49 protein-coding genes and 1 tRNA gene are annotated in these 57,671 nt (G+C 34.8%); 15 read left to right on the forward strand and 35 right to left on the reverse strand.

Going from position 1 to position 57,671, the window contains the following annotated elements; all coding sequences use genetic code 11:
- The first annotated feature begins 300 nt into the window (after positions 1–300).
- Together ACNQGD_RS14555 and ACNQGD_RS14560 are read left to right on the forward strand one after the other, a co-directional pair.
- Entirely contained in the window at positions 301–693 is a 393-nt protein-coding gene (locus ACNQGD_RS14555) for a hypothetical protein (protein WP_417999785.1), read from the forward strand.
- Between the two features lie 9 nt (positions 694–702).
- Entirely contained in the window at positions 703–939 is a 237-nt protein-coding gene (locus ACNQGD_RS14560) for a hypothetical protein (protein ID WP_417999786.1), read from the forward strand.
- Positions 940–1,123: 184 nt separating this feature from the next.
- On the opposite strand, the gene ACNQGD_RS14565 is transcribed toward ACNQGD_RS14560, so the two are convergent.
- The 7 genes from ACNQGD_RS14565 to truA form a co-directional block, all read right to left on the reverse strand.
- Positions 1,124–1,738 (reverse strand): hypothetical protein, encoded by a 615-nt coding sequence (locus ACNQGD_RS14565; RefSeq protein ID WP_417999787.1) that lies wholly within the window; start codon positions 1,736–1,738, stop codon positions 1,124–1,126.
- A gap of 184 nt (positions 1,739–1,922) precedes the next feature.
- Entirely contained in the window at positions 1,923–2,363 is a 441-nt protein-coding gene (locus ACNQGD_RS14570) for a hypothetical protein (RefSeq protein ID WP_417999788.1), read from the reverse strand.
- A gap of 714 nt (positions 2,364–3,077) precedes the next feature.
- Positions 3,078–3,992 carry a cysteine synthase A gene (gene cysK / locus ACNQGD_RS14575; protein WP_417999789.1) on the reverse strand — a complete coding sequence of 305 codons (915 nt, stop codon included), beginning with the start codon at positions 3,990–3,992 and terminating at the stop codon, positions 3,078–3,080.
- Positions 3,993–3,997: 5 nt separating this feature from the next.
- Complete coding sequence (locus ACNQGD_RS14580; RefSeq protein WP_417993722.1) at positions 3,998–4,834, reverse strand: serine O-acetyltransferase; 837 nt, start codon at positions 4,832–4,834, stop codon at positions 3,998–4,000.
- A 244-nt stretch (positions 4,835–5,078) separates the two neighbouring features.
- Entirely contained in the window at positions 5,079–6,467 is a 1,389-nt protein-coding gene (gene lpdA, locus ACNQGD_RS14585) for a dihydrolipoyl dehydrogenase (protein ID WP_417993721.1), read from the reverse strand.
- Between the two features lie 409 nt (positions 6,468–6,876).
- Positions 6,877–8,631 (reverse strand): ABC transporter ATP-binding protein, encoded by a 1,755-nt coding sequence (locus tag ACNQGD_RS14590; RefSeq protein ID WP_417999790.1) that lies wholly within the window; start codon positions 8,629–8,631, stop codon positions 6,877–6,879.
- Positions 8,632–8,716: 85 nt separating this feature from the next.
- Positions 8,717–9,487, reverse strand: coding sequence for a tRNA pseudouridine(38-40) synthase TruA (gene truA / locus ACNQGD_RS14595; protein WP_417999791.1), 771 nt, complete (start codon positions 9,485–9,487; stop codon positions 8,717–8,719).
- A gap of 274 nt (positions 9,488–9,761) precedes the next feature.
- Between truA and ACNQGD_RS14600 the strand changes: the two genes are divergently transcribed.
- Positions 9,762–10,259 (forward strand): metallophosphoesterase family protein, encoded by a 498-nt coding sequence (locus ACNQGD_RS14600; protein WP_417999792.1) that lies wholly within the window; start codon positions 9,762–9,764, stop codon positions 10,257–10,259.
- Here ACNQGD_RS14600 and ACNQGD_RS14605 read toward each other — a convergent pair.
- The 3 genes from ACNQGD_RS14605 to ACNQGD_RS14615 all read right to left on the reverse strand — a co-directional run bounded on the left by ACNQGD_RS14605 (position 10,234) and on the right by ACNQGD_RS14615 (position 13,265).
- The gene (locus tag ACNQGD_RS14605) at positions 10,234–11,961 is read right to left on the reverse strand and encodes a tetratricopeptide repeat-containing sensor histidine kinase (protein WP_417999793.1); all 1,728 of its coding nucleotides are present in this window, start codon (positions 11,959–11,961) and stop codon (positions 10,234–10,236) included. The two genes, ACNQGD_RS14600 and ACNQGD_RS14605, sit on opposite strands and share 26 nt — an antisense overlap.
- Before the next feature lie 68 nt (positions 11,962–12,029).
- On the reverse strand, positions 12,030–12,692 hold the full coding sequence (locus ACNQGD_RS14610) for a response regulator (protein WP_417993716.1): 663 nt from the start codon (positions 12,690–12,692) through the stop codon (positions 12,030–12,032).
- A 159-nt stretch (positions 12,693–12,851) separates the two neighbouring features.
- Positions 12,852–13,265, reverse strand: coding sequence for a DUF4293 family protein (locus tag ACNQGD_RS14615; RefSeq protein ID WP_417993715.1), 414 nt, complete (start codon positions 13,263–13,265; stop codon positions 12,852–12,854).
- Between the two features lie 185 nt (positions 13,266–13,450).
- Between ACNQGD_RS14615 and rho the strand changes: the two genes are divergently transcribed.
- Positions 13,451–15,223 (forward strand): transcription termination factor Rho, encoded by a 1,773-nt coding sequence (rho, locus tag ACNQGD_RS14620; RefSeq protein ID WP_417999794.1) that lies wholly within the window; start codon positions 13,451–13,453, stop codon positions 15,221–15,223.
- A gap of 54 nt (positions 15,224–15,277) precedes the next feature.
- Here the strand turns inward: rho and ACNQGD_RS14625 are convergent, their stop codons facing one another.
- Complete coding sequence (locus ACNQGD_RS14625) at positions 15,278–16,477, reverse strand: LETM1-related biofilm-associated protein (RefSeq protein WP_417999795.1); 1,200 nt, start codon at positions 16,475–16,477, stop codon at positions 15,278–15,280.
- A 277-nt stretch (positions 16,478–16,754) separates the two neighbouring features.
- Positions 16,755–17,384, reverse strand: coding sequence for a superoxide dismutase (locus ACNQGD_RS14630; RefSeq protein WP_417999821.1), 630 nt, complete (start codon positions 17,382–17,384; stop codon positions 16,755–16,757).
- Between the two features lie 445 nt (positions 17,385–17,829).
- Here ACNQGD_RS14630 and ACNQGD_RS14635 point away from each other — a divergent pair, with 445 nt between their 5' ends.
- The 3 genes from ACNQGD_RS14635 to ACNQGD_RS14645 all read left to right on the forward strand — a co-directional run bounded on the left by ACNQGD_RS14635 (position 17,830) and on the right by ACNQGD_RS14645 (position 19,939).
- A complete protein-coding gene (locus ACNQGD_RS14635) occupies positions 17,830–18,747 on the forward strand; it encodes a YihY/virulence factor BrkB family protein (RefSeq protein ID WP_417993712.1) in 918 nt (305 codons plus the stop codon).
- Between the two features lie 144 nt (positions 18,748–18,891).
- On the forward strand, positions 18,892–19,323 hold the full coding sequence (locus ACNQGD_RS14640; protein ID WP_417999796.1) for an META domain-containing protein: 432 nt from the start codon (positions 18,892–18,894) through the stop codon (positions 19,321–19,323).
- Between the two features lie 103 nt (positions 19,324–19,426).
- Positions 19,427–19,939 (forward strand): DUF4251 domain-containing protein, encoded by a 513-nt coding sequence (locus tag ACNQGD_RS14645; RefSeq protein WP_417993710.1) that lies wholly within the window; start codon positions 19,427–19,429, stop codon positions 19,937–19,939.
- Between the two features lie 100 nt (positions 19,940–20,039).
- Here the strand turns inward: ACNQGD_RS14645 and ACNQGD_RS14650 are convergent, their stop codons facing one another.
- The 12 genes from ACNQGD_RS14650 to ACNQGD_RS14705 form a co-directional block, all read right to left on the reverse strand.
- Complete coding sequence (locus tag ACNQGD_RS14650; protein WP_417999797.1) at positions 20,040–21,830, reverse strand: acyl-CoA dehydrogenase family protein; 1,791 nt, start codon at positions 21,828–21,830, stop codon at positions 20,040–20,042.
- A 34-nt stretch (positions 21,831–21,864) separates the two neighbouring features.
- Positions 21,865–22,230, reverse strand: a complete 366-nt coding sequence (locus ACNQGD_RS14655) for a four helix bundle protein (RefSeq protein ID WP_417999798.1) — start codon at positions 22,228–22,230, stop codon at positions 21,865–21,867.
- A gap of 81 nt (positions 22,231–22,311) precedes the next feature.
- On the reverse strand, positions 22,312–23,493 hold the full coding sequence (locus ACNQGD_RS14660) for a thiolase family protein (RefSeq protein WP_417993707.1): 1,182 nt from the start codon (positions 23,491–23,493) through the stop codon (positions 22,312–22,314).
- 101 nt (positions 23,494–23,594) lie between these two features.
- Positions 23,595–25,985, reverse strand: a complete 2,391-nt coding sequence (locus ACNQGD_RS14665; RefSeq protein WP_417999799.1) for a 3-hydroxyacyl-CoA dehydrogenase/enoyl-CoA hydratase family protein — start codon at positions 25,983–25,985, stop codon at positions 23,595–23,597.
- Positions 25,982–26,473 (reverse strand): MarR family winged helix-turn-helix transcriptional regulator, encoded by a 492-nt coding sequence (locus ACNQGD_RS14670; RefSeq protein ID WP_417999800.1) that lies wholly within the window; start codon positions 26,471–26,473, stop codon positions 25,982–25,984. Before ACNQGD_RS14670 ends, ACNQGD_RS14665 begins: the two co-directional genes overlap by 4 nt.
- Before the next feature lie 137 nt (positions 26,474–26,610).
- Positions 26,611–26,997, reverse strand: a complete 387-nt coding sequence (locus ACNQGD_RS14675; protein ID WP_417999801.1) for a hypothetical protein — start codon at positions 26,995–26,997, stop codon at positions 26,611–26,613.
- Positions 26,998–27,166: 169 nt separating this feature from the next.
- Complete coding sequence (locus ACNQGD_RS14680) at positions 27,167–28,219, reverse strand: proline iminopeptidase-family hydrolase (protein WP_417999802.1); 1,053 nt, start codon at positions 28,217–28,219, stop codon at positions 27,167–27,169.
- Between the two features lie 24 nt (positions 28,220–28,243).
- Complete coding sequence (locus ACNQGD_RS14685; RefSeq protein ID WP_417997454.1) at positions 28,244–30,019, reverse strand: AMP-dependent synthetase/ligase; 1,776 nt, start codon at positions 30,017–30,019, stop codon at positions 28,244–28,246.
- A gap of 757 nt (positions 30,020–30,776) precedes the next feature.
- Positions 30,777–31,697 (reverse strand): DUF4238 domain-containing protein, encoded by a 921-nt coding sequence (locus ACNQGD_RS14690; RefSeq protein WP_417999803.1) that lies wholly within the window; start codon positions 31,695–31,697, stop codon positions 30,777–30,779.
- A 221-nt stretch (positions 31,698–31,918) separates the two neighbouring features.
- A complete protein-coding gene (gene purL, locus ACNQGD_RS14695) occupies positions 31,919–35,593 on the reverse strand; it encodes a phosphoribosylformylglycinamidine synthase (RefSeq protein WP_417997450.1) in 3,675 nt (1,224 codons plus the stop codon).
- 91 nt (positions 35,594–35,684) lie between these two features.
- Positions 35,685–37,517, reverse strand: a complete 1,833-nt coding sequence (locus ACNQGD_RS14700; RefSeq protein ID WP_417997449.1) for an endonuclease — start codon at positions 37,515–37,517, stop codon at positions 35,685–35,687.
- A gap of 224 nt (positions 37,518–37,741) precedes the next feature.
- Positions 37,742–39,268, reverse strand: coding sequence for a hypothetical protein (locus tag ACNQGD_RS14705; RefSeq protein WP_417999804.1), 1,527 nt, complete (start codon positions 39,266–39,268; stop codon positions 37,742–37,744).
- 137 nt (positions 39,269–39,405) lie between these two features.
- Here ACNQGD_RS14705 and ACNQGD_RS14710 point away from each other — a divergent pair, with 137 nt between their 5' ends.
- From ACNQGD_RS14710 to ACNQGD_RS14730, 5 genes are all read left to right on the forward strand, one after another.
- The gene (locus ACNQGD_RS14710; RefSeq protein WP_417999805.1) at positions 39,406–39,834 is read left to right on the forward strand and encodes a PaaI family thioesterase; all 429 of its coding nucleotides are present in this window, start codon (positions 39,406–39,408) and stop codon (positions 39,832–39,834) included.
- Positions 39,835–39,881: 47 nt separating this feature from the next.
- Positions 39,882–40,970 (forward strand): isochorismate synthase, encoded by a 1,089-nt coding sequence (locus ACNQGD_RS14715; protein WP_417999806.1) that lies wholly within the window; start codon positions 39,882–39,884, stop codon positions 40,968–40,970.
- A gap of 107 nt (positions 40,971–41,077) precedes the next feature.
- A complete protein-coding gene (gene bshB1 / locus ACNQGD_RS14720; protein WP_417999807.1) occupies positions 41,078–41,794 on the forward strand; it encodes a bacillithiol biosynthesis deacetylase BshB1 in 717 nt (238 codons plus the stop codon).
- Positions 41,795–41,868: 74 nt separating this feature from the next.
- Positions 41,869–41,944 (forward strand) — tRNA-His (locus tag ACNQGD_RS14725).
- Positions 41,945–42,254: 310 nt separating this feature from the next.
- Positions 42,255–43,451 carry a PAS domain-containing sensor histidine kinase gene (locus ACNQGD_RS14730; protein ID WP_417995137.1) on the forward strand — a complete coding sequence of 399 codons (1,197 nt, stop codon included), beginning with the start codon at positions 42,255–42,257 and terminating at the stop codon, positions 43,449–43,451.
- Positions 43,452–43,830: 379 nt separating this feature from the next.
- On the opposite strand, the gene ACNQGD_RS14735 is transcribed toward ACNQGD_RS14730, so the two are convergent.
- The 5 genes from ACNQGD_RS14735 to ACNQGD_RS14755 all read right to left on the reverse strand — a co-directional run bounded on the left by ACNQGD_RS14735 (position 43,831) and on the right by ACNQGD_RS14755 (position 49,519).
- Positions 43,831–44,844, reverse strand: a complete 1,014-nt coding sequence (locus tag ACNQGD_RS14735; RefSeq protein ID WP_417997444.1) for a M28 family metallopeptidase — start codon at positions 44,842–44,844, stop codon at positions 43,831–43,833.
- A gap of 5 nt (positions 44,845–44,849) precedes the next feature.
- Positions 44,850–45,863, reverse strand: coding sequence for a DUF3667 domain-containing protein (locus ACNQGD_RS14740; RefSeq protein ID WP_417999808.1), 1,014 nt, complete (start codon positions 45,861–45,863; stop codon positions 44,850–44,852).
- Between the two features lie 100 nt (positions 45,864–45,963).
- Entirely contained in the window at positions 45,964–46,734 is a 771-nt protein-coding gene (locus tag ACNQGD_RS14745; RefSeq protein ID WP_417999809.1) for a dienelactone hydrolase family protein, read from the reverse strand.
- 114 nt (positions 46,735–46,848) lie between these two features.
- Positions 46,849–48,975, reverse strand: a complete 2,127-nt coding sequence (locus tag ACNQGD_RS14750) for a penicillin acylase family protein (RefSeq protein WP_417999810.1) — start codon at positions 48,973–48,975, stop codon at positions 46,849–46,851.
- Between the two features lie 91 nt (positions 48,976–49,066).
- Positions 49,067–49,519, reverse strand: coding sequence for an Lrp/AsnC family transcriptional regulator (locus ACNQGD_RS14755; protein WP_417997440.1), 453 nt, complete (start codon positions 49,517–49,519; stop codon positions 49,067–49,069).
- Positions 49,520–49,911: 392 nt separating this feature from the next.
- On the opposite strand from ACNQGD_RS14755, the gene rocD reads away from it, so the two are divergent.
- The 3 genes from rocD (at position 49,912) to ACNQGD_RS14770 (ending at position 53,927) form a co-directional block, all read left to right on the forward strand.
- Positions 49,912–51,195: an ornithine--oxo-acid transaminase gene (rocD, locus tag ACNQGD_RS14760; protein ID WP_417999811.1), complete on the forward strand. Its 1,284-nt coding sequence runs from the start codon at positions 49,912–49,914 to the stop codon at positions 51,193–51,195.
- Positions 51,196–51,207: 12 nt separating this feature from the next.
- A complete protein-coding gene (locus tag ACNQGD_RS14765; protein WP_417999812.1) occupies positions 51,208–52,170 on the forward strand; it encodes an arginase in 963 nt (320 codons plus the stop codon).
- Between the two features lie 461 nt (positions 52,171–52,631).
- Complete coding sequence (locus ACNQGD_RS14770) at positions 52,632–53,927, forward strand: TIGR00341 family protein (RefSeq protein WP_417999813.1); 1,296 nt, start codon at positions 52,632–52,634, stop codon at positions 53,925–53,927.
- Positions 53,928–54,039: 112 nt separating this feature from the next.
- On the opposite strand, the gene arsB is transcribed toward ACNQGD_RS14770, so the two are convergent.
- The 6 genes from arsB to ACNQGD_RS14800 all read right to left on the reverse strand — a co-directional run bounded on the left by arsB (position 54,040) and on the right by ACNQGD_RS14800 (position 57,604).
- On the reverse strand, positions 54,040–55,134 hold the full coding sequence (arsB, locus tag ACNQGD_RS14775; protein ID WP_417999814.1) for an ACR3 family arsenite efflux transporter: 1,095 nt from the start codon (positions 55,132–55,134) through the stop codon (positions 54,040–54,042).
- Between the two features lie 2 nt (positions 55,135–55,136).
- Positions 55,137–55,769, reverse strand: a complete 633-nt coding sequence (locus ACNQGD_RS14780; protein WP_417999815.1) for an arsenate-mycothiol transferase ArsC — start codon at positions 55,767–55,769, stop codon at positions 55,137–55,139.
- 20 nt (positions 55,770–55,789) lie between these two features.
- Positions 55,790–56,260: a DUF6428 family protein gene (locus ACNQGD_RS14785; protein WP_417999816.1), complete on the reverse strand. Its 471-nt coding sequence runs from the start codon at positions 56,258–56,260 to the stop codon at positions 55,790–55,792.
- Between the two features lie 19 nt (positions 56,261–56,279).
- Positions 56,280–56,612: an ArsR/SmtB family transcription factor gene (locus ACNQGD_RS14790; protein WP_417999817.1), complete on the reverse strand. Its 333-nt coding sequence runs from the start codon at positions 56,610–56,612 to the stop codon at positions 56,280–56,282.
- 250 nt (positions 56,613–56,862) lie between these two features.
- Positions 56,863–57,246, reverse strand: coding sequence for a hypothetical protein (locus tag ACNQGD_RS14795; protein ID WP_417999818.1), 384 nt, complete (start codon positions 57,244–57,246; stop codon positions 56,863–56,865).
- Between the two features lie 97 nt (positions 57,247–57,343).
- The gene (locus tag ACNQGD_RS14800) at positions 57,344–57,604 is read right to left on the reverse strand and encodes a heavy-metal-associated domain-containing protein (RefSeq protein ID WP_417999819.1); all 261 of its coding nucleotides are present in this window, start codon (positions 57,602–57,604) and stop codon (positions 57,344–57,346) included.
- Positions 57,605–57,671: the final 67 nt, after the last annotated feature.

Here is a 57,671-nt window from a genome sequence, read left to right on the forward strand (position 1 = left end):
TTGTGTTCAAAAATGAAGGAAAACATGAAAAAAACCAAGTTGAAACAACTCCACAAAAAAAGAGGAACAAAATCCTCTTGAAAATACCTCTACAATCTTTACGATAACTCCATAGTGTTGGCGACAGGTATTCGGTTCCGTTCAACACGGGCTTCATTGTTCGTGCTACGCACACAACGAAACCCTAGCTGTTAGCGGTAGTTTTTATTTATAAGTTAAGGTTTTAAAAAAGAGTACTTTTAATTTTCTTTTTTTTCATATATTTGTCCAATATATTTATATATAAAATTTCTTAAACTTATGGCTAATTTAACAAAAATACCTCTTGAAAATCAACCACAAGAGGATACTATTCGAATCAAAGGAGGCGATTTAACTTTGGAAGCTACTGTTGTTAGTGGTAAAGAGGGAGAACATTTTATATCTATTATACCTTCTTTAATGATTAGTGGATACGGCTCTACAGAACAAGAAGCAATTGATTCTTTAGACGAAAATGTTGAAACTTTTTGTGAAGATTTTATGAAACTTAATGCAGAACAAAAGAAATCTGAACTAGTTAAACTTGGATTTTCACAAGTTCCTTATCATAGAAAGAATTTTTCTAAATTATTTGTTGACGAGAATGGATTATTACAAGGTTTAGAGAATGTAACCATTAGAAAAAATAAGCAATATAAAGTAGCTTGTTAAATTTTTTAGATGGGAAACAATAGACCAGTAAAAACGAAAGATTGGATTTCGTTTCTAAAAGCACATAACTGTAAATATCTTAGAACAAAAGCCTCTCACGATCATTATAAATGTCCGGGCTGTATTCGTACAATAACTCATCGTGAAAAAGATAAAGATATTCCATCACTACATTTAAGAACTAACCTTTTCAGTATGGGATTAACTATCGACTATTTGTATAAATGGATTGAAGAAAACTGTTAGATTTTTCGTTTGTTTTTTCCTGATTTTCGAGCAATTACCGCTAACGTCCCGCTACTACAGCGGGTTTGGGACTAAATTAAGACCTATTTTCGGATTTGCCAAATCATCACAAATACAAAACCAACTTTCCATTAAGCCTATTGCCCAAATCCGTTGTAGTAGCTGTTAGGCAACGTTCATACTGTTAAGTTGAGTATTTTCGAATAAATAGATTTACACCTTCAAGCATAAGTTTTATTCTCTGCCTGTCTTCGACATTTTGCCAATGACCATGAGCTGCATCATTCCTAGTTCCGCCCCAAGATGTTAAATCTTTTATATCTTGTTTGTTAATTTTATCTAGGGTTTTTAATTCTTTAGCATAAGCGTCCAAACTATTTTTTATACTTGTAATGTCAAAGCCTGACTCTTCCAACCAATTCCTTAAAAATTCTTCTAACGAAGCACCAATAATTACTGCAGCTGCAGCTGGATGAACAATTTTATCATTCAATAATTTTTCTGCCTGTTCAAGATAATCAGAAACTGTTTCAAGTTGAATTTCTCTTTCATAAGACATTGTTCTATGCAAGCCATTCTCAATATAATCTTTCAAAGAATTAAGAATTGCATTTCCGTCTGCTCGTATCGAATCATGATAAGTATCAGGACTAATTTTGTCAATCGATTTAGAAAAATGTGTGTCTGCTCCAATATATGTTTTTACAAACTGTTTAGCTTGAATAATTCCTCCAGGAGGATTTTGAGCTATAACATTTCGTATTCTATCAATATGATTTATGAGTTCTTCTTTTGTCATATGAATTTTACTTGAATATTTGATTGAATGTTGCCTAACGTTCTCGCTCTACAAGCAGTTTGGGATTAAATCAGCGTTATCTTTCGGATTTACCAAATCTTCCAAATACAAAACCAATTTCAAATTAAGCCTAATACCCAAATTGCTTGTAGCGTGTGTTGGCGAATCGGTTTTATATTCGTTTTTAATTTAAATCACGTTGGTAATTCCATATTAAATTGTCAAGTTTTTTAGGTGTAATATGAAATCCATTCTTTTGAAGGTTTTTTGAAACTTCAGCAAGAATAATTTGGCAATCAGTTAAACTTACAATTTCTCCTGAAATATTTTCTAAAAAGCGAATAATCATCCTGTCAGGTTTAATCAAATCGTCTGAACCTGCAAGCATAAAAAAATAGGTTAAAGAAATTCCGCTTTTTTGACCTGGAATTTCTTTAATGTCTATTTCAAACTCTTTACTTGAAATAATTTTATAGACATCGCTCAATTTGTTTACTTCATATTTTTGCAAAATTTTCAAGAATTTAATAACTGCTTCAGATTTTAAAATTCCACTTCTTGTTGAAGTTCTTTGGCGATTTTTGTATATTTTTTCCGTCAATTCTTTGATAGATTCTTGTTCCATTAAATTCAAAAAAAACGAAGTTGATAATTCGTCAGATTTTGAAAATTTGTCAATTTTATTATGTCTGCAAAAATTATTGATGGTGTTTTTGACTATTTCATATTTGACTCCAATTGAAAAAACAGAATCAATTACGCATAATGGAAGATGGCTATAATTGTATTCCTCTGGGAGACTGTAATTTTTTTTGTCTGCAAAAATTTCAACACAAAAACTTGTAGTTTTTTCAATAATTTTGGAATTCATTATTATGATTTATTTGTTAACATTCTGTGTGGCTTCCAAACTGTTCGCCAACTAGTATATAGGCGCTACAGAATAGCGCATATACATCTCATATTGGGTGGATAGGCGCTACTGCGTAGCGTATTACTTTCAAATATACACTTTATATATTATCTTACAAATCATCAAATAGACTTTTATTTGTGAGATGCTTCTTATAAGTGTAGGAGTTTCTAATTAGTCCGGTTTTGCGTGAAGGACGGCAGTGAAAATCCTTTTATGAAGCGGAGCGCAATAAAAGATTACTTCACAATGTTTTTAATTTTTAGCGGAGTTCAGTAAACTTTGTTTGTAACCAACAGCCTGACCTTGTTGCTAAACTATACAAAGTAATGTATGCAATAGCACTGCAACAAGGACACGCCAAAAAAGCCATAAAAAAACCGACTTGTTTTCACAAATCGGTTCGTATTTAAAGGGGATTTTCGTTTATACAAATAAGCCTTCGATGCTTAAATAATGTTCGCCAGTGTCGTAACAAAAAGTCAGCACTTTGGCATTTTCAGGGATTTCGTGCAGTTTTTTGGCCACGGCTGCGAGGGATGCACCAGAGGATATTCCTACGAACATACCTTCTTCTTTGGCGGCTCTTTGAGTATAGGCAAATGCTTCGTCTTTGCTTACTTGGATGGTTCCATCCAATACATCAGTATGTAAGTTTGTGGGAATAAATCCTGCTCCAATTCCTTGAATAGGGTGGGGAGCCGGTGCGCCACCGCTGATAACGGGCGAAGCTTCGGGTTCTACGGCGTATACTTTCAGGTTGGGGAAATGTTGTTTCAATATTTCGGCACACCCTGTGATATGCCCGCCGGTTCCTACGCCGGTTATCAAATAATCCAGTCCGTCTGGGAATGCTTTTATGATTTCCTGAGCGGTGGTTGTTTTGTGAATTTCTATATTGGCAGGATTCTCAAATTGAAGCGGTGACCAGGCATTAGGTATTTCGCTTACTAATTCCTGTGCTTTTTCCAGTGCGCCTTTCATTCCTTTTTCACGGGGAGTCAAGACAAACTCGGCACCATAAAGGCTCATGAGTCGGCGTCTTTCTATGGACATGGATTCTGGCATCACCAGTATTAATTTATATCCTTTTACGGCAGCAACCATCGCGAGTCCAATTCCTGTATTTCCGGATGTGGCTTCAATAATAGTACCTCCTGCTTTCAGTAATCCATTTGCTTCGGCATCTTCGATCATTGCAAGAGCGATTCTGTCCTTGATGCTGGCTCCCGGATTGGCACGTTCCAGTTTGATCCAGACATTATGGTTGGCACCAAACAAACGATTGATTCTTACGTGTGGCGTGTTGCCTATAGTTTCGAGTATGTTGTTGTATTTCATAATATTTAAATAGAGAAAAAATTAATATCTTTTATTTCCTGCTGGTTCAAAACAGTGTTTTTATTGGATTGCATAACAAAGGAATACGGATTCATACTCTTGGTGATAAACGTGTTACCGCCCACAATACTGTGGTTTCCTATAATGGTGCTTCCGCCCAAAATGGTGGCATTGGCATAAATAATGACATGGTCTTCTACGGTAGGATGGCGTTTTTTTTCCTGCATGTTTTTTTCGACTTGCAACGCTCCTAAAGTCACTCCTTGATAAATGCTTACGTGTTTTCCTATTATTGTGGTCTCGCCAATGACTATTCCGGTGCCATGATCAATCATAAAGGGAACGTCGATGGTGGCACTTGGGTGAATGTCGATTCCGGTTTTGCTATGGGCATACTCGGTCAGAATTCGCGGCAGCAGACACGTGGTTCGGGAAGCAATTGCATTGGCAATACGATACACTTCAATGGCAAAAAAACCGGGATAGGAATTGATGATTTCCTGAATACAATCAGCTGCGGGATCCGTATCTAATATGGCTTGCGCATCTTTTTGCATGAATCCGTAAAGGTCCGGAAGCGTGGTGTAAAAAGATTCGGCGTCATCCAGAATTTCATTAGCTGTTTTGTCTTTTACAATCTCCGAAAGAATGGCGATAAAGTTGGCTTTGTTTTGGTCCAAAAGCAATTCGATTTGAATGGTTTCCAAAGCTTTCTCGGGGAATAATATTTTGAATAAATCATCAATCCAATTGATGATTTTAGAAGAATCGATGGCTCTTACCCAATTTTTGTTTTGGTTTTCATGTAGGGTATTCGAAAAACGGTTGGTTTCAGTATTCATTTATGGTATGGTAAAATCGAAATGGCGTTAATAAAAAGACTCAAAACACAAATATAAAGCAGAATTGAATAGGTTCATAACCCTGCTATGTAAATAAATGTTAATATGTTAAATTTCCACAAAATGGATGCTTTGTGTTGGAAATGGTTCCATAAAAAAAATCCGATTTGTATGAACAAATCGGATTTTATATTTTTCTGTAGGGACGCACTGCAGTGCGTCTATACGTTACATGATTATTTATTTACAAATGGATTACCTCGCCATACGCATCCGCAACCGCTTCCATAACCGCTTCGCTCATGGTTGGGTGTGGGTGAATTGATTTTAGGATTTCGTGTCCTGTAGTTTCCAGTTTACGCGCTACAACTGCCTCAGCAATCATATCCGTAACTCCGGCACCAATCATGTGACATCCTAACCATTCTCCGTATTTAGCATCAAAAATTACTTTTACAAAACCATCCGGAGTTCCTGCTGCTTTTGCTTTTCCAGAAGCTGAGAATGGGAATTTACCAATTTTCAATTCGTATCCTTTTTCTTTAGCTTGTTTTTCAGTCAATCCTACAGAAGCAATTTCTGGAGTTGCATACGTACAACCCGGTACGTTTCCATAATCGATAGGTTCTACGTGCAGTCCTGCAATTTTCTCCACACAATTGATTCCTTCCGCAGAAGCTACGTGAGCCAATGCTTGTCCTGGCGTAACATCACCAATGGCGTAATAACCCGAAATGTTCGTTTGGTTGTATGCGTTTACCAAGATTTTATCTTTGTCAGTAGCAATTCCTACTTCTTCTAATCCGATGTTTTCAATGTTGGTTTTGATTCCAACAGCCGAAAGTAAAATTTCAGCTTCTAGAACTTCTTCTCCTTTTGCTGTTTTCACAAATGCTTTAACACCTGCTCCAGTAGTATCAATTCTCTCAACAGAGGAGCTCGTCATGATTTTGATACCTGCTTTTTTCAAAGAACGTTCCATTTGTTTCGAAATGTCTTCGTCTTCAACAGGAACTACATTTGGCATAAATTCTACGATGGTTACATCAGTTCCCATTGAGTTGTAGAAATGTGCAAATTCAACTCCAATCGCTCCAGAACCTACAATAATCATCGATTTTGGTTGTGTTGGTAAAGTCATTGCTTGTCTGTAACCAATTACTTTTACACCATCTTGAGGCAAGTTTGGCAATTCACGAGAACGTGCTCCAGTTGCAATGATGATATGGTCTGCACTGTATTCAGTAACTTTATTGGCTGCGTCCGTAACATCAACTTTTTTTCCTGGTTTTAGTTTTCCAAAACCGTCAATCACGTCAATTTTATTTTTTTTCATCAAGAATTGAACCCCTTTGCTCATTCCGTCAGCTACTGAACGGCTACGTTGTACAACAGCAGGGAAGTCTTTGTCAAATGATGAAACAGTCAATCCATAATCAGAAGCGTGTTTTAGATAATCAAAAACCTGAGCCGATTTTAGTAACGCTTTTGTTGGGATACAACCCCAGTTCAAGCACACTCCGCCTAAGTTTTCTTTTTCTATCACGGCTACTTTAAAGCCTAATTGTGATGCTCTAATAGCTGTAACATATCCTCCAGGACCACTTCCTAAAACTATAATATCGTATTTCATTTCAAAGTTTTTTATTTGTTTTTTATTGGTGAAATGAATTCCTAAAAACTCATTTCATTTTGTGTATTTGTCTTGTTTAATTGATGGGACGAATTTAAGGATTTATTCTGTTTTGAGAAAGTTTCAAAGTAATAAAGTGGCAAACTAACCAATTTTTAGAAAAACACTTTTGTTTTAAACAAATTACAGCAGTGTAAATTCAGCTTTGTTTTTTTAACTACTGCATCTTTGTAAAAAAGTAAAGTGAAATTTAGGGACATGGATTCAACCCATTTCACTCTTAACGCTCTTATTCTCATTGATGAAAAATGGAACACAAATAACACGGATTCAGCTGATTTACACTGATTTTAGCCTTAAAACCTTTGCGCCTCTGCACCTTTTTTCCTTTATTCTTTTGCAGGAAAAACTAATTCGCCACCGAAAACTGGGAATCGTACAAGTTCTTGTAATACCCACTTTCGCGGTTGATTAATTCCTGATGCGTTCCTTGTTCTACAATCAGTCCTTTGTCCATTACTACAATTTTATCAGCATTGACAATCGTTGCCAAGCGGTGTGCAATCACGATGGAGGTTCTGCCCTTGGTAATCGTTTCCGTAGCGCGCTGAATCAATTCTTCTGAATAGGTATCGATTGATGACGTGGCTTCGTCCAAAATCAAAATACTGGGATTACTCACATAGGCTCTCAAGAAAGCAATCAGTTGGCGCTGACCCGAAGAAAGCATAACGCCGCGTTCCTTCACATCAAAATCATAATTATCCGGTAAACTCATGATAAATTCATGTACGCCAATTTTTTTGGCTGCAGCCAAAACTTGTTCGCTACTAATTTCAGGATTATTCAAGGTGATATTGTTGAAAATAGTATCGGCAAAAAGAAAAACATCCTGCAATACAACTGCAATTTGTTTTCGCAAGGAACTCAATGTGTAATTTTCAATATTGTGATTGTCAATGTAAATAGAACCGCTGTTGATTTCGTAAAAACGATTCAGTAAGTTAATAATCGTCGATTTCCCTGCACCTGTAGAGCCAACAATAGCAATCGTTTGGCCTGCATTAACCTCTAAATCAATTCCTTTTATCACTTCTTCATCCGGAATGTATCCAAAACGAACTTTTTTAAATTCGATATCTCCCTTAAAGATGGGCGCTTCGATAATTCCGGTATCCTGAATTTGATCTTCGGTATCCAAAATGTCAAAAACACGGTTGGCCGCAATCATTCCCAGCTGCATCTCGTTGAATTTATCCGCAATTTGACGCAACGGATTGAATAGCATTCCGATGAACATGGTGTACGAAAATAAATCTCCAAAAGTGGTGAAATTATCCCCGTTTAATATCTTGATTCCGCCATACAGTACTATAAAACCAAGAGTTAAAGACGAAATAATATCAGCAATAGGGAAGAAGATGGAGTTATAAAGAATGGTTTTTATCCATGCTTTTTTGTGTTTATCATTGATGCTTTTAAATTTTTCAGACTCAATGTCTTCTCTGTTAAAAAGTTGGACAATCTTCATTCCTGTTACGCGTTCCTGCACAAAGGAATTCATATTGGCAATTTGAGTACGCACTTCCTCAAAAGCAACTTGCATTTTCTTCTGGAAAATTCGAGTGAAATAAACCAGAATTGGCATTGCGATAATTACAATCCAAGTCAGTTTCCAGTTCATATAAAACATAAAAGCCAGTACGACAACCATTTTCATCAAGTCACTGATAATCATGAACAATCCCTGACTAAAAATTCGAGCAATCGATTCAATATCCGAAACTGAACGCGTCACGAGTTGGCCCACAGGAACGTGATCAAAATATTTCATTCGGAAACTCAAAATGTGTTGAAACAGTTTTGTCCGAATGTCTTTTACAATGTCCTGACCCAACCAGTTCGCCCAATACACAAAGTAAAATTGCGAAAATACCTCCAGTAAAAGTACGATTCCCATCAAGACTACATACATCAATAATCCTTGCTGGTCTTGGGTTGAGATGTAACCATCAACGGTTTGTTTCAATAAATACGGACGTAATGCCGCAAATACCGATAGCGAAATGGCAAAAATAATTACACCATTAAAACGCCATTGATAGGGTTTAGTAAATTTTAATATTCGTTTGAATAATCTAGTATCAAATGCTTTTGCTTTCATATTTTTTGGAGCTGTTCCTGCTATTCGTTACAATCTTTTATGTTTTTAAAGAAAAAACATAAAAGGATTTTCACTGCTATCAGGGCTATTGTGTAATGTAATCGTATTCTATTTTAGTTAAGTACAAACCATGCGCCGGAACCGAAAAACCAGCTTTATCTCGGTTTTTACTTTCTATGATGGCGGTGAAATCCACCAGTGTAATCTTGTGTAATCCTATGTTTACCAATGTTCCTACAATAGCACGCACCATATTGCGTAAGAAACGATTGGCCGAAATGGTAAAAATAAGGTTTCCGTTTTCTTGTTTGTCTGCACCCTGTTCGGTAGTGCCTCGAGTCCAATAAGCTTCAAAAATGGTACAATCAAAAGTATTTACATCGGTATTTACTTTTGAAAAGCATTGAAAATCAGTGTGATTGAATAGTAGTTGCGCCGCTTGATTCATCAAATCGAGATCTAACTTTTGATGGAAATACCAACTTTGCTCTTGCGAAAAGACATCTTTAAAGGTATTAATATGGTATTCATAGGTTCTTTTAGTCGCATCAAAACGAGTATGCGCTTCATCATGTACCGGAATAATGTCATAAACAACAATGTCTTTGGGCAAGTAGGAATTGAGTTTATGCACTAAACTTGGAATCTCAAACTCGTTTTCAAAATCAAAATGAGCATACATCTCTTTGGCATGAACGCCGGTATCCGTTCTTCCGGCTCCCATAAGATTGATGGTTGTGTTCAATAGCACCGAAAACGCTTTGTTCATTGTTTCCTGAACAGTAGCAGCATTGGGTTGGTATTGCCAGCCGTGATAATGGGTTCCGTTGTATGCTAATTTGATGAAATATCTCAAGTAATTTTTTTTGAAGCCACAAAGATACTTATTAATTTTTTTGCCACGAAGTTGCGCAGGGGCAAACTTTGTTAAGTTTCGATTTCATTTTTTATTTGGAATTCGAATGTTTATTTTTACCGCAAAATCCTAGCCCAGATTACTTCACTAAACTTTTATTTTCATAGGAGTTCAGTGAATGTAAATATTTGCAGTGGAAATCCTTTATTTTTTTTTCTTTAAAAACAATAAAGATTGAAACGGATAGCTGGAAATTGCTCCTAAAAAAAATACTTTGAAAAAAATACTTCTGCTTTCTGATACGCACAGTCACATTGACGATACGATTTTGAAATATGTCGCTCAGGCTGACGAGGTTTGGCATGCCGGCGATATAGGTGATTTGGCTGTAACGGATGCGATAAAAAAGCTAAAACCGTTGCGTTGTGTGTATGGGAATATTGACGATGCTAAGGCGCGCATGGAATTTCCATTGCACAACCGTTTTATGTGTGAAGGAGTCGATGTTTGGATGACGCATATTGGCGGGTATCCTGGGAAATACAATCCTTCATTAAAAGCGGAAATGGAATCGAATCCTCCAAAATTGTTTATTTGTGGACATTCGCACATCCTGAAAGTCATATTTGATAAGAAACATAATCTATTGCACATGAATCCCGGAGCAGCCGGGAAAAGTGGCTTTCATCAAGTACGCACGATGTTGCGTTTTGTGATTGAGGGTGATAAAATCAAGGATATGGAAATTATTGAGATGGAAAAACGGGTATAGTTGTTTTTTTTGGATAGTTAATAGGCACTTCAATAGCAACAGATGTGCCGAAATCAATTTTTGAATTTATTGTGATAGTTCCTTTTAGATTATTTATTCGGGCTTTAATCTGGTTGATTCCAAAACCTTCCAGGATATAAAATGTATCGGTGTCAAATCCTTTACCGTTATCCTCGATTTTGATTTGGAGTGATTTATTGTTTTCTTGAATAGTCAAATTTGCTTGAGTGGCGCGACTGTGTTTTATGATATTGTTTAGCAGTTCCATTATGATGAAATACATTTTCATTTCAAAATCTTCATTGTAACGTGTTTTCGTAGGTACCACAATGGTGTAGTTAAATTGAATTACTGAGTTTGAGTTTTTTTCGCATAAATCCTCTAAGGCATAAAATAAGCCAAATCGTGCTAAAAGGGTTGGCATCAGTTCATGAGATAAATCCCTTATTTGATCGTGTGCTTGTTCTAATATGGCTTTGGTTTTTATAATTTCTTCGGCATTAGTGCGGCTTTGAGAGGTAAATGCATTGAGGTGCAACCCTGCAGAGGATAGCAATGCACTAATGTTATCATGTAAAAATGAAGCAATTTTTTTTCGTTCTAATTCTTGTCCGTCAATAGATGCGTTGATTGTATTTTGTTGCAGTTGACTTTGTATGTCTTTAATTTTATTTTTTTGCTTAAGCTTTGAGTTTTCCGAGAAAATATAAAAAAGGAAAAAGAAAAATAATAAAAGAACAATTATTACAATCACAATTTTTTTGTTTCGGGATTGCTCTTGTATTAGTAAATATTCTTTGGTTTTGTATTCGTTTCCTATTTTGTCGATTTCTCTTTTATATTCGTCAATTTCAAGATTTATTCCGGCAACATTTGCTTTGTTTAATTTTTCCTCATTATTTAATTTAACAGTAAGATCATTGTAAAGTGCCAAATTCTTGTACGCATTTTCATAATCTCCATTTTTTAATAAAAAGGTAGAAAACTCATGATGCGAATATGATAAATCTGATTTTTCATTTCCTTCGTTTCCTAATTTAATGGCTTTTTGGAAAAAGAATAACGCTTTTGCCGAATCATTTTTATAGCTTTGATACATCCCATTAAGCATGTTCAGTGCTACAATAGTTGATTTATCGCCATGTTTTTTGTGGTGTTTATTGATGTATTTTAAATAGGGAAGACCATCCTCGTAGCGACCAATATCAAAATAGGCCCAGGTAATATTGAGTTTAGTAAAAACTATTTGAGCTGAATCATGAATTTTTGTGCTGTATTGCAGCGATTTTTTGTAATAGTAAATTCCTTTTTCATATTGCTTTTTGTCAAAGCAATAAATGTTTCCCAAATTATTATTTAGCCAGTTCTTTAAAATATTATTATTCGTTTTATTGGCGTAAGTGAGTCCTTTATTATAATAAAAAAATGCTTTGTCATATTCAGATAATTGGTCAAAATTTGCCGCAATTGTATTGTAGGTTGCCGCAATTAGATTATCATCTTTTAAAGCAATGGCATAGGTGAGGGCAAGTCTTGCTTTTACTAATGATTTTTCAAAATTACCCACTTTCATAAGCTCATTAGCTTCTTTTGTGAGTTGTGTAACTTCTTTTTTTTTGGGTGATTTTTTATTTGCAAAAACAGTAATTCCGGAGAAATTAAGTAGTAAAATCAATACTATAACAATTTGTTTGTACGGCATAGATAATTTAATTTTTTCTGTTTATTGTTGCTTTTAATTAAAAACGAATCATATTTGTGATTGACAAATCAGGATTTGATTAATTTGTTTTTAATGGCATATTTTACCAGACTGATGGAGTTTTTTGCGTCTAGTTTTTTCATTATATTTTTACGGTGGGTTTCAACGGTATTCATACTTATAAATAGTTGTTCACTAATTTCTTTACCGCTAAACTCAAGTGATATTAGGGTGATGATTTCTAATTCACGGTCCGTTAAAATAGAATTTACCCTAGCCTCGCTTTTGATTAATTTTACATTGTCTTTTGTGACTGTACTAAATATTTTTTCCCGTACTGATTTGCAAAAATATTCTTCTCCACGGGATACCGCCTGAATCGCTTCTACGATATTTTCACCGGCACATTTTTTTGTCAAATAGCCACTACTGCCTAATTTCATGACTTCCTTTATTATTCTTAAATCATCATAACTGGATAAAACAATCACTTTACAAGGAAATCCTTTTTCAGCAAATTCTTTAATAACTTCGATTCCATCTTTTTTTGGCATATTAATATCTAAAATAAGGATATCTGCTTTGTTTTCAGTAACCTCATTGAAAATATCCTCACCATTGAAAGAGAATCCAACTACTTCAAAATCAGGTAAGGTATGTAGCAACGTACGAATCCCATCAATAAGTATTTGATGATCATCAGCAAGATGAATTTTAATTTTTTGTAACATATCGGAATTACTATTTTCAAATTTATAAAAAAAATAGGAGAATATCATTTTATAAGATTTTTATTCTTTTTTTTAACTAAAATAAAAAGGTTAGACACAAAAAAACCCGAATTGTTACATTCGGGTTCTCTTCGCACTAATAAACTAAAGTTTATAGGTTTATCTCAATCTGTCCACAGATTTTACAAGATCTTCATCCTTTTTAATCGCTTTATTAGCCAAAACTAATAACACGATAGCTATTACAGGTAGAAACATCCCAATACCTTTCTCAGAAACAGCAGGTGTTTCTCCAGATAGATTTAGTGAACGATATACAAACAATCCTAATAAAATCAAATTTAATATGATATTCAATCTGCCAATAACAAATTGATTTTGTCTTTTTTTATAGGAAACAATACTTAACAAAGTTAGTGTAGTGCTCAATCCCAGCAATATGGTATACACTTGGCTTTGCATAAAATAAAAGTCTTTCCCATTTTTCATTGTCCATAATGGAATAAAAAACAGTAAAATACCAGTAACTACAAAAGCAAGCAGTAAGTATATGGTTTGAATTCTTTGTATCATTTGTTAAATTTCTTCTACAAAAATATATTTTCTTTTTTATAAATACTATTGTCTGATTAAATTTTATTCGTATTATTGCATCATAATACCGTAAGCACTTCATACTGCGGTTGATTCAAAATAAAGTTCACTACCTATTCTTTTACATTATTTTTTCAAAAATTAATTAAACTCATAGAACATTCATGTTTGATATTTCTGCATTAAAAGAAATGAAGCTTTCTGAGCTTCAAGAAATAGCTAAATCAGCTAAAACCATAAAATTTAACGGTGTAAAAAAAGATACTTTAATCAGTCAGATTTTAGAGCATCAAGTGGCTAACGTTGACCCAACCTTAGCTACAAAAGCGGAAAGTGATTTTGAAGACGATAAACCTAAAAGAGTTAGAATTGTCCCTGTCAAAAAAGTGGCTATTCAGAAAGCTGTAAAAAATCCTCTTTTTGAAACGCAAGAAATTGTAGCTGAAACAAGTGCTCCAGTTGAAAATAATCTTCCTGTTGATGCTATTTCAGAAGAACCAGCTCCAAAACCAGAATTTGAAGCGAATGAGAAAAAAGAAGGTAAAATTATTAAATTTAATAAATCAGCTTACGAAAAGAAAATTGCTTTAAAAAAGGATAAAGAAGACTTAAAGGAAGTGAGTACTGATAATGTAGCAACAGCAGATGTTACAGCTGAAGAAAAAATAGAAGTTTCTGTCGCTCCAGTAAAAAAAATAAATCCAAACCAATTACATAAGCAGAATCCAAATCAGAATCCAAACCCAAATCAAAACGGAAATGGTAATCTAAATCCAAATTTTAAAAATAAGAAGAGTAATTTTGCTGCTTCTGATTTTGAATTTGATGGGATTATAGAAAGCGAAGGTGTTCTTGAAATGATGCCTGATGGATATGGTTTCTTGCGTTCTTCGGATTACAATTATTTGGCTTCGCCAGATGATATTTATTTATCAACATCTCAAATCAGATTGTTTGGTCTTAAAACTGGAGATACCGTAAAAGGAGTGGTTCGTCCACCAAAAGAAGGAGAGAAATTTTTCCCTTTAGTTCGAGTTTTAAAAATAAATGGACACGATCCTCAAGTGGTTCGTGATCGAGTTTCATTCGAACATTTAACGCCAGTTTTTCCATCAGAGAAATTCAAATTGGCAGAAAAGCAAAGCACAATTTCAACTAGAATTATTGATTTGTTTTCGCCAATAGGAAAAGGGCAACGCGGAATGATTGTGGCGCAACCCAAAACCGGTAAAACCATGTTGCTAAAGGAAATTGCCAATGCAATTGCGGCCAATCACCCTGAAGTATATTTAATCGTTTTATTGATAGATGAACGTCCGGAAGAGGTTACCGATATGCAACGCAGTGTGCGTGGTGAAGTAATTGCGTCAACATTTGACAGAGAGCCACAAGAACATGTGAAAATTGCGAATATCGTTCTTGAAAAAGCAAAACGATTGGTAGAATGTGGTCACGATGTAGTAATTCTATTGGATTCCATCACCCGTTTGGCCAGAGCGTATAATACGGTTCAACCCGCTTCAGGTAAAGTATTAAGTGGTGGTGTGGATGCAAATGCATTGCAAAAACCAAAACGTTTCTTTGGAGCTGCCCGTAATGTAGAAAATGGTGGTTCATTAAGTATCATCGCAACTGCATTGACAGAAACCGGTTCAAAAATGGACGAAGTTATTTTCGAAGAATTTAAAGGTACTGGTAATATGGAATTGCAATTGGATAGAAAAATTGCTAACAAACGTATTTTCCCAGCTATCGATTTGACTTCTTCAAGTACTAGACGCGACGATATGTTATTAGACCAAAAAACATTGCAAAGAATGTGGATTATGCGAAAATATCTTTCGGATATGAACCCAGTGGAAGCGATGGATTTTATCAATGATCGTTTCAAGAAAACGAAGAATAATGAAGAGTTTTTAATCTCAATGAATGATTAGGAATATTAAAAGAGAATTAAGATAATGAATAAAAAAATCTATGAGCGGATTTTTTTATTCATTATCTAGATTTTCATTAAAAGCGGAGGGCAATAGAGTAGGGATAAATTTTATTAAAATAGGCAACAATAAACTGCCGCCGGGAAGTAAAAATATAGTCAGCGAAGGAATGGTTTTGCAAATTTCCAACAGTTGTTTTTTGACTTTTTTCTTTTCTTTTTCATCCAAATCTCTTCGGGTAGAATAAGCCAGTAGGACCATTAATTCTTTGCTTTGTACAATTTCCTTGATCAATCGGTTTTTATTACGGCTTATTAGCGTTACAACACTTTGTGTCGTTTGATCGTAAAAATGTTTTACAGGATTTGAATAATTGAAATAGGGTATTTCTTTTTTATATTTCGTTATAAATGCATCAGTACTGTCGATGCTTTGGTTTACAAAATCATCTGTAACTGATAGTTTTTCAGCCAATGAATGTAAAAAATAGGCCTCATTGTTTTCAATTTTTCCATCACTCCATAGCGCCATTCCTGCAATATCTATCAAATAATATTGTTCTAATTCATTTGTAAAATAATGCAATTGTAATGTTTCCAGACTTTGAACAGAAACTTTCGAGAATTTACTATAACGTATCGAAGCCTCAAAAAGTTTGATTAACAAATCATCATATTGTGATTTTTCCGATTTGATTTTTAACGCAAGTGTTACAATATTTACAATTGTCTCTTCAATTTTCTGTAGGTATTTTTCTGGAATTTCACCGTGTATTAAATATTGGCGAAAAGCCAGAACATCGATAAAAAGTAACGCATTCGTTACCAGATGGGAGAAATTTTTACTGATGATGCTATCGTTCGTTTGAACACGCTCATCAATTATTTTTTCGAGTGTTAAGGCAAGTGAATTTTTAGGGAGTATTTTTTTAAACAAACTGAAACCTTGAGGATTCATTTGATTGTAAAAAGTAACCGTTTGTGTTATAAAATTTTTGGAACTGATTTCGTCATTCGTCAAACAAAAAACATTGTATAAAGTGTTTAATAGTGCGACTTTAGAGATTTCTTCTTTAAACCAGCCTTTGGTTTCAATAGTATTTACGGTGTCAAATGTGATTATGTGCCCATAAATAAATCCTGTTTCTCTAACTTTTTGATAAAATGTATCCGTAGTTTTAGAAACGGTTTTCTCTAAAATTTTTTGTTCAATAAAAAATTTATCTATCCAACCTGATGCCGAAGGGTTAATCATTGCTTTAATTTGAAGGTACAAAGCTATACTTTTTTGCGGTAGTTTTAACGGGTGTTTTTTAGTTTAACACAGATATTATAATTAATTAGCACTGTTTTTTAGTTTTAAACAAGATAAATTTAATTGTTATAATTTTTGATGAAAAACGCTGTAATCAGGTACTATTTTAATAGCAATGATAGAGAATGGCATTAATAAAAAAGGGACTTTTATACAAAAATGCAGCAGTATGATAAAAAGCCCTGATTTGCAATGAAAACAGGGCTTTTATAGGTGTTTAAGAATTGAATAAGGCTTCAGCAGCTTCCCAATTGACTACATTCCAAAAAGAAGCAATATAATCGGCTCTTCGGTTTTGATTTTTTAAATAGTAAGCATGTTCCCAAACGTCTAAAGCTAAAACTGGCTTTCCTTTTAATCCCTTACCTCGTAAACTCATCAATGGATTGTCTTGATTTGCCGTTGAACCAATAACTAATTTGCCATCCTGAACCACTAACCAAGCCCAACCAGAACCAAATCGCTTCATCGAAGCATCACTAAATTGTTTTTTGAATTCATCAAAAGAGCCAAAAGTTGTTGTTATAGCGTCTCCTAATTTTCCTTTTGGAGTACCGCCGCCATTTGGTTTCATTAAACTCCAGAACAAACTGTGATTGTAATGTCCGCCACCATTATTACGAATTGCTTCCGGAAATTTAGACATTTTCCCGAAGATGCTTTCTAATGATTTAGAATGTTCCACTAAGTTTTTATCAAGAGTTTCTATTGCTTTGTTTAAATTAGTCACATAAGCTTGATGGTGTTTGCTGTAATGAATTTCCAATGTCATTTTATCAATATGAGGCTCTAAAGCATCATAAGCGTACGGTAATTTTGGTATGCTATAGTTTCCTTGAAAATCCATGGTGTCTAATTCTTGGATTTGATTTTCTATTTTTAAAGGGCTTTCAGAAGCAAATGCGGAATTAAATAAGCTAGAGCCAATAATTGTTCCTGTTGAAAGTATTGCTGTTTGTTTTAAAAAATTTCTTCGTGTATTATTTTCCATAGGTTGAAAATTTATCCTAAAAAGGATGTTAAAGTAGGATATAAATTTAAACATTAAAAGATAGGGATGGGTTAACAAATACTTAAAATTTGATTAGTTTTATGTTTCCAATATATTTTAAGAATTTTAAAGGGTATCGGAATTATATAAATTTCATTTCAAATTTGTATAGAATATCTTTGTAATTTTGAAAGCGACAACAAATAAATTACCTCAAAAACAGATTAGGGTTATCGTAAACAAATGAAAATCAGAATATCTTATTTTTTTTTTTCGTTTAAAAGAATATAAAAATATAAAAATGAAACATAAAGAAATAGCTCTGACAAGTTGGAGTTTACTGAAGCGTACCTATCAGGAATTTGATGATGACAATGCCATAAAATTAAGTGCCTCCTTGTCTTATTATACAATTTTTTCATTGCCGCCATTGTTAATTATTATTTTGTCAATTTTCAGCTTTTTCTTCGGAAGAGAAGCGGTTACAGGAAGATTCTTTGGACAAATTAATGGAATGGTTGGGAATGAAGCAGCAATCCAAATTCAAGAGACAATTAAGAATATAGAACTTTCGGATAGTAATGCCTTTGCAGCTGTTTTTGGAGGAATTATGCTGCTAATAGGCGCTTCAGGAGTGTTTGCCGAAATACAAAGCTCCATCAACTTTATCTGGGGTTTAAAAGCAAAACCTAATAAAGGGATCATGAAATTCATTAAAAATAGACTCATGTCATTTTCGATGATTGCTTCGGTTGGTTTTTTACTGATGGTGAGTTTGATGGTCAATACCGTCATGGATGTTATAAACACGCGATTACTGGTTTATTTCCCTGACACGACGGTTTATATATTTTATATTTTCAATATAATAATCTTATTTGCAACGACAACCATGTTATTTGCTATCATTTTCAAAACGTTGCCAGATGGAAATATTGATTGGAAAGATGCTTTGATAGGTTCCAGTTTCACTTCGTTTTTCTTTATGTTTGGTAAGTTTGCTATTGGGTTTTATCTAGGTAGTTCAACTGTTGCAACTGTTTACGGTGCTGCGGGTTCCATCATAATTATTTTAATTTGGGTGTATTATTCGGCAATAATCCTGTATTTTGGAGCTGAATTCACTAAAGTGTATGCGAATGCGCATGGAAATAAAATTATTCCAAATGGGTATGCTGTAGCAATTAAGGTAGAAGTTGTAGAGGTAAAAAAGAGCTAAATTTACATTTCTGATTTTAAGGGTTTTGTGTCTTTAAAAGATAATTTTGTAAGGCTCTTTCTTTATAATTTTCTTTTGAAAAACGACACATTGGCAATGTTTTTGGACTGTTTAAAAAAAATGTAAAAATCAAAAATAGATCACATGAAAAGAATAATTCTGTCGCTTACTATTATATGTTTAGCATTTATTTCCTGCAATTCGGTTAAAACAATCACAGGTAAAACAGCTTCACTTGAAGGAACTTGGGAATTAAATTATATTACAGGACCAAGAATAGCTTTTAATGGATTGTATCCAAATAAAAAACCAACTATTATCTTTAACTTGAAAGAAAATCGTTTTTCAGGGAATACCAGTTGTAATAATTACACGGGAAAATTAAGTGTTAATGGAAATACAATCAGTTTTAAAGAACCAATGGCGGTAACCAGAATGATGTGTCTTGATGGTCAAGGTGAAAGTGTGTACGTATCAACTTTAGAAAAAATAAATTCGTATTCTGTATCTGAAGATGGAAAAACTTTAAATTTTATCATGGGTGACATCGCAATGATGCGTTTTGAGAAAAAATAAATATAGAGTTTTAGTGTAATCCATTTTTCTGAATCTTTCAATATGTATTTATATTGCTTTTGAATTGAGAAATAGTCATATCAGAACATTAAAAAAGTATACTATGAAAACGAAAACATCAATTTTGATACTTTTTCTATCATTGTTTCTAACAGTAAGCTATGCTCAGGAAAAAAGTAAGAAACAATCTAGAGAGGAACGCAAAATAGAAAAGCAAAAACAAACGGCATCTTTGATTGATTCTAAAGAGTTTGTTTTTATTGGAAGAACAGCCTTGCCTCAGGGATTTAGAACTATGGATTTGTCCACGAATCCAAATTATGTACAATTTTATCCAACTATGATCAAAAGTGAAATGCCTTTTTTTGGAAGAGCATTTAGTGGAGTTGGTTATGGGAGTGATGCAGGACTACATTTTGAAGGAACTCCTCAAGAGTTTACTATTGAAAAAGACAAAAAGTCCTATCAGATAAAAGTAATTGTCAGAGGAGAGAAGGATACCTATACGTTGTTGCTTTCTGTTTTCTTTAAGGGGAGTGCAACACTTTCTATTAGCTCTAATAACCGAAGTACAATTTCTTATAATGGCGATATTACAGCAATAGAGAAAAAATAGGCGAAATAATTTAACTACGGAAGCAATAAAAAAAAACCGTCTTGTTTTAAGGAACAAGGCGGTTTTTTAACAAATAAAATTACTAAAAACTATCTTCTAATTAGAAACAGTATTCATTTTCTGCTACTAATTTTGTTGTAATTGTTTCTCTTAATCCTACAATATTTGGCATGTTCGTGTATTTTGTAAAACGGCGTAAACCCATCAACATCATACGTTGTTCATCGCCTTCAGCAAATGAGATGACACTTTCTTTTCCTTTTTGAGTAACGATATCTACCGCTTTGTATAAATATAATTTTGCCATTGCAATTTGCTCCTGTACTTTATTTTCTCCTTCTTTTTTGGCTAATTTCTCCGTTCTAAGAATAGTACTTTCAGCCATATAAATTTCGATTAAAATATCAGAAGCTGCCATCAATAATTGTTGGTGTGCATCTAAATCCGGACCGTATTTTTGAACAGCACCACCAGCAACCATTAAAAAAGCTTTTTTCAATTTGCCAATCATTTCTTTCTCCTCTGCAAACAATTCAGAATAGTCAGGAGTTTCAAATGATGGAATTCCCATTAATTCTTCTTGTACTTTTGATGCAGGTCCAAGTAAATCAACATGTCCTTTCATTGCTTTTTTTATCAACATTCCTACAGAAAGCATTCTGTTGATTTCATTTGTTCCTTCGTAAATACGTGCAATTCGGGCATCTCTCCAAGCACTTTCCATCGGAGTGTCTTCAGAGAATCCCATTCCACCAAAGATTTGAATTCCTTCATCAGCACAGTTTTGAATATCTTCAGAAACGGCCACTTTAAGGATGGAACATTCAATAGCATATTCTTCAACTCCTTTTAGTTCCGCTTCTTGATGTGAAACACCTTCCGCTTCTCGAGCGGAGATTCTATCTTCAATGTCTTTTGCAGCACGGTAAGAAGCACTTTCTCCAGCATAACAGCTCGTTGCCATTTCTGCTAATTTTGCACGAATCGCACCAAACTGAGAAATTGGAGTGTTGAACTGGATTCTTTCATTAGCGTACTGAACAGAACTTGCAATCACTCTTCTTTGAGCGTCCAAGCAAGCTGCGGCTAATTTGATACGACCTACGTTCAAAGCATTCATTGCGATTTTGAAACCGTTTCCTCTTTCTGACAACATGTTTTCTACAGGAACTTTCGTTTCACTAAAGAAAACCTGACGCGTAGAAGAAGCACGAATTCCTAATTTATGCTCTTCTTCACCCATAGAAATTCCGTTATCAGCGGAGTTTTCTAGGATAAAACCAGTAATATTTTTATCATCCCCAATACGTGCAAAAACAATGAATACAGAACAAAATCCAGCATTCGAAATCCACATTTTTTGTCCTGTAATTTTGTAATGCGTTCCGTCTTCCGATAAAACGGCTTTTGTTTTTCCAGAATTAGCATCAGATCCTGCGCCTGGTTCTGTCAAACAATACGCGCCAAACCATTCTCCAGAGGCTAATTTAGGAACGTATTTTTGTTTTTGTTCTTCAGTTCCGTATAATGTAATTGGCATGGTTCCAATTCCCGTATGTGCTCCAAAAGCGGTTGAGAAGGATCCCGTTGCTCCCGAAATGTAATCGCAAACCAACATTGTAGAAACAAATCCCATTCCTAATCCACCATACGCTTCAGGCACAGCAACTCCAAGAAGTCCTAAGTCACCCGCTTTTTTCATGGTTTCTTGTGTATACGCATAGTCCTTTTTCTCAAAACGATCTTTGTGTGCCCACAATTCTTTATCCACAAACTCCTTTACAGAGTCCCGCATCATTAATTGCTCCTCTGAAAAATCTTCAGGAGTAAAGATATCTTCGCACTTTGTTTCTTTAACCAGGAATTGACCTCCTCTTGTTTTGTCGCTCATTTTTTTTTGTTTTTTTAGATAAAAGATGAAAGAATCAAGAAGAAAGATTGTTGTCTAACTTATTTATGAAACCTGTTGTCATCTTTTGAAATTCAATTATTTTATTTTCTATTAGATCTGTTTTTTCTTTCGATAAATAATCATTTTGACAAGCAATTAGCAATTGAGTTTGTAACTCAAATGATGAACCTAAACTTATATTTAAATAATGCTGAAAATGTTTATCTCCTCTATTCGAACCTTCTGCAATATTTGAGGGGATCGAAACGGAACATCTATTCATTTGACTAACTAGACCATATATTTCAGATTTTGGAAATATAGAAGTAAGTTTATAAATATCATTCGTGATATCCATTGCTAAATTCCAAATTTTCAAATTCTTGAAGTTGTGTCTCATTTGTCTTTTTTAATTCTAATTGCTACTAAAATTATATCTTAAAATCTTGCTTCTTGTTTCTTTCTACCTTTTTAAAATAAATTAAAGCAGTTCATAAATCCCAGCACTGCCTTGTCCGGTTCCCACACACATACTTACAATTCCGTATTTGCTTCCTCTGTGTTTCATTTCGTCGAATAATTGAACAGACAATTTTGCTCCCGTACAACCCAGTGGGTGGCCTAATGCAATCGCTCCACCATTGACATTGATAATATCAGGATTTAAGTTTAGTTCTCTCGTTACTGCTAATGCTTGTGAGGCGAAAGCTTCGTTTAACTCAATTAAATCTATGTCATTCAACGTCAATCCCGCTTGTTTCAATGCTTTTGGAATTGCTTTTACAGGTCCAATTCCCATGATTCTTGGTTCCACTCCAGCCGAAGCGAAGTTGACTAAACGTGCGATAGGAGTAAGGTTTAGTTCTTTTACCATTTCTTCGCTCATGATGAGAACAAATGCCGCTCCATCACTCATTTGAGAAGAGTTTCCTGCAGTAACGCTTCCGTTCGCTTCAAAAACTGGTCTTAAACCTGCTAACGCTTCTACAGAAGTTCCAGCTCTAGGACCTTCATCTTTATTAACGACATACGATTTAGTTTCTTTTTTACCATTTTCATTGATAAACGTCTGTTCCACTGTAATAGGAACAATTTGTTTGTCAAATCTACCTTCAGCCTGCGCTTTCAGAGCTTTCATGTGTGAGTTGTAAGCGAACTCATCTTGATCGGCACGAGATACATTGAATTGTTTGGCAACCGCTTCAGCAGTCAATCCCATTCCCCAATAATAATCTTCATTTCCCGCTTTTGCAACAGCATAATCCGGAGTCGGTTTGTACCCTCCCATTGGAATAAAACTCATGCTTTCGGCTCCACCGGCAATAATACAATCTGCCATTCCAGACTGGATTTTGGCTGTAGCCATACCAATTGTTTCTAATCCTGACGCGCAATATCGGTTTACGGTTACACCCGGAACATCTTCGATTTTTAATCCCATTAAGGAAATCAATCTTCCCACGTTTAGCCCTTGTTCTGCTTCCGGCATGGCATTTCCTACCATTACGTCATCAATACGTTTTTTGTCGAAATCAGGCAACTCATTCATCATAAACTGAATCGTTTCGGCTGCCAATTCATCAGGACGTTTAAATCTGAACACTCCTTTTGGGGCTTTCCCCACGGCTGTTCTGTATGCTTTTACTATATAGGCTGTTTTCATATTTTTTATTTTTTAAAGATTTTAGAAAGAAGAAACAAGAGGCTAGAGAAAAGACAAAACTCAGTTTTGAAATCTTGCTTCTTAGTTCTTTATTCTATTTTCTAATTTCTCAACGGTTTTCCTTTGGTTAACATAAACTGAATTCGTTCCAACGTTTTTCTTTCTGTACACAATGACAAGAAAGCTTCCCGCTCAATATCCAATAAATATTGTTCCGTTACTAACGTTGGTTCTGATAAATCACCACCAGCCATAACATAGGCTAGTTTATTAGCAATTTTTTTATCGTGTTCCGAGATGTATTTTCCGGCTTCCATTTGGTCCGTTCCTACTAGAAACATACCTAAAGCTTGTTTTCCTAATACCTTCACATCCGTTCTGCGAATCGGTTGTGTGTAACCGGCTTCGGCCATCAGTAAAGCGTGTTTCTTCGCTTCGGCAATTTGACGGTCTTTGTTGACTACAATAATATCTTTTCCTTGTTGTAAAAGTCCGGTATCAAAAGCTTCGTAACCCGAAGTAGACACTTTTGCCATAGCGATAGTCAAGAAATATTCTTGTAATACGTTCAACTCGACATCATTTTTATGAAATAAATCCGCTGCACGCAAGGCCATTTCTTTCGATCCGCCCCCGCCTGGAATTACGCCAACACCAAACTCCACTAATCCCATGTACGTTTCCGCTGCGGCAACTACTTTATCAGCATGTAAACTCATTTCACAACCGCCTCCAAAAGTCATTCCGTGTGGTGCAACCACAACCGGAATTCCAGAGTAACGCACGCGCATCATCGTGTCTTGGAACATTTTGATAGCCATGTTCAATTCGTCGTATTCTTGTTCGACTGCCATCATGAATATCATTCCGATATTGGCTCCAACAGAGAAATTCGCCGCTTGATTTCCAATAACGAGACCTTGATATTCTTTTTCAGATAAATCAATTGCTTTATTAATGGCTGCCAAAACATCACCACCAATGGTATTCATTTTAGATTGGAATTCTAAATTCAAAATGCCGTCTCCTAAATCTTGTATAATCGCTCCGCTATTGCTCCACACTTTTTTGCTTTCGCGAATGTTGTTCAGGATAATAAAGGCATCCTGTCCCGGAACTTTATTTTGTGATTTTGTAGGGATATTGTAGAAAAAAGTAGCGCCTTCTTTAATAGTGTAAAAACTGGAACTTCCAGAAGCCAACATATCATTTACCCAAGCAGCTGGTGCTAAACCTTCCGCTTTCATGATTTCAATTCCTTTTTCGACACCAATGGCATCCCAAATTTCGAATGGACCATTTTCCCATCCAAAACCGGCTTTCATCGCATCGTCAATCTTATATAATTCATCTGTGATTTCAGGAATTCTGTTCGAAACGTACCCAAACATTCCCGCAAAACTTTTTCTATAGAATTCTCCCGCTTTGTCTTTTCCTTTTACCAAAACTTTAAAACGGTCAATTGGTTTATCAATCGTTTTTGTCAGTTCTAATGTAGTAAAAGAAGCTCTTTTAGCCGGACGGTATTCTAAAGTGTCTAAGTCCAAAGACAAAATATCCTTGTCTACTTTTTTATAAAAACCTTGACCTGTTTTGCTTCCTAACCATTTGTTTTCCATCATTTTGTTGACAAAATCAGGTAATTTAAACAAATCGTGTTGTTCGTCAGTTGGACAGTTTTCGTAGATTCCGTTGGCAACGTGTACCAAAGTATCCAATCCAACCACGTCAACTGTTCTGAAAGTCGCTGATTTAGGTCTTCCGATAACCGGACCAGTCAATTTATCCACTTCTTCAATCGTCAACCCCATTTCTTTTACCAAATGAAACAAACTCTGAATTCCGTAAATTCCGATTCGGTTCCCAATAAATGCCGGAGTGTCTTTGGCAACTACCGAAGTTTTTCCTAAGAATTTTGAACCATAATCCGTAAGGAAATCCAAAACTTCTGTTGCTGTTTGTGGACCAGGAATGATTTCGAATAATTTTAAATAACGCGCAGGGTTAAAAAAGTGTGTCCCACAGAAATGCTTTTGAAAATCGTCACTTCTTCCTTCACTCATAAAATGAATTGGAATTCCAGATGTATTTGAAGTTACCAAAGTTCCCGGTTTTCTGAATTTTTCAATTTGCTCAAAAACCATTTTTTTGATGTCCAAACGTTCCACCACAACCTCAATAATCCAATCGACATTGGCAATTTTAGCCATGTCATCTGTAGTATTTCCTGTTGTGATTCTGTTGGCAAATCTGTGATTGTAAATAGGAGAGGGTTTCGATTTTAATGAATTGGCTAAATGCTCGTTCACCAATCGGTTTCTTACAATTTTGCTTTCTAAAGTGAGGCCTTTTTTAGCTTCCGCTTCGGTAAGTTCTCTTGGAATAATGTCCAATAGTAACACTTCAACTCCAATGTTGGCAAAATGGCAGGCAATTCCTGAACCCATAATTCCGGATCCTATTACTGCAACTTTTTTAATTGTGCGTTTCATACTTCGTTTGTATTTGTTTTTTCAGTGTGCTCCGCCAGTTCGCTGGCGTTCGTGTGATTAAATATATTTTTCTCTAGAATTAATTCGTTGATGGTTTCGGCCACTTCAATAAAATGTTGCAGCTTTTCCTCAGAAATATGTTGTTTCACTGTTTCATTGAATTTTAACACTGTATTCTTAGATAATTCTCTTTTTTCTTTACCAAAATCAGTAAGGTAAATCAATACACCACGGCCATCTTCAGGGTTTTTCTTTCGGATGATTAAGCCTTTTTCTTCCATAGATTTTAAGGTTCTGGTTAGGCTGGTGGCTTCCATTCCCATTTTTGGCCCCAAAGAAGTAGAAGGAGTTCCACCTTCCTTATCAATACTCAACAAGGCAAAACCTGTGGCCATGCTCGCATCATATTTAGAAGCTTCTTCATTGTACATTCTGGCTACTGCTTGCCAGGTGGCACGTAAAATATAATCTATTGTTTTATCTTTCATAAGTAACTATATCGATTTCAAATATAATAAAAAAAATACTATGCATGCATAATATATTAAAATATTTTTTTGCAAATTTTTCTTTAAACTAAAAAACTCCTCATAAAATGAGGAGTTTACCGGTGTGTTTTTATATTTTATTTTAGTTTCCCATTCACCAGAGCAATTACGGCGCCTACTAATGCGGCCATAACAACAGTGATTACAACATCTAACCCCATAGTTTGATAATTGATGGCAGCTGTCATAGAATTCATAAAGAAATTACTGTATAGGGACATGAATAACCCAATAACGGCGCCGGCTTTAAAACCAGTTGCCGCATTTGAAATCCCGGCCCATTTCGTAAAAATGTAGGAAACGAAAAATCCAAAAGTCATGCATCCTAAAAATATGAACAGCATGTTTTCATTTCCATTAGTAGGGAATGAGTTTTTAAATAGGATTCCGTAAAACAACCATCCTAAAAGAAATTGGACAATACCACCTACAATGCCCGAAACTAAAAAACTTTTTACATTCATAATGTTTGGTTTTATTGGTTAACACAATAAAGGTATTGAAAAATAACAAAACAACATATAATGTGTTAAAAAACAATTGAATATGGAATTTACGATTGTGTTTTTGTTTTAGATTTTTTAAAAAAAAACTCATCAGCAATTGATGAGTTTGTATTATTTTGAATAAAGTCTATCCTTTCCTAAACTGCCCGCTATCTACATCTTTTAAGAACTTGATTACGCCCGGAAAATAGGTTTTAGGATCATCGTATTGTGAAAGGTGGCTTCCGTTAGGGCAAAACAAAAAGCGTCCGTTTTGTACTTCGTTAGCAATCCATTTCATGTGTTCGGGATCCATCGTGTCGTATTTAGAGCCAATACTCAAGGTAGGAACCGTAAGGGTTTTTAGTCTGGCTTTGACATCCCAATTTTTAAGTGTCGCGTTTCCGGTGATACCAAATTCACTATGGCCTTGCATGTACACATATACATTTGGGTTAATGTGCTTGAAACATCTGTTGATGGATTCCGGCCATTTCTCCAGAGGCATTCTCAAAATATGTTCCGTGTAGTAATGTTTGAAAAGCAATTCACTGTATTTTGGATTATCAAAATCATTATTATTCTCAATATCCTGCAATTGCTTTAGGATTTTAGGATCCATTTGTGGTGCCAGCACGTCTTTTGCGTAAGCATTATATTCCGCTGCACTCGCCATCATATTGGAGATGATCAAGCCTTTCAGGTTTTTTTGATATTTCAAAGCGTATTCCATTGCCAGGATTCCGCCCCAAGATTGTCCCATCAGGTAAAAGTTAGAACTGTCTAAGCCTAATGCGATTCGTACTTGCTCCACTTCCTCTACAAAACGTTCATTGGTCCACAAACTATTATCATTAGGTTGGTCGCTGTAATAGGATCCCAACTGGTCGTAATAAATGTATTCAATACTTTCGTTAGGGAAATAGCCATCAAAAGATTCGTAGAGTTCATGCGTTAATCCTGGTCCACCGTGCAAGAGCAATACTTTTATTTTCGGATTGTTGCCCACTCGTTTTGTCCAAACGTTAAAAGTGCCTTTTGGTGTTTTAATCGGAATCATTTTGATACCCCCAGTCAGCTGGTCGTCTCGTTTGGAAAAGTCTAAATAATTTGCTTTTATGGAATCTTCCTTTGTTTTTTCTTGACAATTAGAAAAAAATAATATGCTTATAACGGAACAAATTAGGGTTTTTAGTTTCATGTTTTGGTTGGGTTTTATCAAATGCTAACCGTAAATTTTATGGAATAAATCAATATATTTCTCCATTACTATTTTTCGTTTTAATTTTAGAGTAGGAGTGAGTTGCCCGCCTTCAATAGACCAAATATCCGGTGTCAATTCAAAACGTTTTATTTTCTCCCAATTCCCAAATTTTTCATTTAAGGTATCTATTTCTTCTTGAATTCGGGCTATAACTTTTTCGTTTGAGACGATTTCTTCATTGCTTTTTCCAACATCAATTCCGTGAATATTCGCCCATTCTTTAACAAATTCAAAACTTGGCTGAATAAAGGCTGCCGGCATTTTTTGTCCCTCACCAATTACCATTATTTGTTCAATGAAACGGGATTGTTTCATCGTATTCTCAATTAATTGTGGCGCAATGTATTTTCCTCCGGATGTTTTGAACATTTCTTTTTTACGATCGGTAATTTTCAAGAATCCGTCTTCATCAAATACTCCAATGTCTCCTGTGTGGAAATAGCCGTTTGTAATGACTTCATTGGTCAGTTTTTCATCTTTGTAATAGCCCATCATTACGTTTGGTCCTTTACAAAGAATTTCACCGTCTTCGGCAATTAATACTTCTACATTATCAATTACTTTGCCCACAGTTCCTACTTTGAAACCGTGATTTCTCATGTCATTAACGGAGATTACAGGTGACGTTTCGGTCAAGCCATAGCCTTCCATTACCGGAATTTCTGCGGCGGCAAAAATTCTGGCTAATCTAGGTTGTAAAGCGGCACTTCCGGAAACCATCAAATCAAGGTTTCCGCCCAAACCTTCTTTCCATTTACTGAAAATAAGTTTGCGGGCAATTTTGAGTTGGAACTCATACCAAACTCCATTTTTGCCATAAGGCTCATAGACTAATCCTAAATTAATCGCCCAAAAGAATAGTTTCTTTTTGATGCCGGTTAACTCCGTTCCTTTGGCGTAGATTTTATCATATACTTTCTCCAAAAGTCTGGGAACAGCCGTGATGACAGTAGGTCTTACTTCTTTTAGATTGTCACTAATTTTATCGATTGATTCTCCAAAATAGATCGAAACACCATAATATTGGTATAAATACAAAATCATTCTTTCAAAAATATGGCAAATAGGAAGGAAGCTCAACGCACGGCTTTTTCCTGCTTCAAAAGGAATTCTCGAAGCACTGTCCAGCACATTGGAGACAATATTTTTATGCGAAAGCATAACTCCTTTTGGCTTTCCTGTTGTTCCCGAAGTATAAATTATAGTCGCTAAATCTTCTGTTTTTACGTTGTTTTTACGGTCTTCAACGTCACTTTGATTGCCCGTGTCTACACCTAGAATTAATAATTCATTCCAGTTTTTACAACCTTCAATTTCGTTGAATGAATACACTTCTTTAAGTGTTGAGACTTTATCTTTGATCAAATTTACTTTGCGAAGTACTTCTGCATCCGACACAAAACAATAGATGGCACCGGAATGATTCAGAATATATTCATAATCATCTTCGGAAATTGTTGGGTAAATAGGAACGGTTTGCGCACCAGTTTGCAACACACCAACATCCATAATATTCCATTCGGTTCTATTATTAGTAGAAATAATGGCAATTTTATCGTCTTTTTGAACGTTCATTTTCAAGAGCGCCCTCGATACAGCATTTGCTTTAGCGATGTATTCTTGGGTAGAAGTTTTTTTCCAAACTCCATTTTGCTTCGTTGCTAAAGCATCTGGAATTGAAGTATATTTATCTTGCTGATAATAGGGAAAATCAAAAAGTCTGGTTATAGAAGTCATTATTCGAATGTTGAATTGACTCGCAAATTAAATAAAAATTAATAATAATTTTTAATTTTCAAAAATTAAATGGAAAATTAAACCAGAATTATTCCATTTTACGAAAACGTTTTCTAGAAATAAAGTTTAATAGACTGATTTTAAGCTAAAATGTTCGTGTCGCATGAATTTTGGATTAATAGATTACTCTACAGAATCGTTGCTTCTGTCTCCTACAAATGAATATTATATTTTGTTAATACAATTGTTTTTGATTGATTAAAATCCCAAAAATGTAGCTTTTTATAAAGCTAAGTTGTAACTTTACACTAGAGTACGTTACCGTTGTAAGGCAGTTTTTTGAAAGTGATTAATGGTTTGTATAGTGTTTTAGAATATATAAATTCTGTTTAATAGTATTGTTACTAATTTGATAGGTTGGCACAATGGCATCAAGTACATAGGGGTTTTCCAACCTTCCGTCTATGACCAACGAAATGGTACACGAGTTTGATACCCATTGATTAGTAGTATAAAAGGATAGTATTAAACAGAATTTTTTAGCTGTATAAAGTTAATAGGAACTCAATCTGAGGTACCATAAAAAAAACGCTCCTTTTCGAGAATGCTTTCTGTATCAAAAAAATATTTTTTATCATAGAATGCGCTACCGATTTTGGTATATCAGCGCGGCTGGGGTTTGCCAAATCATCCCAAATACAAAACCGACTTTCCATTAAGCCAAATGCCCAAATTCGTTGTAGCTGTTAGTGGCTGTTTAAATGTGTATTAATTGTTCTTCTGTACTTGAAAAAACGAATTCTTTTGCATTACTAATCATTAAATCGTTATAATAATTTACTTGTTGTTTTTCGATTAATATATATTTACGTTTTTCTTCTTGTTCTTGATAATGAATTATAATAGCTATTTTTGGTGTTATCGGATAATAATAATCTAGTTGTGTAACAACTCCAGTTTCATTGACTACATGTTTTTTGGCATTTATAATTGGTTGATCAGTTGTTATAAAATCAATATCTGTTTTATTATCAAAAAAAATGAATTTAATATTTTTTTCATATGTTAATGAATCTGCTATTTGTGGTGCATAAATAAACGGAAAAAAATTCAAGAATTTATTCGATAAATATGGGTATTTATTGATTGTTGGTTTTATGACTTCTTGCATATTTTTTGTTCTGAGATATTGAAAAGAAATATAAATCATAGTAGTTAATAATTCCCGTTCTTCATCAAGGAATTCTAAATCCTCAACTTTTCGAATTCCAATTAGCTTTTCGCCAAGTTTTTCGAAACTCGTATGCATATCTTCCATCGTGTTTGCTTTTAGTAAAGCCAGTTCTTTGTCTATTTTAGCAGAATTTGTTGAACTTAAATCCTTATTTTTTAAGGCACGATGTATTTTAGAAAAAGATGTAATTATGTGATAAAATTCCATTATAAGTGGTCGAACTATCTCATTACTCCATAATGTAATAAGTTCTTTTAAAATAATTTCTTCTTCTTCTGTGAATTCTTCCAAAGAATAGAAAAAACGTTCTTGTACTACACGATCAAGATTAGTTTTGAAGATTTTACCAGAACTTTTAAATGAAGTAAAAATTTGTTCCTTATTAGACCAAGACATTAAGTATTCTTTCCAAACGTAATGTTGTTTCTTTTTTATTTGTGTCATTTTGTAGCGTTTGGTTTATAAATAGCCACTAACTTGTATGTAGCTGCTACAAAATAGCGCATATACATCTCATTTTGGGTGGATAAACGCTACTGCGTAGCGAATTACTTTCAAATATACACTTTAATTAATATCTTACAAATTGTCAAAATGGCTTTTAAATTGATTCCATAAAAAAAGCGCTCCTTTTCAGGAACGCTTTCAATATAGTAATTAAAAAATTATTCTTTATCCATCCATTTTCTGGCATTGACAAATGCTTCATGCCAAGGCGAAACTTCATCGTCACGGTCTTTTGGATAATGCGCCCAGTTCCATTGGAACGTAGAACGCTCAATGTGTGGCATCATAACTAAGTGACGTCCTGTTTTGTCGCAAAGCATCGCAACGTCAAAATGAGAACCGTTTGGATTAGCAGGATAGCCTTCATAGGCATATTTAGAAACGATGTTATAATTTTCTTCACCCATTGGTAAGTTAAATTTTCCTTCTCCATGCGAAACCCAAACTCCAAGTGTACTTCCTGCTAATGAAGAAAGCATCACTGAATTGTTTTCCTGTACGGTTACCGATGTAAAAATACTTTCGTGTTTGTTACTTTCGTTGTGCAGCATTTTTCCGTGTACTTCATGCTCCGGATTAATCACTTCCAGTTCCATAAACAATTGGCAACCATTACAGATTCCCACAGATAAAGTATCGTCTCTTTTGAAGAAATTGTCTAAAGCTGTTTTTGCTTTTTCATTGTATAAAAATGCTCCAGCCCAACCTTTGGCAGAACCTAACACATCTGAATTAGAGAATCCACCAACAGCGCCAATGAACTGAATGTCTTCCAATGTTTCACGACCTGAAATCAAATCGGTCATGTGAACGTCTTTTACATCAAAACCGGCTAAGTACATCGCATTTGCCATTTCACGCTCGGAATTGCTTCCTTTTTCACGGATAATAGCGGCTTTAGGTTTTGGCTTAGAGATGTCAATAACTGGTTTTTTTCCTGTAAAATGTGTTGGAAAAGTATAGTGTAACGCTTGGTTTTTGTAATTATCAAAACGTGCTTGAGCCGTTCCGTTTTTCGATTGTTTTTGATCTAATAAAAAGGAAGTTTTGTACCAAATATCCCGGTATTCTTTTATGTCAAAAGTCAAAAGTCCAAGGTCTAATGCCCCGTTTTCGACCACTTTTCCAAGTTTGTAGAACGCAACTTTATTTGATTCTAATTTATATTCCACTTCAGCATCCGATTTTGCTTGAAAAACAATTCCAATATTTTCAGCAAAAAGATATTTGATAATGTCTTTTTCTTCGAAAACAGAGAAATCTATTGTAGCTCCCAAATTCACATCGGCAAAACACATTTCCAATAAAGTAGTAATCAAACCACCACTTCCAATGTCGTGTCCCGCAAGAATATTATTGTCAAGAATTAATTCTTGAATCGTATTGAAGGCTCTTTTGAAAAAAGCAGCGTCTTTAATCGTTGGTACTTCCTTTCCAATAGTGTTCAAGGTTTGTGCAAACGAAGAACCGCCTAATTTGAAATCATCTTGCGATAAATTGATATAATAAATAGAACCGCCGTCTCTTTGTAACACAGGTTCAACTACTTTTCTAATGTCGGTACAATTTCCACCTGCTGAAATAATGACCGTTCCCGGCGCGATTACTTCTTCATTTGGATATTTTTGTTTCATGGAAAGTGAATCTTTTCCGGTTGGAATATTGATTCCCAATTCGATTGCAAAATCTGAACAACCTTGTACTGCGGCGTATAAACGAGCGTCTTCCCCTTCGTTTTTACACGCCCACATCCAGTTGGCAGATAATGAAAGTCCGTCTAAACCATCTTTTATTGGAGCCCAAACAATGTTAGACAATGCTTCTGCAATAGCCGTTCTGCTTCCCGCAACAGGGTCAATTAATGCTGCAACAGGAGAGTGACCAATCGAAGTGGCAACTCCTTCTATTCCTTGATAATCCAAGGCCATTACACCACAATTATTCAAGGGTAATTGCAAGGGACCGGCACATTGTTGTTTGGCCACTTTGCCACCCACACAACGGTCTACTTTATTGGTCAACCAGTCTTTACAAGCCACCGCTTCCAGTTGAAGCACTTGTTCTAAATACGTGGAGATATTTTTCTTGTCGTATACTAAATCAGTATAGTTTCTTTCGATAGTTTTGTCCGTCATCACTACTTTTGGAGAACTTCCAAAAAAGTCTTCTAAGGCAAAATCCATAGGTTTAGCACCTGTTGATTTTGATTCGAAAGTAAAACGGTGATCTCCGGTTACGTCTCCCACCTGATACATTGGAGAACGTTCTCTATCAGCAATTTTTTGCAATAAATCGATGTTTTCCTTACCAATAACCAATCCCATTCTTTCCTGAGATTCGTTACCAATGATTTCTTTTGCCGAAAGGGTAGGATCACCCACAGGCAATTTGTCTAAATCAATTAATCCTCCAGTATCTTCCACTAATTCCGAAAGACAGTTTAAATGTCCACCAGCTCCGTGATCGTGAATCGAGACAATTGGATTGATATCGCTTTCTACCAAACCACGAATGGCATTGGCGGCACGTTTTTGCATTTCTGGGTTCGAACGTTGGATGGCATTCAATTCAATTCCTGAACTGAAAGCGCCTGTATCTGCGGAAGAAACTGCAGCTCCACCCATTCCAATTCTATAATTTTCCCCACCAAGGATAACAATTTTATCGCCTGTTTGTGGTTTTTTCTTAATCGCCTGATCTAATTTTCCATAACCAATTCCACCCGCTTGCATAATCACTTTGTCGAAACCTAGTTTACGAGCGTCTTCTTCGTGTTCGAAAGTCAGGATAGAACCTGTAATCAATGGTTGCCCGAATTTATTTCCAAAATCAGAAGCTCCGTTTGACGCTTTGATCAAAATATCCATTGGGGTTTGATACAACCATTTTCTTTCGGTCATACCGTTTTCCCACGGTCTACTACCCTGAGCGGAGTCGAATGGGGCTTCTAAACGAGAGTATGAAGTCATGTAAACTGCCGTTCCTGCCATTGGCAACGAACCTTGTCCACCTGCTAAACGGTCTCGGATTTCTCCACCAGAACCCGTTGCAGCTCCGTTGAAAGGCTCTACCGTTGTTGGGAAATTGTGTGTTTCTGCTTTTAATGAAATAACCGAATCAAATTCTTTTACTTCATAAAAATCAGGTTTGTCAGCACTTTTTGGTGCAAATTGTTGCACACGCGGCCCTTTTACAAAAGCAACGTTATCTTTGTAAGCCGAAACAATAGCGTTTGGGTTTTCCTGAGATGTTTTCTTGATTAATTTAAATAAAGAAGACTCTTTTTCTTCCCCGTCAATGATGAATTTTCCGTTGAAAATCTTGTGACGACAGTGTTCTGAATTGGCTTGTGAAAAACCAAAAATCTCAGAATCGGTTAGTTTACGGCCTAATTTAATCGCTAGATTATCTAAATATTCCACTTCTTCAGGACTTAATGACAATCCTTCTTTTTTGTTGTAAGCAGCAATATCATCGATGTCCAAAATAGCTTCCGGAAGCACGTTGATAGTGAAAATATCTTGATTTAACTCGGCGTATTTTTGCGAAAGCATCGGGTCAAAATCAGAAAAATCAGCGGTTGCTTTGTGAAATTCTTCAATTCTAATGATTCCGGAAATGCCCATATTTTGGGTGATTTCCACTGCATTGGTACTCCAAGGCGTTATCATAGTGGCGCGAGGACCAACAAAAAAATCCGTCAATACGGATTTTTCTATTTTATTTGAATCGGCAAAAAGCCAGTTGAGTTTTGAAATGTCTTGAGCCGAAATTTCGTTTTGCGTGTGTACGGCAAAAACAGTTTTGCTTTGGTTTTCAAAGAAATGGATCATTGTTATGTAGTTTGTTGTATTGCGGTGCAAATTTAGTCAATTAAGATTAAATTTTGGGTAAAAAAAAAGCGGCAATTTGCCGCTTTCCTAATTAGTTGATTATTAATTTCTTGATGACCGAATTTGAATCAATGGTAACCCGAACCAAGTACGTTCCTTTTACGATATTTGGTAGCGTAATTTCTGATTTGATGCTGTTTTCTTCGCTGAAAATTTTCTGACCGATTATAGAATAAATTTCTATCGAATACACGTTATTCGAATTGTTGATAGCGAAATTTCCATTAGATGGATTTGGATAGAGAACAATATCATTTATATCAAGAGTCAAACTGGTTTTTGGTGTTTTTTCAACCATACGACTTCCTAAATTGTTACACGTATCTGAAGCGTAAGAATCCCATTGGGTTGTTTTATTGAAAGTTGCCGTAGGAGAGGTAACAGTTGCTTTTCTTCTGATTGTTTCATCAACTGAAAAATTTGCTGTTCCGCCGTTAAAAGTTCCAATGATGTCAATTAAGACGCCATTTTTGAATAAACCGATAGGGTCATTTCCATTAAAAGCCATTTCAGTTGCTGATGTAGAAAGATTAGCCGAACTTGTAGGATAACAACTGGACGCCATTAGGCTATTTACAATGGTAAATTTACTTCCGTTATTCAACGTTCCAGTTAGGGATAATCCTGTACTCCATGAACCGGCACCGTTCGTTTGTTTTTTGATGCTGTAAATCGATAAATTAATCGCTGCGCCAGTTGCATTTGAAATTTCCAATGCTTTGTTGTTTGATGAGCCTTCAATATATTCAGAAAATAATAAATCGGTAGCAGTTGAACCACCGCCAGTTGTAGTAACATTGACAACATTGCTTGAAGCAGAAACATTTCCGGCTGCATCTTTAGCTTTTACAGAAAAAGTATAGGCTGTTGAAGCTGTTAATCCAGTGATAGTCGTCATTGTTCCTGTTACAGTCGTTTTTAAAGTGCTGTTCAGGTATACATTATATCCAGTCACTCCAATATTATCAGTAGAAGCCGTCCAGCTTAATGAAACGGAGTTTGATGTTGTTCCGCTAGCTACTAAATTCGTTGGAGTAGTAGGGGCTTGTGCATCAGCGGTTGGGTTCCAAATAGCCTGCACATATTCCGGATGGTCAATGTATGGATTCCTATTATTTTGAGAATTATAGATAGCATTGTTACGGGCAATTTCTCTGGTGCTAACAGGATCTTGATTGTGCCAAGTGATCAATAAATTTAAAAAAGCAGTTGTGAAAACTTGATTGCTCGAGCCATTGAACATCGCATAAGAATAACCTGCAACTGTATTCTCGTAACGGGTAGCAAAATAGAAATACATACGTGCAATATCACCTTTAAATTCGTTGATAGGTTCGAAAATAGGTCCGGAATAACCCGAAGTTGTACTTGTTCCCAGTTTGCTTCCGTTTAAGGAGGTCCAAGTTGCAGAAGTTACCGGTCCGTGTGGATAATTAGAACGTTGTCCGTTTACTTTTCCGTCAGTTGGCGTGATGAAATGTGCGTCAGATACCATTGGGGCTGCTGAACCAAAAGTAGATTGCGGAATAATGTGCTCTCTATTGTAACAATCGCCCTCCACACTGTACGTTCCACATCTTTGTGTTGTTCCTGCCGAGTAATTATAAGGATCTGTTCCCGCAGGATTTTCAGAATACATGTCTAAAATTGTGGCGTCATTTTCAAAGTAATAATCCCTGTCGGATGTTTGATATATGGTATATAAACCTGCATATCCGTTATCAGTATGTCCTTTTATGATATTGTATAATTGTGTTTTCAATGTGTAGCCAGTTCCCGTGGCGTTGTTATAATAGGCACTTGGTATTTGAGCTATGGCAGCTGTGACGAATAGTACTAATAAGACAGAGTAGATTTTTTTCATAATTTAAATTTGTTTGGGTTATTGGGGCTAGTTTCAATTTTTAAAAACTTGATTTTCAAATTTTAAAATATTGAAGACATGCAAATTTATAACTTTCCGGATGGGTTATGTTAAGGAATTATGAAGATAATTATGATTTTATTAACATATTATGCTGTCATAAATCAATTTTTATTTTAAAAATAAACGATTTAATGATGTGGCATAGCGAAATGGACAGCTGTTTATTTTGGAAAAACTTTGTTTTGATACGCACCTAAATCCGGCGGTAAAGTTCTCGTGTTTCCTATAATATCCAACGGAATCAGATATGCCGAATTCCCTTTTGCGAAAGCGGCAGAAGTTTCATCAATGTTGAATTTGTTCAATGAGATATTGAAGAATTTTGGGTCCTTGTTCAAAAGTATCGCATTGTAATGTGCTGTGTCAGTATTAAATTGATAATCAGGATTCGTCGCAAATTGATTGGATACGTTGTCAAATTTAATCAGGCAATTGTTGAATTGGTATTCAAAAGTAGCTCCCGTTTTTTTGTTTAAACTCATTTCGTTAGAATACGACCCATAGATAATGCAGTTGTTAAAAGTGGCTGCGGTTAAATCTTTCACTTCCGGAACGGCTCCCAAAATGTAATTGCTCACCAAAACCGCCACTTGTTGTGAGCTGTTCCAGTTATTATTAAAGGTAGAATGTGTGAAGGAATAATTTCCACCATACATACATGCTAAACTGGCTAATCCGGCAGTATTGATAACTACATTTTCGCCTTTAATTTTTGCGGTCTGCGCCAAAATTCCATAGGTACTGCTGTTGTAGATTTGAGTGTTTTTGACAGAAACGGTTGTGCCATCATTGTTCTGAACTAATAATCCAATGGTTGCATTTTTAATTGTGAGGTGATTCAATGTATTATTCGTACTGCCATCAGTAAGCCAAATGCTTCCCCATTGTCCCGGCACATCCGAAAAATCAGGTTCTAATCGGTCTGCTTCAAAAATGACTTCATTTTCTAGTTTATCCGTTGTTGATAGTGCTCCATTAACGTTTATTGATGCATTATTGGCTACTATAAGTCCAGAATTAGCATGAAAATGAACTCGGGTTCCAGCCTCAAAAGTGGCCGTTTTATTCGAAGGAACAGCTGCGTAGCCATAAACCACATACGGTTTGTCATTAGTAAACTGCAATTCATTTCCATTTACAGGATCATTTTCATCCAGATAAAAACCATCAATTTTTTCGTCTCCAATAGGAAGCGTTTCAGTAGTTCCATTGGCAAAACGCTTTGGATACAGAAAAACAGCATCTTGAATCAGCGTTACCAGTTCCACATTTTGAAGGTTTTCGCCACTGTCAAACTGAATTTGATCGGTGTATAAAAAATCCGTTGGATTAGCGTCAGTACTATTAGCAGTAGTTTCTATGAAAATATACAAACTGTCTTTAGCAAGAAGATCAACATTGGTGAATATTTTCCCGTCAGTTCCCTGCATCCCATCAACGGTCATTCGGTATTTTGAATTCAATCCTTTTCCTAATTTTATGGTTGGAATAGTAATGTCATTTTTACTTTTGTTGTACACTTTGAGTCGGTAGGTACTGGAACCGATGTTGGTAAAAACGGTATCTAAATAAATGGTGTCTTTCGAAAATGTTAAATCGCCAGTGCTTGCTACAGTCTCAAAATCGGAACGACAGGAAAAAATAGAAAACACTATTCCAATAAAAAGCAGTAATGTAATGGGGCGCATTTAGTTAGATTTTTTGTAAAAATAGGAAAAATCTAATAGTATTGGGAACGATTTTAAATTTGAATTTAGAATAACAATTGTATTTATTATTTTGTGACTTATCTTTTAATTATTTTTACATTTTTAAAGACACTTCTATGACATTAGATAAAGATAAAATGCTTGAATACTGTAATCAGTTTTCAAAAAACACGTTGATGGAAACCTTAAATATTGAATACATAGATGCTGGCGAAGGCTTTCTAGTGGCCAGAATGCCTGTTAATTCATCCGTTTATCAGCCCATGGGATTGTTGCATGGCGGTGCTTCGGTGGCTTTGGCAGAAAGTGTGGGAAGCGCCGCGTCTCATTTTTTTATTAACGACAAAGAGCAGGAGGTACGCGGAATCGAAATTTCGGCAAATCATTTAAAAAGTATTCGCGAAGGATTTGTTTTCGGAACGGCACGAATCATTCATAAAGGGAGAAGCCTGCATCTTTGGGAAATTAAAATTACTGACGAACAAGGAAATTTGGTGTCGCTTTGCAAATTGACGAACATGGTTTTGACCAAAGAAAAAAAATAAGAACAGACTGTCGTTTTTTATTAAAATCCATTTTAAAAATGTAGTATATGATTGATTTTTTTATAAAAGTAAAGCAACAAAAAGCTCAAAATTTACCTTTTGTATTATACAGAAAACCAAATGATATCAAATTAGTGGGTTTTTTCCAGAATAATGATCATTTATATTTTGCTGAAAATTTTGAAGAAGCAGGTTTTATTTTTGCTGCTTTTGAAGGCAGCCAAATGATTCTTATTCCTAAAAATCAATCTGTAAAATGGGAAGCTCTGATAACTTCTTTTAAAGAAAATGATGATTCTGATTTCACAGATTTAGAAGATAAACAAGCTAAAGAACATTTTGAAATGCTTGTTCAAAATGGGATTGATGCTATTGCAAAAGGGACTTTGAAAAAAGTGGTTCTATCCAGGAAAGAAATCGTTGATTTGTCCAACTTTGATTTAGTTTCGATTTTCGAAAAATTAATTCAAAGTTATCCAACGGCTTTCTGCTATTGTTGGTTTCATCCAAAAATAGGATTATGGATGGGTGCAACACCAGAGCGATTATTGAAGGCTACCAATAATGCCTTTTATACGATGGCATTAGCCGGAACGCAAAAAATTCAAGGTGCGACAGAAGTAGTCTGGGAGAAAAAAGAAATAGAAGAGCAGCAGTTTGTTACCGATTTTATTTTGAACAATCTGAAGGATCTTACCTCAGAAGTGGCAGTTTCGAGTCCTTACACTTTACAAGCAGGAACTTTAGCACACATTAAAACCGACATTGAAGGGGTAGTAAAAGAGAATTCAAGTTTGAAACAAGTAGTTTCTGTTTTGCATCCAACACCGGCCGTGTGCGGATTGCCAAAAGAGACAGCCAAAGACTTTATTTTAGAAAATGAAGGCTATGACAGAGAATACTATACCGGTTTTTTAGGGGAATTAAACAAGGAGGGATTTAATAAAGAAGAATTAAAATCTGATTTGTATGTCAATTTGCGATGTATGCAAATCAAGATTGATTCGAAACGCGCAATGACTCAGGCGCATTTGTATATGGGTTGTGGTATTACAAAGGATAGTATTCCTGAAAAAGAGTGGAAAGAGAGTGTCAATAAATCTGCGACAATGAAGAAAATATTGAATTTGCAGTAGTGTTTGCAATGCGATTTTTATTACAGAAGCAAAAAAATAAACAGTTATAGATTGCAGATAATTTGCAACTTTAAACACTAAATGAAAAAACATAAAAACGAATTTTAATGAAATTAGACATACTTGCTTTTGGTGCGCATCCTGATGATGTGGAATTGGGTTGTGCAGGAACCATTTTAAAAGAAATCTCTTTAGGGAAAACAGTTGGGATTATTGATTTGACCCGTGGCGAATTAGGAACTCGCGGTTCAGCAGAAATCAGAGATCAGGAAGCGAATGCTGCTGCAAAAATTCTGGGTGTTTCAGTACGTGAAAATTTAGAAATGCGTGATGGGTTTTTTGTCAATGATGAAAAGCACCAGTTGGAAATTATAAAAATGATTCGCAAGTATCAACCGGAAATTGTTTTGTGTAATGCAATTGATGACCGTCATATTGATCATTCGAAAGGAAGTAAACTAGTGTCTGATGCCTGTTTTTTATCAGGATTGATGAAGATTGAAACTACATTAGAAGGAGAGAAACAAACGGCTTGGCGACCAAAATTAGTCTACCACTACATACAATGGAAAAATATAGAACCGGATTTTGTAGTTGATATTACAGGTTTCACTGATAAAAAAATCGAGTCTATATTGGCTTACGGTTCTCAGTTTTACGATGTAAATTCCAATGAACCAGAGTCACCAATTACCAGTAAAAACTTCCTGGAAAGCCTGAATTACCGTTCCAGGGATTTAGGAAGGCTCACAGGAGTAGATCATGCGGAAGGTTTTACTGTAGAAAGATATTTGGCAGTCAATAGCTTAGGAGATTTGATGTAAATTTCATGTAATTTTTCAAAAAAAATATTTGCAGAAGCAAACTTATGTCGTATATTTGCCACCGCTAAGCAAATGGTGGTTGTAGCTCAGTTGGTTAGAGCATCGGTTTGTGGTACCGAGGGTCGCGGGTTCGAGCCCCGTCTTCCACCCAGAAAGCAAGAGCTTCGAAGAAATTCGGAGCTTTTTTTGTGGAATAAATTTTCCTGAGATTGCAGGCATTGCTATACGGGCTTGAATATTGCTAAACGAAATAGTGGTACCGTTCAAGCAAAGAAGTGAGACAGGATTTAATGACCGAATAAATTGAGGCAATAGCTTTTAGAGTATGCATTTTCCAGTTAGACGTTAAATTTTGCGTTTTACAAAAAACGTATTTCTTTTGTGTATCTTTGAACGCATTGCATAGTTAAATCAACCGAAAATAAGCTTTCAAAATTTTAAATATTATTTACATAATTTAATGGAAAACGAGAAAATTAATGCTAAAATTCTTAAAAGTAACTACATTCCTACTGCCGAATTTTATGGGCAAATAATAGATAGTTTACAAGATTATTCAATTTTTACTCTGGACAATGAATTTATAATAAATAGCTGGAGTTCAGGTTCAACAAAAATATTTGGACATGAGGCAGATGAAATTATAGGACAGCATTTTGATATTATTTTTACAGAAGAGGATATACTAAACGGGATTCCGCAAATAGAAATTCAAACCGCACTAAAAGAGGGGAGAGCTACAGATAACAGGTGGCACATTTGTAAGGATAGGAGTGTGTTTTATGCTTATGGTTTGGTTTTTCCGCTTATTGGAATTGAAGGTGAGATGTTAGGATATGTCAAAATCCTGCGAGATTTGACTGAGAGAAAGAAATCCGAGGATGCTATAAAAAAATATGTAAAAGAACTGGAAGATCTTAATACACACAAAGAGAATGTTCTTGCAATTGTTTCCCATGATTTAAGAAGTCCATTATCCGGAATTATCGGAACGGCAGAATATTTAAAAACAAATCTGGACCGATTAGAATTAGATACGGCAAAAGAAATGCTTGATTTACTTCATAAAACGGCAGTAGATGAGTTAAACATGCTGGACAATTTAGTGGAATGGGCTAGAATAAAATATGCATCGGAAGTATTCTCTCCGATAAAAATTAAGCCTTTTAATTATGTGCAAAAGGTTTTTGACTCATTGCATGAAATGGCTTCTTTGAATTCCATAAATCTGCATAATGAAATAGAAAAGGATGTAAGTGTTTTTGCAGATGGGAAAATGTTGCTTTGTATTGTTCAAAACATAATTTCTAATGCCATTAAGTATTCTTTACCCGTAGGGGAAATTACGGTTTCAGCAAAAATTAAAGCAGAAAAATTAATAATTCAGATAAAGGATTCCGGAATTGGAATGTCAAAAGAGGTGCAAAGTAAACTTTTTACTCCACAAATGAGTACGCTTTCTAAAGCAAGGAAAGATAACAAAGGTGCGGGAATAGGATTGTTATTGGTGAAAGGATTTGTAGAGAAAAATGATGGTGAAATTTGGGTTAAAAGTGAGGAAGGAATTGGTTCTTCTTTTTATTTTACATTACCTCTTGAGGAACCTTTACATAAAATTGATAGCGCAGATAAAATAGAATTTGACGAAAGAATTTAAATCAATAAATGATAAAAAAAGAGCTTTGAATCACTTGAGGGCACTGAAAAACTACCTATAAATAAAAGGGCTTAAACTTTAAATCAGTTTAAGCCCTTCTCTTTGCTATATTTTCATACTTAAAAGTTTTTAAACTTGATTAAGCGATTCTCAGAGCGTTTATTCCGTTTTCCCATCAAGATTTTGTAGGAATTTTTTCTAGCGGTACTTTTTCAGTGCCCTCAAGTGATTCAAAGCTCTTTTTTTATGGGGTTTGCACAAGGGATAGCAGTGGAAATCCTTTATTGTCTCGTTTTTTAATGAGACAATAAAGATTGTAACGTATAGCCCGACCATGCTGTAACGCTAGTGAAAGCGTGGATGTGCCCAAATACGAAGTCTATTTTTTATCGACAATAGGTCTTTGAGTACGGTTTGCTAGTTCCCAAGCGGTTACAAATGCAAATTTCGCTCTTTTTGCTAAAGCATCGTATTCAATTTTGTCCGGACTGTCTGTTGGTTTGTGGTAATCAGCATGAACTCCATTAAAAAGGAATACAGAGGGAACGCCATTTTTAGCAAAATTGTAATGGTCAGATCGCTCGTAGAAATGGTTTGGATCTTTAGGATCGTTGTATTTATAATCTAAATCCAAATTAGTGTATTTAGCGTTTGCAATGGTGCAAATGTTATGTAAATCAGTCGATAATCGGTTTGCGCCAATAACGTATACATAATTATTGCTACCAGCATGCGCTTCATCACGACGGCCTATCATGTCAATATTGATGTCGGTAATGGTGTTTGCTAATGGGAACAAAGGATTTTCTGAATAATATCGGGAGCCATGTAAGCCGTGTTCTTCACCGGTGACATGAAGAAAAAGGATAGAGCGTTTTGGACCGTGTCCTTCTTTTTTGGCAATTTGGAATGCTTGAGCAATTTCAAGTAAGGCAACTGTTCCTGAACCATCATCATCAGCACCATTATAAATTTCGCCATTTTTTGTGCCTACGTGATCGTAATGAGCAGAAATTACCAGCACTTCATTTGGTTTTTCAGAACCTTCAATATAGGCCCAAATGTTTTCGGAATCCGGTAGGTTTTCATTGCGTTTTGCATTTAGGAAAGCGGCTGGTATTTTTTGGTAATAGTCAGAAGCAGCAGTTGGAAAGGAAACATCGTTTTTTTTGTATTGATCGATGAGGTAAACACCTGCTTTTTTCTGACCTGCAGAACCAGTTTCACGGCCTTCCATTTCATCAGAAGCCACTATGTAAAGGTGTGTCTTTAACTCGTCAGCGGTAATTGTATTCATGTATTTTGTAGGATCGGTGTTAGCGATACTAATTTTTTGAGTGGTACAGCTTGTGGTTAAGACAACCAGTAAGCCTAATAAAGGGATTTTTTTCATGTTTTTTAATGTAAATTGATAAATGTATAAATGGCAAAAATGGATAATATGATAATGATTAGTACGAAGTTGATGAAAAACAGCAAACTGCTTTTTAAAAAGGAGATAAACCGAGTTTCCCCATAAAAACGATGGTGTGCCGGATAGAAATAATAAAACATCCATCCAATACCAATAAAATTAATTACTATTTGTATGAAAGAGACGAGACTCGATTCTGAAAATGGTGTCAACCCTTTATTAATTAAAAACAATAACAAAAAAATTAATAACAAAAAGGAAAAGTAATGTAAGGTGAAAATACCATGATCAAAATAATACCAGCGTTTCTTATTGTGGAAAAGCCACAGAAAAAAAGCAAAAATCGGCATAAATACAAATAGAACTTTGGGTAAATTATGGTTAAAGGAGCTTATGAATTTTTCAATAATTTCGCTTTGTGTGTTGTTTTGTTTAATGATTTGGATTTTTTTATTCATCCAATAATTAAAATCGGATAATTTTTTAGACTCAGGTGCCTGCTTTTGAATAGAGTCTAATTGTTCCACGGAATCGTATCCAAAATTAAATAATTGATTTTCCCCTTTCGAATTAGTTTGGATTTTTTTAACCGAATCATTTTTGGATATAGTATTTTGAAATGATTTGTTTTTGGTGGTAATGGTAGCTTCCTTTTCAACAATTTTTTCTGAAGAATTGATTTCACTAGGGAAAATGGCAATTAATAGAAACGTAATAAAACTTATAAAAATATACAATCTAACAGGAGCCAAATAAGACAATCGTTTTCCGGAAAGGTATTCTTTAGTTAGTGCGGAGGGCTTGAATAAAAGATTTTTTATGGTTCTCCAAAAAGCGTTTTCATAATGTGTTAAATCCTCAAAAAAATGGATAAAAAGGTGGTGAAACGTCTTTCTGGTATCCGTATTTTCTTGTCCGCAATTAGGACAGAATCTATTTTCTACCACATACCGGCAATTAAGACATGTTTTGTCGTTTCGGATTTTACTTTTAGACATAAAAAAAACAGTATAAATTCTAGACTTTTTGTTGAATTTTAATCTATAAAACTAACAAAAAAACCGAACTTATACTGTTTTTAAAAATATATTTAAAAAATTATTTCAAAACTTCTTTTAAGAAAGCATTCATGCGCTCCCAAGAACGTTTAGCCGCTTTTTCGTTGTAAGCAGCACCTTTTGAATTATCGTTTCCAGCTTCAGGATCTGAAAATGCATGTACTGAATTAGCATAATAAATCATTTCCCAGTCGGCTTTAGTATCTCTCATTTCTTGTTGAAAAGCGGCTACTTCTGCAGCTGGAACATAAGTGTCATCAGCGCCATGAAGCACTAAAATCTCGGCAGTGATTGGATTATTTACTCGTGCAGCATCACGACCTAAACCACCGTGAAAAGAAACTGCGCCTTGAATTTTCATTCCTGCTCTTGCTGCTTCGAGAACACCAGTTCCTCCAAAACAATAGCCTATAACAACGATATTATCAGGATTTGCACCAGATTTTACTAATTGGTCTAAAGCGAGTTGAATGCGTCTTTGATAATCAACTACATTATTTTTGTAAAAACCGGCTTGTTTTCCAGCTTCTTGTGTGGTTGTAGGATAATTTCCTTCGCCATAAATATCAGCTACAAATGCATAATACCCCATACTTGATATTTTCTCAGCGGATTGCTTTGCGTGAGTGTCTATTCCTTTCCAAGCCGGAAGGATTAATATTCCTGGTTTCGTGGCGCTTCCTTTTTTTGGAGCAATACAAAAGCCATTTAATTTTTGATTTCCATCCGTGTATTTTACTGCTTTTAATTGTGCAATTGCGCCATTGGAAAACAAAAGAAATCCTAAAAAGGCTAAGAAAATATTTTTCATATTGGTTTTATTTATGTTATACAAATATCTCAATTAATTTGTCCTAAAAGTAAGACTTTGATTTTTTTTCTGTTATAACTGGATATTTAATTTTTATGATGAAGTTTATAAAAACTATTCACCAGGATGATAGGTCTTTTCGGCATTTTTTTGAACATCTGTTTTATAAAATAATACGTCTTTGAATTGTCCTTTTTGATACATTTCAGCTTGGTCGTAAAAATGCTTCGATTTTGGATCACCGCTGTTTCCTCCTGCCAATAAAGATTTAGCTTTTATTTTTGTTCCAAATTCGACTGCGCACACAAAACTGTTTCCGTTAGTTCCATAGCGTTTTTTAGTGTCTTTTTGATAATTGCTTTTAAAAGCGGGTAGACTTCCCCAAAGTGCTGGTCCAAATCCAATAGGCAAACTTTCCAAAGCATCATTATAAATCAGATTTATATCGCCCGAAGTTCTCTGGAAACGGTTGATTTCTCCCCAAGGAATTTGCCAGGTTCCAAATTTAATTTTCAATTCGTTTATAACCATTTGTAGTTGAGGAAGTAATTGTTGTGGTGTGGTGTTTTTTGCAAAATTTATAGTATTTTCTACTTGGTCCAGTTCTCCTTCATTAGTATATACTTTTTGAATAATTGGGTCCAATTTATAAGCCCATTCTACAGCCAGGGTTGTAGCGACAGAATTTTCTTTGGCATAATAATCCCAATTTTTTAATAGCGTGATCGGTTCTAAAAGTTCTTCGTAAAGCGGGTTATTTGTACTGATGTTTTTTTCGAAGCTGGAAATCAGCGATGGAATCAGCAATTCAAAAGCCGTTAGTTTTGTATCATAACCATCAGCAATTACTTTGTCTAAGGTGTATTTATTACCTTTGCTCAATAATCGAACGGCATTTAATCCTCTGAAACTTTCTCCGTCCGGCGCCATGTACGGCAAGTAATTTTCTTCTTTTGGACTATTGTCACCTGCCACAGTATAGGGCGTAGAGTTGCAGTTTTGCAGCCAGCCGTTTATTGGATTATAGGAATGAACTATTTCTGAAACTTCGTGTAATCCTTTCCATTGTGTTGCCGGCGTTGTGCCGTCCATCACTTTTGACCAGTTTAGTTTTTTGTCTCGAATAGGGACAAAATTCCCATGCCAATACGCAATATTTCCTTCTTTATCCGCATAAACGGTATTGTTTGAGGTATTGGCTTTCAAATCCATTGCTTTTTTGTATTCCTCAAAACTTTTCGATTTTGTTCGTATCCAACTTTGTTCCAGACTTTTCATCGAACGATTATTCGATTTTAAGCTAATCCATTTTTCGTCTCTTTTGGCCAAGATTGGACCGTGATTGGTGTAATACGTGTTGAATGTTTTAGGAATGAGTTTTCCGTTTTCCAGGTACTTGATGGTTATTTTTTTTTTGATAACCGGCACTAATTTGTTGTCGTATTCGTAAAATAATTTGTTGTTTTTGGTTACGATTTTCTCGGCATACATATCCGCAACATCTACATTTGACGAGGTGTGCATCCAACCGCAATTTTCGTTAAATCCTTGGTAAATAAAAAATTGTCCCCAAGTCACTGCTCCATAGGCATTCAATCCTTCTTCGCTACTCATTTGTATTTCGGGTCTGAAGTAAAAAGTGGTATGCGGATTAATGTATAAAATAGAATTTCCAGATGCCGTTTTTGAAGGAGCAATTGCAAAACCATTAGAACCAGTTTGCACATCTTTTTCTCGTTCTATGTATGCGACTTTATCGGTGTTTCCGGAATAAAAAGCTTTTAATTCTCCAGTCGTAAGATTTGCGGTACTTATGGCTCCAATGCTTCCGTCAGTCCAAAGTAATGGAAACCAAGGTTCAAAATGAGTCAATAAAGCGGGTTTTACTTCGGGGTGATTGTGCAGGTAAAAGTTGATTCCGTCTGCATAACTGTTTAATAATTTTTTCAACCAAGGTGCTGCTTTTTTATAATCGGCTTTTGCTTCTTCGGTATCAATCAAAAGTTTAATTTCTAAATCATTATATAAAACGGATTGTCCTTTAATTTCCGAAAGTCTTCCTAGTTTTTCAATGTAATTCATTTCTACCCGTTTGAAATCGTCTTCGCATTGCGCATACAACATTCCAAAAACGGCATCCGCATCGGTTTTGCCATATACATGTGCAATTCCCCAATTGTCTCTGATGATGGTGACTTGTTGCGATAGTTTTTTTAATTTTGCTGTTTCTTGACTTGACATCTTTTGTGAAAACATAGAGAAACTAAAACAAAAAGCTAAAATTATAAGTGGTAAATGATTCTTAAAATATTTCATGGATATTGAATTTACATTAGAGACTTACGTTTCGTTTGAATGCGCAACCCAGTTCCATTATAGAATCAGTTTTGGCAATACCCGGGATGGTGTCTATTTTGTCATAAAGAACTTTGCGCATGTGTTCATGATCTTTAGCAATGATTTTTATATAAAGAGTGAAAGATCCGGTAATATAATAGCATTCGGTTATTTCCGGAATGTTTTTCAGTGCCTCAATGATCCGGTTAGAATCTTGATCCTTATTCAAGGTTATTCCAGTAAATGATCCCCAATCATACCCAATTTTCTTTTCATTGATGACTGGTTTTATTCCGGCAAGTATTCCTTGTTCTGTTAATCTATTGATGCGCTGATGCACCATGGTGTTTGATATTTTTAGATTGGCCGCAATGGCAGAATACGCCATTCTTCCGTCTTTCTCTAATTCTTTGATAATGTTGATATCAAATTCGTCTAATATTTCCATGTGGTTTACTTATAAATGATGCTTTTGTATTGGTATAAAAGTACTTGTTTTTATTGATATGGGATAGTTGCATAATTTGAATTTTATATTTTGACTATCCATTATTAATACCAATCGGAAATTTTATTGGTCAATAAAAAAATAAAGTGATTTTCTCTTGAACCATTAAGAAATTAAAGTTCATTAAGTATAAAAACTTATTTTAAAATAAGATAAAATTTTTAGTCTGTTTAATGCATAGTTATAGTTTATATTTATAAATGACTTTATTTTGTCTAAATTAAGTAATTTATTTAAAATAATACTTTTAAAAAAGTCAAAACATTTATTTTTATTGATAAATTAAAAAAAAACTGTAGTTTTGTACTTTGTAATATCAAAATAGAAATATCATGACACACACAGAACAAAACCTTTCTTCAAAATCTGAAGCGTTGATCGCTAAAGAGAATCAATACGGAGCGCACAATTACCATCCTTTACCTGTAGTTTTAGAAAGAGGCGAAGGTGTTTATGTCTGGGATGTGGACGGAAAAAAATATTATGATTTTTTATCGGCGTATTCCGCCGTAAATCAAGGACATTGTCATCCAAAAATTGTGGGTGCGATGGTAAAACAAGCGCAAACATTAGCCTTGACTTCACGTGCTTTTCATAATAATCAATTAGGACCTTATGAAGAATATGTGACCAAGTATTTTAATTTTGATAAAGTACTGCCAATGAATACTGGTGCTGAAGCAGTGGAAACCGCTTTGAAATTATGTAGAAAATGGGCGTATGAGGTAAAAGGAATTCCTGAAAATCAAGCACAAATCATCGTTTGTGAAAACAATTTCCATGGAAGAACAACAACAATCATTTCATTTTCAAATGATGAGAGTGCCCGTAAAAACTTTGGACCATTTACAGAAGGATTTATAAAAATTCCATACGACGATGTTGAAGCATTGGAAAACGTATTAAAATCAACCAAAAATATTGCAGGTTTTTTAGTGGAACCTATACAAGGTGAAGCTGGAGTTTATGTTCCTGCCGAAGGATATTTGGCTAAAGCCAAAGCACTTTGCGCAGCACATAATGTTTTATTCATTGCAGATGAAGTGCAAACAGGAATTGCTCGTACAGGACGATTATTAGCAACTTGTGGAAATTGCGACTGTAAAAAGGGATGTGAAAACAAACCAGAAGTGAAACCAGATATCCTTATTTTAGGGAAAGCGATTTCTGGTGGTGTGTACCCGGTATCGGCAGTTTTAGCCAATGATCACATTATGAATGTGATCAAACCAGGACAACACGGCTCAACTTTTGGAGGAAATCCAATTGCTGCTGCTGTCGCTATTGCTGCGCTTGAGGTTGTAAAAGAAGAAAATTTAGCACAAAATGCTGCTCACTTAGGCGAAGTTTTAAGAACGGGACTTAACGAGATTGCTTCCAGAAATTCATTAATTACATTGGTTAGAGGAAAAGGATTATTGAATGCTATTGTTATTAATTGTGATGAAGAATCAGACTTGGCTTGGAATATTTGTATGAAATTCAGCGAATACGGATTATTGGCAAAACCAACACATGGTAATAAAATTCGTTTGGCTCCGCCATTAGTAATTACAGAATCTCAAATTCAAGAGTGTTTGGGTATTATAGAAAGAGCTTTAAACGATTTCAGATAATTTTAAGTATTAATGGGAAAAGCGATAAAATTAATAAAGAATAGGTCTGATATAGGTGCCGGTACTCGAGGATCTGATTTAGGGATTGACGCTATCGAAATTGCTGCAATTAATAAAAATAGTGATTATTTTAATCAATTTGAGTTTGAAGATGTAAAAACGCATAACGAATCCATATATGATAAAAATCGAAGTTCTTCTGCCAAAAGAATTGAGCATGTTGTGGAGCAATGCACCAGGGTTTGTAATGCGGTAAAGAAAAATCTAGCAGGAAATTATTTTCCAATTGTTTTATCAGGAGATCATTCTTCGGCATTAGGAACTTTAAGTGGTATAAAAGCGGCTTATCCTCAGCAAAATATCGGAGTATTTTGGATTGATGCCCATGCGGATTTGCATTCGCCTTACACTTCGCCATCAGGAAATATTCATGGAATGCCTTTGTCGGCGGCACTTGGGGATGATAATTTAAGTTGCCAGAATAATGATGTATCTCCGGAAACCCAACAACATTGGGAAGACATGAAAAATATTGGCTGTAAAGGAGCTAAAGTTTTGGCTGAAAATCTAATTTATTTTGGTGTTCGGGATACCGAAGCAGAAGAAGATAAGCAAATTGAAGAGTTGAACATCAAAAATTATAAGGTTGATGAAGTACGTTATAGAGGATTACAAACGTGTGTCGCTGAAGCCTTATCAAAACTAACGCATTGTGAAGTTTTGTATATTTCTTTTGATGTGGATTCCATGGATTGCGATATGATTTCTTATGGAACAGGTACTCCGGTTCCCAAAGGTTTTGATCAGTATGAAGTTATAGCGATTATCAATCAAATTATCCTAACGAAAAAGGTGGTTTGTATCGAATTTGTTGAGGTAAATCCATTATTGGATACTAAAGGGAACAAAATGGCAGAAACTGCGTTTGAAGTTTTAGAAACGATAACGACAACACTTACTCTTCCTATTGAATAGTTTATTTTTAGAATTTATAGGAAAGCCCGAAATCACTTTAGATTTCGGGCTTTTTATTTAATAGGTTGTATTAAAAATCAGAACGTAAAATTACATCGCACACAACCGGATGGTTTTCTAAAAAGAGTTTATAATTGGATTAACTTTTGTGTCCAGGATTTTGTATCCGGTATAAAAAACACACTTTAGTGAATTTAATCTTCTATCAGCGTGGAGTCTGGAGTATTCTATCAAATTCATGGATTCATTTCGAAACCCATTATTGGTATCTAAAAGAAGCTCTTTAGGGTACTTATTTATAGTGCATTATTAGTTAATGGAATTCTGGGATTTATATTAAAAATTTGAATTACAGTATCCAGTAAGTTCTAAATTAAACTAGAATTGGCTATCTTGCTATCTTGATCAGTAAGGATATTAATTACAATTAGATGTCATAATACTATTTAAATAGAGAAAAAATGAATAAAGTGGTAAATTTCATCGACTTACACAGCGGAGAAGAAAACAAAAAGAAAGTCTTAGATAATGTAACGTCCAACATCTCTTTTCGAGGCTCAAACCTATGGATTTTAGCCTGTGCAATTGTAGTTGCTTCTGTTGGTTTGAATGTTAATTCAACGGCTGTTATCATTGGAGCCATGCTTATTTCACCTTTGATGGGGCCAATTGTAGGAGCAGGTTTTGGTTTGGGAATTTATGATTTTAATCTACTCAAAAGATCACTTAAAAATTTGCTTATCGCCACGGTAGTGAGTTTGACAGTTTCTACGTTTTATTTTTTTTTAAGTCCTTTTAAAGACACACAGTCAGAACTTTTAGCAAGAACAGCACCTAATATTTACGATATTTTTATCGCTTTTTTTGGCGGACTTGTTGGAGTTATAGCCATCACAAGAGTAGAAAAAGGAAATCCTATTCCAGGAGTTGCCATTGCTACGGCTTTAATGCCTCCTCTGTGCACAGCGGGTTATGGCTTAGCTTTGGGGAATTTTAAATTCTTTTTTGGCGCCATGTATTTGTACACTATTAATTGCGTTTTTATTTGTATTGCAACGTTTATTATTGTCAAATATTTAAAATATCCAATTGTTAAACAAACTAATTTAAAGAACGAAAAGAGAGTGAAGTATATGATTTCATTTTTGACACTGGCTTTGATTGTGCCGAGTATCTTTTTTGCGTATCAGCTTTTCCAAGAAAAAAAATACAAACAAAAAGTAGAACAATTTTTAAAAGTAGAGTTTGTAGATAAAGGATTTACAGTTCTGTATAAAAAAACGCAGTTTACTTCAAACCCCAAAAAAATAGATATTGCTTTTTTAAGAAAGAGACTTGATAAGCGTGAAATAAAAGAACTTAACGCAAAATTGAAAACGTATGAATTAAACAATACCGTATTAAATATTATTCAAGATACGACCGACTTAAAGCAGGATATTTTGAATGAAATTACTTTTAACAATAAAACGATGAGTGAGAAAGATTTGATTATTGCCAAGCTGCAAAGTCAAATAACTTCTTTGAAATTTGATAATACTGCTATTTTGAATGAAACTAGAATACTGTTTCCTGATATTGAAAATATAGCCATTGCAAATCATGTATTTGATGAAAATCAGACAACCAAAAAAGTGATAACGGTAGTGCTTTATGAAAGTAAAAAAGATGTAAATGCTGCCGAAAAACAAAAGCTGACAGCATGGTTAAAGAATAAATTCAAGACTGATGTTGTAGAAATTTATAAAAGGCAATAATGTTTTTTTTATTGTAATTAAAATAAATCACCACTGATTCAACTGTTTTTATAATTTGAGTCAGTGGTGATTTTGTAAGACTTTTGTTTTTTTATAATTTAGGGCTTTTAATCTACAGCGTTTCAGTTTTCGGGACTAATTTTGGATTTGTATAATATTTTTTTCTAAACCAAAAAGCGACATTCACCAATGCAATTAATGCCGGGACTTCCACCAATGGCCCAATTACTCCTGCAAATGCTTGTCCGCTGTTGATTCCGAAAACGCCGATTGCAACTGCAATAGCCAATTCAAAATTGTTTCCGGTTGCCGTAAAAGCAATTGCAGTAGATTTAGAATAATCAGCACCAAAATACTTCCCGAGGAAAAAACTGACCACAAACATCAGGGTGAAATAAATGACCAAAGGGATTGCTATACGAACTACATCTAATGGGATTTGCACAATTAATGCTCCCTTCAGGCTAAACATTAAAACGATGGTAAATAATAAGGCCACTAAAGTAATTGGAGAAATAAAAGGAACATACTTGTTTTGAAACCAAGCTTCTCCTTTGAGTTTTATAAGGCCATAACGGCTTATTATTCCCAATGCAAAAGGAATCCCTAAATAAATCCCTACACTTTCTGCAATTTGACCAATACCAATAGTTACATTAAAACCGGTATAGCCAAAATATGGAGGCAAGATGGTTATGAATAAATACGCGTATACACTGTAAAGTAAGACTTGAAAAATACTATTTAAAGCGATTAATCCTGCGGCATATTCTCTGTTGCCATCAGCCAGATCGTTCCAAACCACTACCATTGCGATGCATCGTGCCAGCCCAATCAAAATTACTCCAATCATGTATTCCGGATAACCGTTCAGGAAAAGTAAAGCTAACGAAAACATTAAGATTGGTCCTACCACCCAATTGAGCAACAGGGAGGCACCTAATACTTTGGTGTTTTGGAACACTTCACCCATTTTACTATAATTTACTTTTGCTAATGGTGGATACATCATTAAGATTAATCCAATGGCGAGCGGAATATTTGTGGTTCCGCTGGAAAAAGAATTGATGAAACTCCCACTGGAAGGGACGAGATTGCCAACAGCAACGCCAATTGCCATTGCCAGGAATATCCAAAGCGTTAAAAACCGATCGAGGAAACCTAATTTTTTTCTTTCTGCCGCAGGGGCGCAAGTAGTTGCTGACATATTTATAATTTTATTTGGGAGAATATAAAACACATTTCGGTTGCAATTTGCAAACTGCGTTCCAGATATTTTTCGGCTTGTTGTGGTGTATTGTCAAATGCTTTTGGATCTTCAAAAGTAATTGGAATGCGCTTCTCGGCACCAGGGATAAAAGGGCAACCTCCATCTGCTTGCGAACACGTCATAATTGCTGCAAATTCACTTTTTGGATTAAAATCATCATCATACGTTTTGGAAAAACCAATAATTGGATGTTCATTTTCTCCATATTTTATGGCATAAATTGGGTTAGTTCCTGCTGCTATGGTTTTGATTTTAAAACCAGATTGTTCCAATGTTTTTGCTGCCATAGGAAACAAAGCGGTTGCCTCGGTACCACCAGAATAGCAAAATACATTTTTAATATTGAAATGTGCGGCTGCGGTTTGTGCCCAAACTTGTGCCAAATGGCTTCTTCTGGAATTGTGTGTACAAATCAAGTTCAGTCTAACTTCCTGTAAACTATTAACTTTATTTTGGATATAGTCAATAAGCGGTTGCAAAACTATTTTACGTTCCTTTGAAATACTTTCAAAATCAAAATGATTAATTATTTCTTCGATTGCTGGAAATGTGATTGTTTTAGGAGTTGTCATTTACGGTAAAATATTAAACATTAGCAACAGCCACCACCAGGTGTACAGCTATTAGTTTGGTTTGAAATTTCAGATAAGTTTATTTTTTGTTTTTCGGCAGGAATTCCACATTGGTCTTGTGCCAAACAAGCTGTTTGTTTGTTCAAAAGAGTAAATGATGTTCCATTGAAACCCAAGTCGTATTTACCAATTGTTTCTGCTTGATATTCTACTTCAATTACGTAATCTTCGATTCCTAATACTTTTTCTGAAAGGGCGATAATGTTTAAAAGTTTTTGTGGTTTTAAGCGGTGTTCAAAATCATTGGCATCCCATAATTGTAAGTTAACAACGGTTTCATTTCGAACTTTTCCTCCGCAGTCAATGAAATTTTTGGTAATTAAACCTACTTCAGTAACATGAAAATGTTCTGGAACATAAGTGCCGTTTGGTAATACAAAAGCAACGTTTTCTATCGTGCTCAACTCTTTTTTAATTTCTGATAATTTCATGATTTATGCAGTTTAAAAATTAACAACATTGATTTTTCTTGTTTTCTAAATAGGTATTGATCTGCTCAAAAAAGACTTTTATTTTATTAAAACCTTCTTCGTTAAGACAATAACATATCGCATTTCCTTCAAAATTGCCTTTTATGAGTCCGGCGTTTTTTAGTTCCTTTAAGTGTTGCGAAACGGTAGGTTGGGCAAGAGGTAGTTCGTTTACTATATCGCCACACATACAGCTGTTTACTTTGATGAGGTGTTCTATTATGGCAATTCGGGCAGGATGACCTATAGCTTTAGCCAAAGTTGCTAATTCGTTTTGCTCGTCTGTAAAATGTTCGGTTTTAGTAATTCCCATCGTTATATATTTATATTGCAATATTACGATACAGATAAATAAAAACCAAATATTAGAAGAGTATTTTTGTTTAAATTGATCAACTGGCAATTTGGGTAACTGCAGGCAATAGTTCCCAGGTATTTTAAAGTTGATGCTTGCTGATAAAATGATTCACAACTAAAATTATTAGGCAATAGAATTCTATGGACAGTAGAATCCAAGGTTTTTTTCAAAAAAAAAGGTTTTTAATTTTTGCAAATGATTCTACTTACATCCATTTAGATAAAAAATCAATCAATTCTTCCCTTAAATCTTTAAATAATTTTTCAAAAACAGTGATGCTTTCTCGATGTTTTTTATGGTCTGAAAATTCTGCATTGTCAATTGTATTCGGATTTTTTTGTGCGACAGACTCAAGATATGATTCGTGACTTTTAATATCGTGATTTAGAATATCTATCTGTTCCTTTTGAATAATCAGTTGATTTTGAAAATGATCTACTAAAGAGCGTGATTCGGTAGAAGTATTCTTTTCTGCGACCTCCGTAATACGATCAGCCATAATTTTAAGTTCGTCTTTATAAAATAAAAGTTTGTTTAACCACGTTTTGTGTTCTTCGTGCAGCTGATAAATTGTTTTTTTAGTTTCCATTTTCTGTCTATTTTATTAATTTTAGATTAATTAAACTTGGTTGGCTTTTTATTTTAGTAGAAATTGCAATATAATAACCATAGTTTATTACAAGATATCAAAGCTCAAATAAACCTTTTGGAATAGCGTGAAATCCTACTGATTTTACTTTGTTTTCAATAGCGCTGATAGATACTATTTTTGAAGTATGAATAGTGAACTCTCTTGGAAAAATTTCAGTATTCAACAGCACTTCTCTTATTCCGTCTAATTCTAATACTTTAGTTTTAATTTCCATTAAATCAATAGCTGTTAAAGCATTTGTTCCAAATATTTTACCATGTTTCCCAGGGATTACAGTATCGTCTAGTATGTTCATGTTTTTAGTTTTTAAAATTAGTAGGTAAGTGATAGAATATAGAATAGTTTAATTGTTAGTTAAGTAG

Source organism: Flavobacterium glucosi (genome assembly GCF_048286535.1).
In the GTDB taxonomy this organism is placed as follows: domain Bacteria; phylum Bacteroidota; class Bacteroidia; order Flavobacteriales; family Flavobacteriaceae; genus Flavobacterium.

Excerpts from the sequence above, each read along its gene's own strand:
- ACNQGD_RS14570 (WP_417999788.1), bottom strand. The coding sequence starts at position 2,363 with ATGGAACAAGAATCTATCAAAGAATTGACGGAAAAAATATACAAAAAT.
- ACNQGD_RS14745 (WP_417999809.1), bottom strand. The coding sequence starts at position 46,734 with ATGAAAAATATTTTCTTAGCCTTTTTAGGATTTCTTTTGTTTTCCAAT.
- ACNQGD_RS14630 (WP_417999821.1), bottom strand. The coding sequence starts at position 17,384 with ATGGATTTTCAAGGAAACTATAGCATACCAAAATTACCGTACGCTTAT.
- ACNQGD_RS14665 (WP_417999799.1), bottom strand. The coding sequence starts at position 25,985 with ATGAAACGCACAATTAAAAAAGTTGCAGTAATAGGATCCGGAATTATG.
- ACNQGD_RS14560 (WP_417999786.1), top strand. The coding sequence starts at position 703 with ATGGGAAACAATAGACCAGTAAAAACGAAAGATTGGATTTCGTTTCTA.
- ACNQGD_RS14675 (WP_417999801.1), bottom strand. The coding sequence starts at position 26,997 with ATGAATGTAAAAAGTTTTTTAGTTTCGGGCATTGTAGGTGGTATTGTC.
- ACNQGD_RS14645 (WP_417993710.1), top strand. The coding sequence starts at position 19,427 with ATGAAAACGAAAACATCAATTTTGATACTTTTTCTATCATTGTTTCTA.
- ACNQGD_RS14690 (WP_417999803.1), bottom strand. The coding sequence starts at position 31,697 with ATGACACAAATAAAAAAGAAACAACATTACGTTTGGAAAGAATACTTA.
- ACNQGD_RS14715 (WP_417999806.1), top strand. The coding sequence starts at position 39,882 with ATGATTGATTTTTTTATAAAAGTAAAGCAACAAAAAGCTCAAAATTTA.
- ACNQGD_RS14615 (WP_417993715.1), bottom strand. The coding sequence starts at position 13,265 with ATGATACAAAGAATTCAAACCATATACTTACTGCTTGCTTTTGTAGTT.
- ACNQGD_RS14795 (WP_417999818.1), bottom strand. The coding sequence starts at position 57,246 with ATGGAAACTAAAAAAACAATTTATCAGCTGCACGAAGAACACAAAACG.
- ACNQGD_RS14655 (WP_417999798.1), bottom strand. The coding sequence starts at position 22,230 with ATGAGACACAACTTCAAGAATTTGAAAATTTGGAATTTAGCAATGGAT.
- cysK (WP_417999789.1), bottom strand. The coding sequence starts at position 3,992 with ATGAAATACAACAACATACTCGAAACTATAGGCAACACGCCACACGTA.
- rocD (WP_417999811.1), top strand. The coding sequence starts at position 49,912 with ATGACACACACAGAACAAAACCTTTCTTCAAAATCTGAAGCGTTGATC.
- ACNQGD_RS14650 (WP_417999797.1), bottom strand. The coding sequence starts at position 21,830 with ATGAGCGACAAAACAAGAGGAGGTCAATTCCTGGTTAAAGAAACAAAG.
- ACNQGD_RS14785 (WP_417999816.1), bottom strand. The coding sequence starts at position 56,260 with ATGAAATTATCAGAAATTAAAAAAGAGTTGAGCACGATAGAAAACGTT.
- ACNQGD_RS14800 (WP_417999819.1), bottom strand. The coding sequence starts at position 57,604 with ATGAACATACTAGACGATACTGTAATCCCTGGGAAACATGGTAAAATA.
- ACNQGD_RS14625 (WP_417999795.1), bottom strand. The coding sequence starts at position 16,477 with ATGATTAACCCTTCGGCATCAGGTTGGATAGATAAATTTTTTATTGAA.
- ACNQGD_RS14765 (WP_417999812.1), top strand. The coding sequence starts at position 51,208 with ATGGGAAAAGCGATAAAATTAATAAAGAATAGGTCTGATATAGGTGCC.
- ACNQGD_RS14680 (WP_417999802.1), bottom strand. The coding sequence starts at position 28,219 with ATGAAACTAAAAACCCTAATTTGTTCCGTTATAAGCATATTATTTTTT.
- ACNQGD_RS14670 (WP_417999800.1), bottom strand. The coding sequence starts at position 26,473 with ATGAAAGATAAAACAATAGATTATATTTTACGTGCCACCTGGCAAGCA.
- ACNQGD_RS14580 (WP_417993722.1), bottom strand. The coding sequence starts at position 4,834 with ATGAATACTGAAACCAACCGTTTTTCGAATACCCTACATGAAAACCAA.
- ACNQGD_RS14735 (WP_417997444.1), bottom strand. The coding sequence starts at position 44,844 with ATGAAAAAAATCCCTTTATTAGGCTTACTGGTTGTCTTAACCACAAGC.
- ACNQGD_RS14605 (WP_417999793.1), bottom strand. The coding sequence starts at position 11,961 with ATGCCGTACAAACAAATTGTTATAGTATTGATTTTACTACTTAATTTC.
- bshB1 (WP_417999807.1), top strand. The coding sequence starts at position 41,078 with ATGAAATTAGACATACTTGCTTTTGGTGCGCATCCTGATGATGTGGAA.
- ACNQGD_RS14705 (WP_417999804.1), bottom strand. The coding sequence starts at position 39,268 with ATGCGCCCCATTACATTACTGCTTTTTATTGGAATAGTGTTTTCTATT.
- rho (WP_417999794.1), top strand. The coding sequence starts at position 13,451 with ATGTTTGATATTTCTGCATTAAAAGAAATGAAGCTTTCTGAGCTTCAA.
- ACNQGD_RS14730 (WP_417995137.1), top strand. The coding sequence starts at position 42,255 with ATGGAAAACGAGAAAATTAATGCTAAAATTCTTAAAAGTAACTACATT.
- purL (WP_417997450.1), bottom strand. The coding sequence starts at position 35,593 with ATGATCCATTTCTTTGAAAACCAAAGCAAAACTGTTTTTGCCGTACAC.
- arsB (WP_417999814.1), bottom strand. The coding sequence starts at position 55,134 with ATGTCAGCAACTACTTGCGCCCCTGCGGCAGAAAGAAAAAAATTAGGT.
- ACNQGD_RS14755 (WP_417997440.1), bottom strand. The coding sequence starts at position 49,519 with ATGGAAATATTAGACGAATTTGATATCAACATTATCAAAGAATTAGAG.
- ACNQGD_RS14660 (WP_417993707.1), bottom strand. The coding sequence starts at position 23,493 with ATGAAAACAGCCTATATAGTAAAAGCATACAGAACAGCCGTGGGGAAA.
- ACNQGD_RS14685 (WP_417997454.1), bottom strand. The coding sequence starts at position 30,019 with ATGACTTCTATAACCAGACTTTTTGATTTTCCCTATTATCAGCAAGAT.
- ACNQGD_RS14770 (WP_417999813.1), top strand. The coding sequence starts at position 52,632 with ATGAATAAAGTGGTAAATTTCATCGACTTACACAGCGGAGAAGAAAAC.
- ACNQGD_RS14740 (WP_417999808.1), bottom strand. The coding sequence starts at position 45,863 with ATGTCTAAAAGTAAAATCCGAAACGACAAAACATGTCTTAATTGCCGG.
- ACNQGD_RS14590 (WP_417999790.1), bottom strand. The coding sequence starts at position 8,631 with ATGAAAGCAAAAGCATTTGATACTAGATTATTCAAACGAATATTAAAA.
- ACNQGD_RS14555 (WP_417999785.1), top strand. The coding sequence starts at position 301 with ATGGCTAATTTAACAAAAATACCTCTTGAAAATCAACCACAAGAGGAT.
- ACNQGD_RS14710 (WP_417999805.1), top strand. The coding sequence starts at position 39,406 with ATGACATTAGATAAAGATAAAATGCTTGAATACTGTAATCAGTTTTCA.
- ACNQGD_RS14635 (WP_417993712.1), top strand. The coding sequence starts at position 17,830 with ATGAAACATAAAGAAATAGCTCTGACAAGTTGGAGTTTACTGAAGCGT.
- ACNQGD_RS14700 (WP_417997449.1), bottom strand. The coding sequence starts at position 37,517 with ATGAAAAAAATCTACTCTGTCTTATTAGTACTATTCGTCACAGCTGCC.
- ACNQGD_RS14750 (WP_417999810.1), bottom strand. The coding sequence starts at position 48,975 with ATGTCAAGTCAAGAAACAGCAAAATTAAAAAAACTATCGCAACAAGTC.
- lpdA (WP_417993721.1), bottom strand. The coding sequence starts at position 6,467 with ATGAAATACGATATTATAGTTTTAGGAAGTGGTCCTGGAGGATATGTT.
- ACNQGD_RS14780 (WP_417999815.1), bottom strand. The coding sequence starts at position 55,769 with ATGACAACTCCTAAAACAATCACATTTCCAGCAATCGAAGAAATAATT.
- ACNQGD_RS14640 (WP_417999796.1), top strand. The coding sequence starts at position 18,892 with ATGAAAAGAATAATTCTGTCGCTTACTATTATATGTTTAGCATTTATT.
- ACNQGD_RS14790 (WP_417999817.1), bottom strand. The coding sequence starts at position 56,612 with ATGGGAATTACTAAAACCGAACATTTTACAGACGAGCAAAACGAATTA.
- ACNQGD_RS14610 (WP_417993716.1), bottom strand. The coding sequence starts at position 12,692 with ATGTTACAAAAAATTAAAATTCATCTTGCTGATGATCATCAAATACTT.
- ACNQGD_RS14565 (WP_417999787.1), bottom strand. The coding sequence starts at position 1,738 with ATGACAAAAGAAGAACTCATAAATCATATTGATAGAATACGAAATGTT.